This window comes from Streptomyces sp. NPDC111628 (assembly GCF_055635195.1).
In genome coordinates, this window is the sequence record NZ_JBVKBZ010000002.1 from 230,687 (window position 1) to 288,357 (window position 57,671).

General features: G+C 71.8%; 42 protein-coding genes and 1 tRNA gene (2 of these 43 running past the window's edge). 24 read left to right on the top strand and 19 right to left on the bottom strand.

Annotation, left to right across the window (positions count from 1 at the left end):
- From eboE to ACZ7MF_RS09030, 3 genes are all read left to right on the top strand, one after another.
- Positions 1–702 carry the 3' portion of a metabolite traffic protein EboE gene (eboE, locus tag ACZ7MF_RS09020; RefSeq protein WP_471475428.1) on the top strand. Its footprint begins 474 nt before the window's first position, so 702 of the gene's 1,176 nt are visible here — the last part of the coding sequence; its start codon lies off the left edge, out of view; its stop codon occupies positions 700–702.
- Positions 699–2,096: a nucleotide pyrophosphatase/phosphodiesterase family protein gene (locus tag ACZ7MF_RS09025; protein WP_471475430.1), complete on the top strand. Its 1,398-nt coding sequence runs from the start codon at positions 699–701 to the stop codon at positions 2,094–2,096. Before eboE ends, ACZ7MF_RS09025 begins: the two co-directional genes overlap by 4 nt.
- A 114-nt stretch (positions 2,097–2,210) precedes the next feature.
- Positions 2,211–3,431 (top strand): sugar phosphate isomerase/epimerase family protein, encoded by a 1,221-nt coding sequence (locus tag ACZ7MF_RS09030; RefSeq protein WP_471475431.1) that lies wholly within the window; start codon positions 2,211–2,213, stop codon positions 3,429–3,431.
- A gap of 79 nt (positions 3,432–3,510) precedes the next feature.
- Here the strand turns inward: ACZ7MF_RS09030 and ACZ7MF_RS09035 are convergent, their stop codons facing one another.
- The 4 genes from ACZ7MF_RS09035 to ACZ7MF_RS09050 all read right to left on the bottom strand — a co-directional run bounded on the left by ACZ7MF_RS09035 (position 3,511) and on the right by ACZ7MF_RS09050 (position 10,089).
- Positions 3,511–4,890 carry an OFA family MFS transporter gene (locus ACZ7MF_RS09035; protein ID WP_471475432.1) on the bottom strand — a complete coding sequence of 460 codons (1,380 nt, stop codon included), beginning with the start codon at positions 4,888–4,890 and terminating at the stop codon, positions 3,511–3,513.
- Positions 4,891–5,013: 123 nt separating this feature from the next.
- On the bottom strand, positions 5,014–7,158 hold the full coding sequence (locus ACZ7MF_RS09040; protein ID WP_471475434.1) for an acetate--CoA ligase family protein: 2,145 nt from the start codon (positions 7,156–7,158) through the stop codon (positions 5,014–5,016).
- Between the two features lie 4 nt (positions 7,159–7,162).
- Complete coding sequence (gene frc / locus ACZ7MF_RS09045; RefSeq protein WP_471475435.1) at positions 7,163–8,395, bottom strand: formyl-CoA transferase; 1,233 nt, start codon at positions 8,393–8,395, stop codon at positions 7,163–7,165.
- Positions 8,396–8,406: 11 nt separating this feature from the next.
- The gene (locus ACZ7MF_RS09050) at positions 8,407–10,089 is read right to left on the bottom strand and encodes a thiamine pyrophosphate-binding protein (protein ID WP_471475437.1); all 1,683 of its coding nucleotides are present in this window, start codon (positions 10,087–10,089) and stop codon (positions 8,407–8,409) included.
- A gap of 143 nt (positions 10,090–10,232) precedes the next feature.
- On the opposite strand from ACZ7MF_RS09050, the gene sucC reads away from it, so the two are divergent.
- From sucC to ACZ7MF_RS09065, 3 genes are read left to right on the top strand one after another with little or no spacing between them, the layout of a single operon-like run.
- Complete coding sequence (gene sucC, locus ACZ7MF_RS09055; protein ID WP_471475438.1) at positions 10,233–11,375, top strand: ADP-forming succinate--CoA ligase subunit beta; 1,143 nt, start codon at positions 10,233–10,235, stop codon at positions 11,373–11,375.
- A gap of 14 nt (positions 11,376–11,389) precedes the next feature.
- Entirely contained in the window at positions 11,390–12,304 is a 915-nt protein-coding gene (sucD, locus tag ACZ7MF_RS09060) for a succinate--CoA ligase subunit alpha (RefSeq protein ID WP_471475439.1), read from the top strand.
- Positions 12,301–13,863, top strand: a complete 1,563-nt coding sequence (locus ACZ7MF_RS09065; protein ID WP_471475441.1) for an aldehyde dehydrogenase family protein — start codon at positions 12,301–12,303, stop codon at positions 13,861–13,863. The genes sucD and ACZ7MF_RS09065 overlap by 4 nt, the downstream gene beginning before the upstream one ends.
- A 56-nt stretch (positions 13,864–13,919) precedes the next feature.
- Here the strand turns inward: ACZ7MF_RS09065 and ACZ7MF_RS09070 are convergent, their stop codons facing one another.
- Positions 13,920–15,251 (bottom strand): DUF2254 domain-containing protein, encoded by a 1,332-nt coding sequence (locus tag ACZ7MF_RS09070; RefSeq protein WP_471475442.1) that lies wholly within the window; start codon positions 15,249–15,251, stop codon positions 13,920–13,922.
- A 153-nt stretch (positions 15,252–15,404) separates the two neighbouring features.
- Here ACZ7MF_RS09070 and ACZ7MF_RS09075 point away from each other — a divergent pair.
- Both ACZ7MF_RS09075 and fusA read left to right on the top strand, forming a co-directional pair.
- A tRNA-Leu gene (locus ACZ7MF_RS09075) sits at positions 15,405–15,489 on the top strand.
- Positions 15,490–15,844: 355 nt separating this feature from the next.
- Positions 15,845–17,905, top strand: coding sequence for an elongation factor G (gene fusA, locus ACZ7MF_RS09080; protein WP_471475444.1), 2,061 nt, complete (start codon positions 15,845–15,847; stop codon positions 17,903–17,905).
- A gap of 148 nt (positions 17,906–18,053) precedes the next feature.
- On the opposite strand, the gene ACZ7MF_RS09085 is transcribed toward fusA, so the two are convergent.
- The 5 genes from ACZ7MF_RS09085 to ACZ7MF_RS09105 all read right to left on the bottom strand — a co-directional run bounded on the left by ACZ7MF_RS09085 (position 18,054) and on the right by ACZ7MF_RS09105 (position 26,917).
- A complete protein-coding gene (locus ACZ7MF_RS09085) occupies positions 18,054–20,261 on the bottom strand; it encodes a S1 family peptidase (RefSeq protein ID WP_471475445.1) in 2,208 nt (735 codons plus the stop codon).
- A gap of 34 nt (positions 20,262–20,295) precedes the next feature.
- Positions 20,296–20,802, bottom strand: a complete 507-nt coding sequence (locus tag ACZ7MF_RS09090) for a hypothetical protein (protein WP_471475447.1) — start codon at positions 20,800–20,802, stop codon at positions 20,296–20,298.
- 121 nt (positions 20,803–20,923) lie between these two features.
- Positions 20,924–21,310 carry a hypothetical protein gene (locus ACZ7MF_RS09095; RefSeq protein ID WP_471477200.1) on the bottom strand — a complete coding sequence of 129 codons (387 nt, stop codon included), beginning with the start codon at positions 21,308–21,310 and terminating at the stop codon, positions 20,924–20,926.
- Positions 21,310–24,753: an ALF repeat-containing protein gene (locus tag ACZ7MF_RS09100; protein WP_471475448.1), complete on the bottom strand. Its 3,444-nt coding sequence runs from the start codon at positions 24,751–24,753 to the stop codon at positions 21,310–21,312. Before ACZ7MF_RS09100 ends, ACZ7MF_RS09095 begins: the two co-directional genes overlap by 1 nt.
- A gap of 352 nt (positions 24,754–25,105) precedes the next feature.
- The gene (locus tag ACZ7MF_RS09105) at positions 25,106–26,917 is read right to left on the bottom strand and encodes a coagulation factor 5/8 type domain-containing protein (RefSeq protein ID WP_471475449.1); all 1,812 of its coding nucleotides are present in this window, start codon (positions 26,915–26,917) and stop codon (positions 25,106–25,108) included.
- 267 nt (positions 26,918–27,184) lie between these two features.
- Here ACZ7MF_RS09105 and ACZ7MF_RS09110 point away from each other — a divergent pair, with 267 nt between their 5' ends.
- From ACZ7MF_RS09110 to ACZ7MF_RS09125, 4 genes are all read left to right on the top strand, one after another.
- Complete coding sequence (locus ACZ7MF_RS09110; RefSeq protein ID WP_471475451.1) at positions 27,185–28,267, top strand: DUF1996 domain-containing protein; 1,083 nt, start codon at positions 27,185–27,187, stop codon at positions 28,265–28,267.
- Between the two features lie 92 nt (positions 28,268–28,359).
- Positions 28,360–30,129: a discoidin domain-containing protein gene (locus ACZ7MF_RS09115; protein ID WP_471475452.1), complete on the top strand. Its 1,770-nt coding sequence runs from the start codon at positions 28,360–28,362 to the stop codon at positions 30,127–30,129.
- A gap of 32 nt (positions 30,130–30,161) precedes the next feature.
- Positions 30,162–32,894 carry a glycoside hydrolase family 3 C-terminal domain-containing protein gene (locus ACZ7MF_RS09120; protein WP_471475454.1) on the top strand — a complete coding sequence of 911 codons (2,733 nt, stop codon included), beginning with the start codon at positions 30,162–30,164 and terminating at the stop codon, positions 32,892–32,894.
- An 81-nt stretch (positions 32,895–32,975) separates the two neighbouring features.
- On the top strand, positions 32,976–34,016 hold the full coding sequence (locus ACZ7MF_RS09125) for a LacI family DNA-binding transcriptional regulator (RefSeq protein ID WP_471475455.1): 1,041 nt from the start codon (positions 32,976–32,978) through the stop codon (positions 34,014–34,016).
- A 173-nt stretch (positions 34,017–34,189) separates the two neighbouring features.
- Here ACZ7MF_RS09125 and ACZ7MF_RS09130 read toward each other — a convergent pair whose 3' ends face one another.
- The gene (locus ACZ7MF_RS09130; RefSeq protein WP_471475456.1) at positions 34,190–34,843 is read right to left on the bottom strand and encodes a TetR/AcrR family transcriptional regulator; all 654 of its coding nucleotides are present in this window, start codon (positions 34,841–34,843) and stop codon (positions 34,190–34,192) included.
- A 119-nt stretch (positions 34,844–34,962) separates the two neighbouring features.
- Positions 34,963–36,288, bottom strand: a complete 1,326-nt coding sequence (locus ACZ7MF_RS09135; protein WP_471475458.1) for an ROK family protein — start codon at positions 36,286–36,288, stop codon at positions 34,963–34,965.
- A gap of 176 nt (positions 36,289–36,464) precedes the next feature.
- Here ACZ7MF_RS09135 and ACZ7MF_RS09140 point away from each other — a divergent pair, with 176 nt between their 5' ends.
- The 5 genes from ACZ7MF_RS09140 to ACZ7MF_RS09160 all read left to right on the top strand — a co-directional run bounded on the left by ACZ7MF_RS09140 (position 36,465) and on the right by ACZ7MF_RS09160 (position 43,146).
- A complete protein-coding gene (locus tag ACZ7MF_RS09140; RefSeq protein ID WP_471475459.1) occupies positions 36,465–37,781 on the top strand; it encodes an ABC transporter substrate-binding protein in 1,317 nt (438 codons plus the stop codon).
- Positions 37,782–37,842: 61 nt separating this feature from the next.
- On the top strand, positions 37,843–38,871 hold the full coding sequence (locus ACZ7MF_RS09145) for a carbohydrate ABC transporter permease (RefSeq protein WP_356861839.1): 1,029 nt from the start codon (positions 37,843–37,845) through the stop codon (positions 38,869–38,871).
- Between the two features lie 7 nt (positions 38,872–38,878).
- Positions 38,879–39,718, top strand: a complete 840-nt coding sequence (locus ACZ7MF_RS09150; RefSeq protein WP_471477201.1) for a carbohydrate ABC transporter permease — start codon at positions 38,879–38,881, stop codon at positions 39,716–39,718.
- A 44-nt stretch (positions 39,719–39,762) separates the two neighbouring features.
- The gene (locus ACZ7MF_RS09155; RefSeq protein WP_471475460.1) at positions 39,763–41,121 is read left to right on the top strand and encodes a GH1 family beta-glucosidase; all 1,359 of its coding nucleotides are present in this window, start codon (positions 39,763–39,765) and stop codon (positions 41,119–41,121) included.
- Between the two features lie 138 nt (positions 41,122–41,259).
- Positions 41,260–43,146 carry a discoidin domain-containing protein gene (locus ACZ7MF_RS09160; RefSeq protein ID WP_471475461.1) on the top strand — a complete coding sequence of 629 codons (1,887 nt, stop codon included), beginning with the start codon at positions 41,260–41,262 and terminating at the stop codon, positions 43,144–43,146.
- Between the two features lie 26 nt (positions 43,147–43,172).
- On the opposite strand, the gene ACZ7MF_RS09165 is transcribed toward ACZ7MF_RS09160, so the two are convergent.
- Positions 43,173–43,991: an SAM-dependent methyltransferase gene (locus ACZ7MF_RS09165; RefSeq protein WP_471475463.1), complete on the bottom strand. Its 819-nt coding sequence runs from the start codon at positions 43,989–43,991 to the stop codon at positions 43,173–43,175.
- 133 nt (positions 43,992–44,124) lie between these two features.
- On the opposite strand from ACZ7MF_RS09165, the gene ACZ7MF_RS09170 reads away from it, so the two are divergent.
- From ACZ7MF_RS09170 to ACZ7MF_RS09185, 4 genes are all read left to right on the top strand, one after another.
- Entirely contained in the window at positions 44,125–44,910 is a 786-nt protein-coding gene (locus tag ACZ7MF_RS09170) for an SAM-dependent methyltransferase (RefSeq protein ID WP_471475464.1), read from the top strand.
- 129 nt (positions 44,911–45,039) lie between these two features.
- Positions 45,040–46,692 (top strand): phosphodiester glycosidase family protein, encoded by a 1,653-nt coding sequence (locus tag ACZ7MF_RS09175; RefSeq protein ID WP_471475465.1) that lies wholly within the window; start codon positions 45,040–45,042, stop codon positions 46,690–46,692.
- Positions 46,693–46,822: 130 nt separating this feature from the next.
- Positions 46,823–47,851 carry an alpha/beta hydrolase gene (locus ACZ7MF_RS09180; RefSeq protein WP_471475467.1) on the top strand — a complete coding sequence of 343 codons (1,029 nt, stop codon included), beginning with the start codon at positions 46,823–46,825 and terminating at the stop codon, positions 47,849–47,851.
- A 142-nt stretch (positions 47,852–47,993) separates the two neighbouring features.
- A complete protein-coding gene (locus ACZ7MF_RS09185) occupies positions 47,994–49,349 on the top strand; it encodes a M64 family metallopeptidase (protein WP_471475468.1) in 1,356 nt (451 codons plus the stop codon).
- Between the two features lie 16 nt (positions 49,350–49,365).
- Here ACZ7MF_RS09185 and ACZ7MF_RS09190 read toward each other — a convergent pair whose 3' ends face one another.
- Both ACZ7MF_RS09190 and ACZ7MF_RS09195 read right to left on the bottom strand, forming a co-directional pair.
- The gene (locus tag ACZ7MF_RS09190; protein ID WP_471475469.1) at positions 49,366–49,926 is read right to left on the bottom strand and encodes a pyridoxamine 5'-phosphate oxidase family protein; all 561 of its coding nucleotides are present in this window, start codon (positions 49,924–49,926) and stop codon (positions 49,366–49,368) included.
- Between the two features lie 50 nt (positions 49,927–49,976).
- Positions 49,977–50,360, bottom strand: coding sequence for a winged helix-turn-helix transcriptional regulator (locus tag ACZ7MF_RS09195; protein WP_471475471.1), 384 nt, complete (start codon positions 50,358–50,360; stop codon positions 49,977–49,979).
- Between the two features lie 83 nt (positions 50,361–50,443).
- Here ACZ7MF_RS09195 and ACZ7MF_RS09200 point away from each other — a divergent pair, with 83 nt between their 5' ends.
- The 3 genes from ACZ7MF_RS09200 (at position 50,444) to ACZ7MF_RS09210 (ending at position 53,896) form a co-directional block, all read left to right on the top strand.
- On the top strand, positions 50,444–51,352 hold the full coding sequence (locus tag ACZ7MF_RS09200) for an NAD(P)-dependent oxidoreductase (protein ID WP_471475472.1): 909 nt from the start codon (positions 50,444–50,446) through the stop codon (positions 51,350–51,352).
- A gap of 208 nt (positions 51,353–51,560) precedes the next feature.
- Positions 51,561–52,670: a hypothetical protein gene (locus ACZ7MF_RS09205; protein WP_471475473.1), complete on the top strand. Its 1,110-nt coding sequence runs from the start codon at positions 51,561–51,563 to the stop codon at positions 52,668–52,670.
- Positions 52,655–53,896 carry a hypothetical protein gene (locus ACZ7MF_RS09210; RefSeq protein WP_471475474.1) on the top strand — a complete coding sequence of 414 codons (1,242 nt, stop codon included), beginning with the start codon at positions 52,655–52,657 and terminating at the stop codon, positions 53,894–53,896. The genes ACZ7MF_RS09205 and ACZ7MF_RS09210 overlap by 16 nt, the downstream gene beginning before the upstream one ends.
- Positions 53,897–53,946: 50 nt before the next feature.
- On the opposite strand, the gene ACZ7MF_RS09215 is transcribed toward ACZ7MF_RS09210, so the two are convergent.
- The 4 genes in view from ACZ7MF_RS09215 to ACZ7MF_RS09230 are tightly spaced (each overlapping or abutting the next) and all read right to left on the bottom strand, a layout consistent with a single transcriptional unit that may run on beyond the window.
- A complete protein-coding gene (locus ACZ7MF_RS09215; RefSeq protein ID WP_471475475.1) occupies positions 53,947–55,377 on the bottom strand; it encodes an FAD-dependent oxidoreductase in 1,431 nt (476 codons plus the stop codon).
- Positions 55,370–56,596: an MAB_1171c family putative transporter gene (locus ACZ7MF_RS09220; protein WP_471475476.1), complete on the bottom strand. Its 1,227-nt coding sequence runs from the start codon at positions 56,594–56,596 to the stop codon at positions 55,370–55,372. The genes ACZ7MF_RS09215 and ACZ7MF_RS09220 overlap by 8 nt, the downstream gene beginning before the upstream one ends.
- On the bottom strand, positions 56,593–57,204 hold the full coding sequence (locus tag ACZ7MF_RS09225) for a toxin (RefSeq protein ID WP_471475477.1): 612 nt from the start codon (positions 57,202–57,204) through the stop codon (positions 56,593–56,595). The genes ACZ7MF_RS09220 and ACZ7MF_RS09225 overlap by 4 nt, the downstream gene beginning before the upstream one ends.
- Positions 57,201–57,671: the 3' portion of a hypothetical protein gene (locus tag ACZ7MF_RS09230; RefSeq protein ID WP_471475479.1), read on the bottom strand. 138 nt of this gene lie beyond the right edge of the window; 471 of the gene's 609 nt are visible here — the last part of the coding sequence; its start codon lies beyond the right edge, outside the window; it ends in the stop codon at positions 57,201–57,203. The genes ACZ7MF_RS09225 and ACZ7MF_RS09230 overlap by 4 nt, the downstream gene beginning before the upstream one ends.

Sequence of the window (57,671 nt, forward strand, 5' to 3'; positions counted from 1 at the left end):
GCCCTCGGCACCCTCGCCGAACGCCTCGACGCGCTCCAGGACCTGACCGGCCGCTCCATCCGCATCGGCCTGGAACCCGAACCCGGCTGCGTCGTCGAGACCACCCACGACGCCATCGCCCCGCTGACCGCGATCGCCCACGACCGCATCGGCGTGTGCGTCGACACCTGCCACCTCGCCACCTCCTTCGAAGACCCGCACACCGCCCTGGACGAGCTCACGGCCGCCCGCGTGCCCGTCGTCAAGTCCCAGCTGTCCGCCGCACTGCACGCCGAACACCCCGCCGACCCCGCGGTCCGCGAAGCACTCGCCGCCTTCGCCGAGCCGCGCTTCCTGCACCAGACCCGCACCACCACCCCCTCCGGCGGCCTGCACGGCACCGACGACCTCGACGAGGCCCTCGCGGACGGCGGCCCACTGCCCGGCACCGCACCCTGGCGCGCCCACTTCCACGTCCCCCTGCACGCGGCCCCCGCCGCGCCCCTCACCTCCACCCTTCCGGTGCTCAAGGCCGCGCTGACCCGGCTCGTCGGCGGCCCGCACCCCCTCACCCGGCACCTGGAGGTCGAGACCTACACCTGGCAGGCCCTCCCGCCCGAGCTGCGGCCCCGCGCCCGCGCCCAGCTCACCGACGGCATCGCCGCCGAGCTGACCCTCGCCCGCGACCTGTTGACGGACCTCGGCCTGAAGGAACTGCCATGACCCCACCCACCCCCTCCGACGGACCGACCCCCCTTCTCGTCCTGGACGTCGTCGGTCTCACCCCCCGCCTTCTCGACCACATGCCCCACCTCAAGCAGCTCGGCCAGTCCGGCTCCCGCGCGCCGCTCGGCACCGTCCTGCCGGCCGTCACCTGCGCCGCCCAGTCCACCTTCCTGACCGGCACCATGCCCGCCGAGCACGGCATCGTCGGCAACGGCTGGTACTTCCGCGAACTCGGCGACGTCCTGCTGTGGCGCCAGCACAACGGACTCGTCACCGGCGACCGACTCTGGGACGCGGCCCGCCGCGCCCACCCCGGCTACACCGTCGCCAACATCTGCTGGTGGTACGCCATGGGCGCCGACACCGACTTCACCGTCACCCCCCGTCCCGTCTACTACGCCGACGGCCGCAAGGAACCCGACTGCTACACCAGGCCCCCGGCCCTGCACGACGAACTCACCGACAAGCTCGGCACCTTCCCCCTCTTCCACTTCTGGGGACCCGGCGCGGACCTGGTCTCCAGCCAGTGGATCATCGACGCCACCCGGCACATCATGGCCACCCGGCATCCCGACCTGACCCTCTGCTACCTCCCTCACCTCGACTACGACCTGCAGCGCTTCGGCCCCGACGACCCGCGTTCCCTGAAGGCCGCCGCCGACCTCGACGCGGCGCTGGCCCCGCTGCTCGACGACGCCCGCGCCGAGGGCCGCACCGTCGTCGCCCTGTCCGAGTACGGCATCACCCCCGTCAGCCGGCCCGTGGACATCAACCGGGCCCTGCGCCGCGCCGGACTGCTCGAGGTGCACACCCAGGACGGCATGGAGTACCTGGACCCGATGGCCTCCCGCGCCTTCGCGGTCGCCGACCACCAGGTGGCCCACGTGTACGTCCGCCGCCCCGAGGACCTCGACGCCACCCGTGCCGCCCTGGACGGACTACCCGGCATCGAGCAACTCCTCGACGACGAGGGCAAGAAGGCCCAGCACCTCGACCACCCCCGCGCCGGCGAACTGGTCGCCCTCGCGGAGCCGGACGCCTGGTTCACGTACTACTACTGGCTCGACGACGACCGCGCGCCCGACTTCGCGCAGCTCGTCGAGATCCATCGCAAACCCGGCTACGACCCGGTCGAGCTGTTCATGGATCCGCTCGACCCCTACGTCAAGGTCAAGGCGGCCGGCGCCCTGGCCCGCAAGAAGCTCGGCATGCGCTACCGCATGGCGGTCGTGCCCCTGGATCCCTCACCTATTCGAGGCAGCCACGGCCGCCTCCCCGCGAGCGACGACGACGGTCCGCTCCTCATCTGCTCCACCCCCCGCGCTGTCGGAGACCGCGTCGCGGCCACCGACGTGAAACAACTCCTGCTCCGGCTGGCCGGACTCGGCTGACGCACCACCCGGTACGCCCGCCGAATTCCGACTACTGAGAGTGAAACACACGGCACTGACAACGGCCCGCCCGAACCGCATCCGCGCAGGCCACGACCCAGAAGGCAGGCATCCGTGACCCCGTTCACCGACCCCTCCCGCACCGACGCCGGCACCGACCCGTCCGCCGACGGCCCGGGCGAGAGCCTGCGCCGCGCCCTCGGCGTGAACCGGCGCCGCTTCCTCAGCACCTGCACCGCAGTGGCGGCCGGAGCCGTCGCGGCCCCCGTCTTCGGCGCCTCCCCGGCCCTCGCCCACGACCGGGGCAGAGACCACGACCACGGACACGGACACGGACACGGACACGGCCACGGACAGATCCTCGTCCCGGCGGACAAGCGCGGCATCATCCTCTACACCGTCCGCGACGCCACCGCCCGCGACCCGCTCGCCTCCGACCTGCCCTCCGGCTTCCGCGAGGTCTTCAAGCAGCTGTCCCGGCACGGCTACCGGCAGGTGGAGTTCGCCGGATACAACCAGCACGCCAACGCGCCCGGCGGCGCCAGCCTGGAGTCCGTCAAGGGCGCCCGGCTGCTGCGCTGCTGGCTCGACGACTACGGGCTGCGCGCCCAGGGCAACCACGGCTTCATCCCGTCCTCCTGGCCGCTGACCCAGGCGGACAAGGACACCTTCAAGAAGCACCTGGAGATCGCCAACATCCTCGGCATGGACCACATGGGCACCGGCGGCGACCCCACCGGCAGCTCCTACCGCGCCGACTGGGACGTGGCCGCCGACAAGTGGAACGCCCTCGGCGCGATCGCCCACCGGGAGGGCATCAAGCTCTACACCCACAACCACGACAGCGCCTACGGCTTCCTGCTCGACGGCGGCCCGCTGGACGACCAGGGCCGGCCGACCCGCAGCTCCGGCATCAGGAAGCTGGAGTACTTCCTCAAGATCACCGACCCGCGGGTGGTCTGGCTGGAGATGGACATCTTCTGGGCGCACGTCGCCCAGTACAAGTTCCACGAGTACACCGCCCACGACGGCTCCACCCGGAAGAACGTCTTCGACCCGGCCGGCCTGGTCGTCCGCAACAACCGGCGCTACCCGCTCTTCCACGCCAAGGACGGCGTGGTCAGCACGACCAACGGCATGGGCTACGACATGGTGCCCTTCGGAACCGGAGTCATCGACTACACGACGTTCTTCTCCCGGGTCGGACAGCGCAACTACCACAACCCGATGATCGAGGACGACAACTCCCCGAGCGCCACCGATCCCTCGCAGTCCCTGCGGGAGGCCAAGATCAGCTACGACAACCTGGCCGCCCTGCGCAAGCGGCGCCACTGACCCGGAGCACGGACCGGGCGGCCCCTCCCGCGTGCTGGGGGAGGGGCCGCCCGGTCCGTGCGAAGAAGACTCCGTCAGGTCATCCCTCGCCCAGCGGCCGGGGATTCGGAGTGACGCGCTTGTCCTTCGGGCGTCCCGGTGGTTGCAGGAACAGCGCCACGAACCCGGCGAAGATCGAGATGCTGCCGGCCAGGCTGAAGGCACCGTTGTAGCCCCAGGCGCCGACCACCACGGAACCCATGCCCGCGCCCAGACCGGACACCAGCTTGGAGCTGTAGACCATCCCGTAGTTGGTGGCGTTGTTGTTCTCCCCGAAGTAGTCCGCGGTCAGTGCGGCGAACATCGGGAAGATGGCCCCGCCGCCGAAACCGGAGACGGCGGAGAAGAGCAGGAACAACGGCAGGTTCTTGATCTCGGCCGACCAGATGATGCCGAACTGGGCGAGGCCCAGGATCGCGCACACGTACAACAGGCACCGCTTGCGGCCGTACAGGTCGGAGAGCCAGCCGATGACGCCGCGCCCGGTGCCGTTGACGATCGCCTTGAGCGACATCGCGGTGGCCACGATCCCGGCCGCGAAGCCCGCCTCCTCGCCGATGTCGACCTGGAAGGCGATGCCGAAGATGTTCACGCCGGAGGTGCAGGCGAGACAGAACCACATCAGTGCCACCCGGCCGGTCCGCCAGGCCTCCATCGGGGAGTACTGCTTGACGGCCGGGGGGTTCTTCTCCAGTGAACGCCGGGCCCGCGGGTCGGCCGGCGGGTTCAGCGGGTCGATGGCGGCCGGCCACCAGTTCTTCGGCGGGTCCCGGAAGTAGAACCCGGCGACCGCCACCATCGCGGCGAGCAGGACACCCGCCGAGACCAGCACCCAGCGGAAGTTGGAGGTGTCCATGTAGCCGTGGAAGATGAAGACGAACGGCACCGAGCCATAGGCGAAACCGCCGTTGACGAAGCCGGTCTTCCCGCCCCGGCGCTCCGGGTACCACTTGCCGACCATGTTGACGCAGGTCGCGTACACCATGCCGGCACCCATGCCGCTGAACACGCCGAACCCGATGAAGGCGAGCGAGACGTGCGGCGCGAACGCCAGCGACAGATAGCCCAGCAGCGTGCCGGCCGCCCCCAGCATCATCGCCCAGCGCGCCGCCAGCTTGCCGCTCTCCCGCAGCCGCCCCGCCGGAAACGCGACGGCGGCCTGGCAGAACACCCAGGCGGTCATCATCCAGTAGATGCTGCCGCTGGACCAGTGGTGGGCCTCGTGCAGCGTGTCCTCGGCGGACGCGAACGCGTACTCGGCGGAGGAGATGCCCATCATCCCGATCCAGGGCAGGATCACCATCCACTTGCGCTTGCGCCCCATGATGTCGATGTCGGACTCGCCCACGCGGTAGACGCGTCCGTTCTTGTCGGTCACCTCCCGGTAGGCGGCGACCCGTGTGACATCGGTGGTTGTCATGTCGATTGCACCCCTAGCGTCGAAAGATCTGGCCAGCGCCCCCTGTCCAATGCCTTTCGTGCGCGCGCGGGTCCCCGGGGCCGGCCGACGCGCACCCGTCGGCCGGCCCCTCGCCGTCTCACGTCATGAACCGCCCCCCAACAAGCCCGCGGCCCGCGCCCACCGGTACTTGGCGCCCAGCACCGCCACCGGCTTCTCGGTCGTGTACGGGTACGCCACGACGCCGCGCTCGAAGAGGTACTGGCACGCCTCCTCCACCTCCACGTCGCCCGCCAGGGAGGCCACCACGGGCTTCTCGACGCCGCGTTCGCGGAACTCGGCCACCACGCGCGCGGTGAGTTCGGCGAACACCATGGGAGGCGTGACGATGGTGTGCCAGTAGCCGAGGACGAGCGCGTGGATGCGCGGGTCCTCCAGGCCGAGCCGGATCGTCGCCTCGTACGTCGACGGCGGCTCGCCCCCGGTGATGTCCACCGGGTTGCCCGCCGCACCGAACGGCGGGATGAAGGCGCGGAACGCCGTGTCCAGGTCGGGCGGGATCTCCATCAGCGACAGCCCGTTGTCCGTCACCGCGTCGGAGAGCAGCACACCGCTGCCGCCGGCGCCGGTGATGATGACCACGTTGTCGCCCTGCGGAGCGGGAAGCACCGGCAACGCGCGCGCGTACTCCAGCATCTCGTTGAGCCCCGGCGCCCGGATGACGCCGGCCTGGCGGAGGATGTCGTCGTACACGGCGTCGTCCCCGGCCAGTGCCCCGGTGTGCGACCCGGCCGCCTTGGCGCCCGCCGCCGTACGGCCCGCCTTGAGCACCACGACCGGCTTCCTCGGCACGGTCGCCCGCGCGGCCTCGACGAAGGCGCGGCCGTCCTTGAGGTCCTCCAGATGCATCGCGATGCACTCGGTGTGCGGGTCCTCGCCGAACCAGGTCAGCAGGTCGTCCTCGTCCAGGTCCGACTTGTTGCCCAGGCCCACGATCGCCGACACGCCGGTCTTCGTGGTCCGCGCGAAGCCCAGGATGGCCATGCCGATGCCGCCCGACTGCGAGGTCAGCGCGACGCCGCCCTTGACGTCGTAGGGCGTGCAGAACGTGGCGCACAGGTCCTGCCAGGTCGAGTAGTAGCCGTAGATGTTCGGACCGAGCAGCCGGATGCCGTGCCGTTCGGCGACCGCCACGATCTCGTCCTGGAGCGCCTGCTCACCGGTCTCGGCGAAGCCGGAGGGGATGAGGACGGCGTTGGGTATCCGCTTGCGCCCCACCTCCTCCAGGGCCGCCGCCACGAACCGCGCGGGGATCGCGAAGACCGCCACATCCACCTCACCGGGAACGTCGGTGACACTCTTGTACGCCTTGCGGCCCAAGATGTCATCGGCCTTCGGGTTCACCGGATGGATCTCGCCCGCGAAACCGCCGTCGACGAGGTTGCGCATCACGGAGTTGCCGATCTTCCCCGGCTCGCCCGACGCGCCGATCACCGCCACCGAAGAGGGCTGCATCAGGCGGCGCATCGAGGTGAGGATCTCCTCGCGCGTGTACCTGCGCCGCTCCTTCGGCGTGTCGGTCGCCAGGATCACCCTGATGTCGGCGGCGACCGCACCCTCGGGCGTGGCGATCACGGGGTTGAGGTCCACCTCGGCGATCTCCGGGAAGTCGGCGACCAGCTCGGAGACCCGGCGGATCTGCTCCGCCACCGCCCACCGGTCCACCCCGGCCTGCCCACGCACCCCGCGCAGCACTTCGGCCGCCCGGATCGAGTCCAGCATGGACAGCGCCTCGTCGGCGTCCACGGGGGCGAGCCGGAAGGTGACGTCCTTCAGCACCTCGACCAGCACCCCGCCGAGTCCGAACGCCACCACCTTGCCGAACGTCGGGTCGGTGACCGCCCCGACGATGACCTCCTGCCCCTGCGGCAGCAGCTCCTGGATCTGCACGCCCTCGATCCGCGCGGAGGCGTCGTACGCGCGCGCGTTGTCGACGATCCGGCAGAACGCCGACCGCACGTCAGCCGCGCCCTCGACCCCGACCACCACACCGCCGGCGTCGGTCTTGTGCAGGATGTCCGGCGAGACGATCTTCATCACCACCGGTCCGCCGAACCGCGCCGCGCACGCCACCGCCTCGTCGACGTCCCGCGCCAGTTCCTCGCCCGGTACGGCGATCCCGTAGGCGTCCGCGAGTACCTTGCCCTCGGGAGCGGTGAGCGCGGTGCGCCCCCCGGCCCGTACGGCGTCCAGGAGCCCGCGCACCCGCGCCAGGCGGTCCTCGGCCATCACGTCAGATCACCCCGCTCGACTTGAGCAGCCGCAGTTCCTCGTCGCCGAGGCCCAGCTCGCCGACGTAGACCTCCTCGTTGTGCTCGCCGAGCAGCGGTGAACTGGTCACCTGCACCGGGGAGTCCGAGAGCTTCAGCGGGCTGCCGACGGTCACGAACTCGCCCCGCTCGGGGTGGGGCACGGTGACGACCATCTCGTTGGCGACCAGGGAGTCGTCCTCGATGATCTCCTTCGTGGACAGGATCGGCCCGCACGGGATGTTGTGGGCGTTCAGCCGCTCCAGCACCTCCCACTTGGGCAGGGTGGACGACCACTCCTCGATCAGCTGGAACATCTTGTTCAGCTTCGGCAGCCGGGCCCGCGGGGTCGCCCACTCGGGGTCGTCGGCCAGCTCGGGCCGGCCGATCAGCTCGCTGAGCGGCTGCCAGCCGACCGGCTGGACGATGACGTACACGTAGTCGTTGGGGCCGCCCGGCGCGCACTTGACCGCCCACCCCGGCTGCCCGCCGCCGGACGCGTTCCCGGACCTGGGAACCTCGTCGCCGAAGTCCTCGTTGGGATATTCGGCGAGTGGACCATGGCTCAGGCGCTGCTGGTCGCGCAGCTTCACCCGGCAGAGGTTGAGCACCGCGTGCTGCATGGCCACGTTCACCCGCTGGCCACGTCCGGTGTGCTCCCGCTGGTAGAGGGCGGCGAGGATGCCCGCCACGACGTGGACGCCCGTGCCCGAGTCCCCGATCTGGGCCCCCGTCGCCAGCGGCGGCCCGTCCTCGAAACCGGTGGTGGACATCGATCCGCCCATGGCCTGCGCGACGACCTCGTACGCCTTGAACGCGGTGTACGGGCCCTCGCCGAACCCCTTGATGGAGGCATAGACGATCCGTGGATTGATCTCCTTGATGCGGTCCCAGGTGAAGCCCATCCGGTCCACCGCGCCCGGTCCGAAGTTCTCGACCATGACGTCCGAGCGCCGGATCAGCTCGGTGAGGATCTCCTTGCCGCGCTCGGACTTGGTGTTCAGGGTGATGCTCCGCTTGTTGCAGTTGAGCATCGTGAAGTAGAGGGAGTCGACGTCCGGCAGATCGCGCAGCTGCCCGCGCGTGATGTCGCCGTGCGGCGCCTCCAGCTTCACGACGTCCGCCCCGAGCCAGGCGAGCAGTTGGGTCGCCGAGGGCCCGGACTGCACATGCGTCATGTCCAGGACGCGGATGCCCTCAAGAGCTTTCGCGTTCATGGGCGTTCACCTCACTTGTACATCGTCTGGTTCATGGTTCCGGGGGCGTACGCGTCCGGGTCCACCCAGACGTTGATCAGGGACGGCTTGCCGGACTCGCGGGCCCGGCGCAGCGCGGGGCCGATGTCGACGGGGTCGCGGACCTCCTCGCCGTGGCCGCCCAGCATCCGGGCGAACTCGTCGTAGGGCACGTCGCCGAGCGTGTTGCCGACCCGCTCCCGTTCCTTGCCGTACTTGACGGCCTGGCCGTAGCGGATCTGGTTCATCGAGGAGTTGTTACCGACGATGCCGACGAAGGGGAGGTCGTAGCGCACCAGGGTCTCGAAGTCCCAGCCGGTGAGCGAGAAGGCGCCGTCGCCGAAGAGGGCGACGACCTCCTTGTCGGGCCGCGCCTGCTTGGCGGCGAGCACGAAGGGGACGCCGACGCCGAGCGTGCCGAGCGGTCCCGGGTCCATCCAGTGGCCGGGTGACTTGGGCTGCACGACCTGACCGGAGAAGGTGACGATGTCGCCGCCGTCGCCGATGTAGATCGAGTCCTCGGTGAGGAAGTCGTTGATCTCGCTGACCAGCCGGTACGGGTGGATGGGGGAGGCGTCCGACCTGAGCTGCGGCAGCCGCTTGTCCAGCGCCGTCCGTTCGGCCGCGCGCAGCTCGTCCAGCCACTCCTTGCGCTTCGCCGCGCCCCCGTTGATCCGTCCGGACGCCGCCTCGGTCACCGACTTCAGCACCAGCCCCGCGTCGCCGACGATGCCGAGGTCGATGTCGCGGTTCTTGCCGACGGTGCGGTAGTCGAGGTCGATCTGCACGACGGTCGCGTCGGGGGAGAGCCGCTTGCCGTAGCCCATGCGGAAGTCGAAGGGCGTGCCGACGATCACGATCACGTCGGCGTTGGAGAAGGCGTAGCGGCGGGACAGCTGGAAGTGGTGCGGGTCGCCCGGCGGCAGGGTGCCGCGTCCGGCGCCGTTCATGTACGCCGGGACGTTCAGCGTGCGGACCAGCTCGACGGCGGCCTCGGTCGCGCGCGTCGTCCACACCTGGCTGCCGAGCAGGACGGCCGGCTTCTCGGCGTGCACCAGCAGGTCGGCGAGCCTCTCGACGGCCTCCGGGTCCCCGGCCGACCGGGTGGAGGCGCGGTAGCCCCCGGCCCGCGGCACCCGCGCCCTCTCCGCCGGCACCTTGGCGTCCAGCACGTCGCGCGGGATCTCCAGGAAGGACGGACCCGGCGCGCCGTGGTAGCACTCACGGAACGCCATCGACACCATGTCGGCGGCGCGCGCGGTGTCCGGCACGGTCGCCGCGAACTTGGTGATCGGCGTCATCATGTCGACGTGCGGCAGGTCCTGGAGGGACCCCATCTTGTGCTGGGTGTGCGCGCCCTGACCGCCGATCAGCAGCATGGGCGACTCGGCGCGGAAGGCGTTGGCGACCCCGGTGACGGCGTCGGTGGTGCCCGGTCCCGCGGTGACCACCGCGCAGCCGGGCTTGCCGGTGATACGGGCGTACCCGTCGGCGGCGTGCGCGGCGACCTGCTCGTGGCGTACGTCGACGACCTCGATGCCCTCGTCGACGCAGCCGTCGTAGATGTCGATGATGTGGCCGCCGCACAGCGTGTAGATGCGGTCGACCCCCTCGGCCTTGAGTGCCTTGGCAACGAGGTGGCCGCCGGAGATGACGTCCTGGGTGTCGTCGGGCATGGCGAAGTCCTGTCCCTTCACGAGGGGTTGGGGCGCTCTCGCGGTACATTGCATACAGTCGACGAATACTGTATGAAGCTTGTTATCCCGCATCCGGTGGGTGGTGTCCAGGGGGCGTGCGGCACTTTCAGTCAGGAGCCGAGATGGACCTGTACGAACACCAGGCAAGGGAACTCTTCAAGGAACACGGGATCGTGGTCCCGAGGGCCGAGGTCACCGACTCGCCCGAACGGGCCCGGGAGATCGCCCGCGCACTCGGCGGACGCGCCGTCGTCAAGGCGCAGGTGAAGACCGGCGGCCGCGGCAAGGCCGGCGGAGTGCGGCTCGCCGCCGACCCCGCCGAGGCCGAGGAGGCGGCGCGGCACATCCTCGGCATGGACATCAAGGGACACCCGGTCGACACCGTCATGCTGGCCGAACCCTGCGACATCGAGCGGGAGTTCTACGTCTCCTACGTCCTCGACCGGGCGTCCGGGGGCTTCCTCGCCATCGCCTCCGCGGAGGGCGGCATGGAGATCGAGGAGGTCGCCGCCCGGCGGCCCGAGGCCGTGGCGCGCATCCCCGTCGACCCCGCCACGGGCGTGCACACGGCCACCGCGGTACGCATCGCCGATGCCGCGGGCCTGCCCCCGCAGACCGTCGACACGCTGGTGCGGCTGTGGAAGGTACTGGTCCGCGAGGACGCCCTCCTCGTCGAGGTCAACCCGTTGGTCAGGACGGCCGAGGGCCGGATCGTGGCCCTCGACGGCAAGGTCACCCTCGACGACAACGCCCGCTTCCGCCAGTCCCGTTGGGGCGAGGAGAAGCAGGGCGCCGCCGACTCCCTGGAAGCCCGTGCCGGAGCCAAGGGCCTCAACTACGTCAAGCTGGACGGCGAGGTGGGCGTCATCGGCAACGGCGCCGGGCTGGTCATGTCGACACTCGACGTGGTCGCCGGCTGCGGCGCCCGCCCCGCCAACTTCCTCGACATCGGCGGGGGCGCCTCCGCCCGGGTCATGGCCGACGGGCTGTCGGTCGTCCTCTCCGACCCCGACGTGAACTCCGTCCTCGTCAACGTCTTCGGCGGCATCACCGCCTGCGACGCGGTCGCCGACGGCATCGTCCGCGCCCTCGACGAGGTCCGGCCGACCAAACCGCTCGTCGTACGCCTCGACGGCAACAACGCCGCGCGGGGCCGGGCCCTGCTCGACGCACGCGCGCATCCCCTGGTCGAACAGGCCACCACCATGGACGGCGCCGCCCGCCGTGCCGCCCGACTCGCCACCGCGGCGTCCACCGCCGGATAAGGAGACAGGACGACATGGCGATCTACCTCACCAAGGAGAGCAAGGTCCTCGTCCAGGGCATGACCGGAGCCGAGGGCATGAAGCACACCCGCCGCATGCTGGCCGCGGGCACCGACGTCGTCGGCGGCGTCAACCCGCGCAAGGCGGGCCGCACCGTGGACTTCGACCACCGCACCGTCCCGGTCTTCGGGTCGGTCCGGGAGGGCATCGAACGCACGGGTGCCGACGTCACGGTCGTCTTCGTGCCGCCCGCCTTCACCAAGGCCGCGGTCGTGGAAGCCGCCGACGCCGGAATCGGCCTCGCGGTCGTCATCACCGAGGGCATCCCCGTGCACGACTCCGTCGCCCTCACCGCCCACGCCCGGGCCAAGGGCACCCGCGTCATCGGTCCCAACTGCCCCGGCCTGATCACCCCCGGCCAGTCCAACGCGGGCATCATCCCGCCCGACATCACCAAACCCGGCCGTATCGGCCTGGTCTCCAAGTCGGGCACGCTCACCTACCAACTCATGTACGAACTGCGCGACATCGGCTTCTCCACCTGCGTCGGCATCGGCGGCGACCCGGTCGTCGGCACCAGTCACATCGACTGCCTCACCGCCTTCGAGGACGATCCCGACACCGAACTGATCATCCTCATCGGAGAGATCGGCGGCGACGCGGAGGAACGCGCGGCGTCCCACATCCGCGCGCACGTCACCAAGCCCGTCGTCGCCTACATCGCCGGTTTCACCGCACCCGAGGGCCGGACGATGGGCCACGCCGGCGCCATCGTCTCCGGCTCCTCGGGCACGGCGCGGGCGAAGCAGGAGGCGCTGGAGGCGGTCGGCGTACGGGTCGGGAGCACGCCGACCGAGACGGCACGGCACGTCCTCGAGGCACTCGACGTACTCGACGGTGCCGCACAGGACGACGGAGCCCGCGCGTGACGGCGGCCGGCACTCCGGACACCGAGCCCCTCACCCTGAAGTCCGGCACCTCCTGGGCCGACTCCTGGCGCCGCTGCCGCACCCTCGCCCCCGAGGCGTTCCGCGACGACCGCGTCCTCAACCTCTGGGCCGCCGGCTGGCGGGCGGACGGCCGGGTCCTGCCCGCCACCAGCCCGGTCGACGGCACCCCGATCGCCGGCCCGCCCCGGCTCGACGCCGCCACGGCCCACCGCGCCGTACGCGCCTCGCTCGACCGGCACCGGGCCTGGCGCCACGTCCCCCTGCCCGAGCGCCGCGCCCGCGTCGCGGCCACCCTCGACGCCCTCGCCCAGCACCGCGACCTGCTCGCGCTGCTGCTGGTCTGGGAGATCGGCAAGCCCTGGCGGTCGGCGCGGGCCGACGTCGACCGGGCCGTCGACGGCGTGCGCTGGTACCTCGACGGCATCGAGGACATGCTCGACGGGCGCGCTCCGCTGGACGGCCCGGTGTCCAACATCGCCAGCTGGAACTACCCGATGAGCGTCCTCGTCCACGCCCTGCTGGTCCAGGCCCTGGCGGGCAACGCGGTCATCGCCAAGACCCCGACCGACGGCGGAGTCGCCTGCCTGACCCTGGCCTGCGCACTCGCCGCCCGCGAAGGACTTCCCGTCACCCTCCTCAGCGGCGGCGGCCGAGAGCTGTCGCAGGCACTGGTCCGGGCGCCCGAGATCGGCTGTGTCTCCTTCGTCGGCGGCCGGGACACCGGCGCGGACGTCGCCACCGCCGTCGCCGACCTCGGCAAGCGGCACATCCTCGAACAGGAAGGACTCAACACCTGGGGCATCTGGAACTTCACGGACTGGGACGCGCTCGCCCGGGTCGTCCCGAAGCTCTTCGACTACGGCAAGCAACGCTGCACCGCCTACCCGCGCTTCGTCGTCCAGCGGCAGCAGTTCGACGCGTTCCTCGCGGCGTACCTCCCGGCCGTCCGCACACTCCGCGTCGGCCACCCGCTCGCCGTGCCCGCACCGGACGACCCGTACCCGGCGCTGGACTTCGGCCCGGTGATCAACGCGGCGAAGGCCAAGGAGCTGCACGACCAGGTCGCCGAGGCCGTCGACCGGGGAGCCGTCCCGCTGCACCGCGGCAGCGCGGCCGCTGCCCGGTTCCTGCCCGGCCAGGACACCTCCGCCTACGTCCAGCCGGTCACCCTGCTCAACCCGCCCCGATCCTCGCCGCTGCACCACGCGGAACCCTTCGGCCCGGTCGACACCATCGTCCTGGTCGACACCGAGGCCGAGCTGCTCGCCGCGATGAACGCCTCCAACGGCGCCCTGGTGGCCACGCTGTCCACGGACGACCCGGCGACGTACGACAGGCTGGCGCCGCAGATCCGCGCGTTCAAGGTCGGCCACGGCGTGCCGCGCTCGCGCGGGGACCGCGACGAGCTGTTCGGCGGACACGGGGCGTCCTGGCGCGGCGCCTTCGTGGGCGGTGAGCTGCTGGTGCGCGCCGTGACCCGCGGGCCGGCGGGGGAGCGGCTGCCGGGGAACTTCCCGGACCACCACCTCATGCCGTAAGGGGTGTCGGCCTCATGCGGTCAGGGGTGTCGGCGGTCTCCGCCGGGCACCCCGGGTCAGCCGATGCCCTGCCGGTCCGGCCGCAGGGCGAAGGCCCGGTCCGCCGCGGTCGGCGCGGTCCGCTCGACGGCCTGCCGCAGCAGCTCACGGTGGCGCAGCAGCGGTGCGCGCCGCTCCGGCGGCACGAGCAGCAGCAGGTCGTCGAGACCGGCCACCAGACGCCGGGTGACCTGCGGCGACCCGGTGGCGCAGGCACGGACCTCGGCGAAGCCGAGGTCCACCAGCTCCGCCCAGCCGGGTACGGGCTGCACCAGCCGGAGGGCGCCGCGGCGGTCCCGGTGCAGGGCGGCGTCCAGCGGCCGCCGGGACAGCGTGGCCAGGATCTGCACGACCCGGTCCAGCGCCTGCACGGCGGTCGTCGGATCGTTGACCGCGGGCGACAGGGCACGCAGCCCGATGTCGGACAGCTGGCGCAGCCCGAACGCCAGGTCCTGGTGGAAGGTGCGCTCCACCCCGACGGAGAGGGCGTAGCGCAGCGCCCGGCGCGGCGGAGCCGCCCCGCCGTGCACCGCCAGGACCGGTGTGCCCGGCACCAGGAAGTCGCCGATCCGCGGGACCAGCCGCAGCACCACCCCGTGCCCCCGGGCCACCCGCACCAGCCGGGCGATGTGCACGTCGCGCAGTACGCCGCCCTGCCCGTCGTGGGCGATCCACGCCGTCACGGGCCCGAGCCCGGGCGCCTCGCCGCCGTCCGCCGGCACCGGCATCAGCGCCGCCACCCGGAAGGACTCGGCGGCGATGCGGGCGATCACATGGCTGACCCGCATCAGGCGCAGGGTGGCGTTCACGTACATCACGAAGAGCAGCAGGCTCAACGCGACCATGGCCAGGGTGAGCACCGACTGCACCAGCGGGACGGACGTGGCGGTGCGGGGATCGGCATTGCTGTCGTAGCTGGTCAGGACGAGCAGCGTCAGGACGAAGGTGGCGAGGAAGACGGCGAAGGTCGCCTTGGTGATCCGGCTGCGGACGAAGAGCCGCACCACCCGCGGGGTGAACTGCCCGCTCGCCATCTGCACGGCGACCAGGGAGATGCTGAACACCACACCGATGAAGGTCATCATCGCCGAGCCGACCGCCGACACCACCGTCTTCGCGTCGTCCGCGAAGCGCAGCAGTTCGGCGAGCGTGTCGTAGTCGCCGTCGTCCTGCAGTGAACGGACGAGGGCCGCGTCGAGCTCCTGGGCCACCAGCCAGACCACGAACACACCCGCCATCGCCGCGGTGGGCGCGAACCAGAACGTGTCCCGCAGATGCTCCCTGAGCGGCGACAACGCCCGCGGCCGACGGCGCGGGAGCGGGCCCTGCGTAACCATCCAGTCACTCATGGTGCGACCCTAGGCGCAGCGGAGCCGCCGGTCCCGGACCGCCGCTCAGGGGGAGAGCGGGGGAAGGAAACGCAGGTGAAAGGCACCGCGAAACCTTGGTATGGTTGTCCATGTCGCCGCGGGGGAGCTCCTCCGCACCGCGACAGACACCTGGTCCGGGTGGCGGAATGGCAGACGCGCTAGCTTGAGGTGCTAGTGCCCTTTATCGGGCGTGGGGGTTCAAGTCCCCCCTCGGACACAAGATCGAGCAGAGCACGATGCCGGTCGGGAGAGATCCCGGCCGGCATTTCGCGTTTCCGGACGAAAAACCCGGTGCGGCGCCGGACCCGGCCTCCCTACACTCACCACGACACACCGGGATCGTGACCGAGCGAGGGGAGCAGGGCCGTGCGCATCCGCACCGCTGCCGTCGTCTCCCCGTCCCGCTACGAGGTGATCCTGGTGTCTTCGGCCGTCCGGTGCCCGCTGCGCGGCCGGCACCGGATGCCCGCGACGCACTTCTGACGGCCGACGCCCCTCGCCGGGAGCGTCCGGCGCGTGCGTCCGGGGAGATCGCGCTGCCCTTCTCCGGTTCCTCCGAAAGGCTTCGGGCCATGCGCACCAACCCGCTCACCACCGTCCGCAACCTGGGCATCCTCGCCCACGTCGACGCCGGGAAGACCACCGTCACCGAGCGGATCCTCTACCTCACCGGTACCACCCACAAGCGCGGCGAGGTCCACGACGGCACCACCGTCACCGACTTCGACCCGCAGGAACGCGACCGCGGCATCACCATCTTCGCCGCGGCCGTCAGCTGCTCCTGGGCGGGCCACCGGATCAACCTCATCGACACCCCGGGGCACATCGACTTCGCCGACGAGGTCGAACGCTCCCTGCGCGTGCTGGACGGCGCGGTCGCCGTCTTCGACGCGGTCGCGGGCGTCGAACCGCAGAGCGAGTCCGTGTGGCGGCAGGCCGACCGGCACGGCGTACCCAGGATCGCGTTCGTCAACAAGATGGACCGGGCGGGCGCCGACCTGGACACCGCCGTCGCCTCGATCCGCGAACGGCTGCACCCCGTACCCCTGGTGGTGCAGCTGCCCATCGGCACGGAGGACGGCTTCACCGGCGTCGTCGACCTGCCGCGCATGCGCGCCCTCGTATGGGCCGACGGCGCGGACACGGCCGAGGAGGGTCCGGTGCCCGGGACGCTGCGCGAGGAGGCCGCCCGCAGGCGGCGGCTGCTGGAGGAGGCGGTCGCCGAACGCCACCCGGGCGCGCTGGAGGAGTTCTGCGACCGGGAGACGCTCACCGCGGCCACCCTCACCGGCGCCCTGCGCGACCTGACGCGCACGGGCGACGGCGTGGTCGTGCTGTGCGGCTCCGCCTACCGCAACCGCGGCATCGAACCGCTGCTGGACGCCGTGGTGGCGTACCTGCCCTCGCCGCTGGACGTGCCCCCGGTGCGCGGCACCCACGACGGCACGGAGAAGGAACGGCCCGCCGACCCGGCGGCGCCGATGGCGGCACTGGCGTTCAAGGTGAACGCCACCCCGACGGGACGGCTGACGTACCTGAGGGTGTACTCGGGCACGATCGGGAAGGGAGACACCGTGTGGGACGCGGGCACGCGCCGCACCGAGCGCATCGGCCGCATCCTGCGGGTACGGGCCGACCGGCACGACCCGCTGGAGCGCGCGGTCGCCGGGGACATCGTCGCCGTGGTCGGCCTGAAGACGGCCCGCGCCGGCTCGACCCTGTGCGCACCGGGCGCCCCACTGCTCCTGGAACCCCCCGGCGTGGCCGAACCGGTCGTGCACGTGGCCGTGGAGGCCCGGCGTTCCACCGACACCGACCGGCTGGCCGCCGCGCTCGCCCGGCTGACCGAGGAGGACCCCTCACTGGCCGTACGGACCGACCCGGAGACCGGGCAGACCGTGCTGTCCGGCATGGGCGAACTGCACCTGGAGGTCGCGGTGGAGCGCGTCCGGCGCGAGCACGGGCTGGAGGCCACGGTCGGCCGCCCCGGCGTGGCGTACCGCGAGACCGTCGGCGAAGGCGTCACCGGCTTCGTCCACCGGCACGTCAAACAGGACGGCGGCGCCGGGCAGTTCGCGCACATCGTGCTCGACGTGGAGCCCTGGGAGGAGGACGCGGACGAGGACGGTGCGGGCGGCGGCTTCGTGTTCCGTTCGACGGTCGTCGGCGGACGTGTGCCGCAGGAGTACGTCCGGGCGGTCGAGGCGGGCTGCCGGGACGCCCTCGCCGAGGGTCCGCTGGGCGGCCACCCGGTGACCGGCCTCAGGGTCACCCTCACCGACGGCCAGACGCATGTGAAGGACTCCTCGGACACGGCCTTCCGCACCGCCGGCCGGTTCGGTCTCCGCGACGCCCTGCGCGCCTCCGGGACGGTCCTGCTCGAACCGGTCGTGGAGGTCACGGTCACCGTGCCCGAGGACGGTGTCGGCGGCGTGCTCGGCGACCTCGCCGCGCGCCGCGGCCGGGTCACCGGCTCCGACACCCGGGGCGGCGCTGCGGTGGTCACGGCCACGGTCCCGCTGGCCGAACTGTTCGGCTACGCGACCCGGCTGCGCAGCCGCACCCAGGGCCGGGGCACCTTCACCGCCCGGCCGACCGGCTACGCGCCCGCACCGGCGGCGGTCGCACGGTAGGCGTGCCGGGCGGCCCCGCCCACCCGGGCCGCCGCGCAGCACTCGGCCCCGCCGGACCGAAGTCCGGCGGGGCCGAAGGAACCTGCCGCTGATCGGCCAAGGCGTCACCGGGTGGTCCCCGGGCGCTCAGGTCGTACGGCGGCAGCCGCTACCGCGCCGCGTACCCGAAGTAGTTGCCGTTGGCGGGGAGTCCGCCCTGACCCGGCTGGTACGTGGTCGCGGGGCGGCTCGTACCGCCCGGCACGACGTTCGGGAAGGGCAGGACGTGCAGGGCTCCGGTGGCGGCGGGCCCATAGGGCATACCGGCGTAGAGGTTCCGCGGGGTGAAGTGGATGCTCGTGCCCAGCTTCTCGCCCGCGCCCGGGGTCCCCGGGACACCGTCGCCGTCGCCGGCCTCGATCCACAGGTCGTTGGCGCCTGCCGAGCCCATCAGCGAGAAGGTGTGGATGGCGCCGGCGTCGGCAGCACCCGCGAGGTCCTCGCCGGGGACGCCCACGGCGACCTTCAGGGTGTCGGCCGAGCCGACCTCCCGCGGAGCGGTGTTGACCGCGCTGAGCGACGCGCCCACGGAGTCGCCCGCCTCGATCGTGCCGGAGCGGTCGTCGGTGCTGGAGCCCTGGTTGAGCGCGTGCAGGTAGTCCCAGGTGCCGTCGGCCGCGATGTGCACGAGCATGACGTTGCCCGCGCCCGCCTGCTGCGCGGCACCGGTCTCGGCCGCCAGGGCCTCGCCGGGCGAGCCGATCGCGAGGATCGAGTCGGTGGCCGTGGCCGCACCGGACGGGCGGTAGGCGACCAGCGCGAGGGCCTGACCGAACTTGTCACCGGCCTCGGCGCCGCCGCTGATCTTCTCGTTGTCCTGGTCCATGCCCGTGACCACGGTGGGCCGTCCGTCGGCGTCCAGCTTGTGGCTGAGCACGGTCAGGTTGCCCGCGTTCGCGTCGCTGCCGATGGCGTCATTGGGAGCGCCGATGGCGATGAAGTTGGAGTCGCCCGCGACGGACGTGCCGAAGGCGTCGTTCGCCTCGGCCGCACCGGGGACGTTCGAAGAGTCCTGGTTGATGCTGATGCTGGTGTCGCCGTGCACGTAGAAGGCACCGCCCGCCTTGGTGAGCGAGCCGAGCGCCTCGCCCGGCGCGCCGACCAGGATCCACGGCTCGCCCGCGGCGGTGGTGCCCGCGGCGAGGGAGGCGCCCATCCGATCGCCGCTCTCCGGCGCGGCGCTGCCGATGGAACCGTTGCCGGAGCCCTGTTCGAAGTGGCGGGACGCCGGGCCGCTGCCGAGGCCGTTCTTGCCCCCGAACAGGATGTCGAAGAAGCCGGCGTCGACCGCGCTGCCGACGTTCTCCTCGGACGCGGTGACGACGAGGTCGGTGTAGCCGTCCTCGTTGTAGTCGACGGTCGCGAGGTGGTTGCCGAAGTGGTCCCCGGCCTCGGCGCCGCCGGTCACCCAGTCGAGGTCCTGGGTGATCTCCGCGGTGCCCTTGCCGCCGCCGTGGACGACACGGACGAGACCCGCGGTGGTGTCACCGCCGACCGTGGCCATCGGGTCGCCGACGGCGATGTCCTCGACGGCGTCGCCGTTGAAGTCGACGATGCGGGTGGCGCCGGCCTTCTCGGCCACCCAGGAGGCGAGGTCGTCGACGCGCGCGATGACGCCCGCGGTGGAGGTCTGGGTCTCGTCGACGCCGAGGCAGCCGCCCTGGAAGGACTGGCTGTTGAGGCCGACGAGCTTGCCGCCGGAGACGACCGGGCCGCCGGTGTCGCCCATGCAGGCGGCCGCGCCGTCCTTGCCGGTGACGCCCGCGGAGGTGGCCGCCGTGGAGTCGACGGTGTAGGTGCCGGTGTGCAGCTCGAGCGGCGCCCAGACGGTGTCCGTACGCCCGTATCCGGCGAACGTCAGCTCCGCGCCGGCCGTGGGCGCGGTGGTGGCGAGCTGAGCCGGGGTCACGTTGGTGACGGGCCGGTTGAGGCGGGCCAGGACCACATCGCGGTCGGTGCGCGGCACGATCTCGACGACGCGGCGCTCGGCGCCCTGGGTGCCGGAGAGGTCGGAGCGGCCGATGACGGCGGTGGTCGCCTTGGCGGGGGCGCCGGCCGGGACGGCGAGCGAGGCGGCCGGGTCCTCGGCGAAGCAGCTGGCGGCGGTGAGCAGCCATTCGGCGTCGACGAGCACCGCGGAGCAGCCGCGGTCGTGGGCGCCGACGGTGATCTGCGCGGTGTAGGCGTGGGTGGTGTCCGAATCGGCGACCGGGGTGCCGCCGGTGACGGCGACGGCGGCCGCCGTGCTCAGCGCCAGCGATCCGGCGACCAGGGCCGCGCCGAGCACGGCCGGCCGGGAACGTCTGATGGAAGACATACGAGTGGATTCCTCAATCACAGGGGGACGCCGGTTAGTTGCTGACGCGGATCTCGACCAGGACGTGCTCGCGGCCGTCGACGGACTCGCCGACGCCCTTCCACGTGTCCGCGGGGATGTCGTACTCCACCTGGTCGCCCTCGGCGGTCATCTCCAGGTGGGTGTTGGTGGAGTCGTCCGTCTTCACCCCGTGCACCGCGGGCAGTTCGAGGGTCAGGTAGCCCTCGTCGGCGGTGACCTCGAAGCAGACGTCCTCGTGGTCGCGCGCGAGGAACTGCAGGAGGTTGCCCCCGCCGGCGCAGTCGGCCAGCACGATGTGGCCGTCGCCGCGCTTGAGGACGATGTTCTGCTCGGCCAGGATCTTGTCGGCGTTCGGGTAGTTGTAGTCCTCGACGGCGTAACCGGGCGCGGCCTCGGCGACGGCCTCGGTGGCGGAACCGGCGGCGGTGCCCGCGCCACCCTGGGCGAGCACGGCCCATGCCAGGGCGCCGGCGGTGGCCGCCGCGCCCAGCACGCGCACGAATGAGCTGCGTGTCTTCATCACAGTCCTAGAAAGTCGACGGAATTTGGGTTGAAGCGCCTTGTCGAAGGGCGCACTTGACCCGGTTGCCCCATTCCTGAAAAGAACAGGAACCGGGCAACCGGTGAGAATGTGAGGCCGCTCAGCTCTTCTTGTTGAGCTTTTGTGTGACCGGTCCGTCCGGATCGGACTGGAAGTACAGCGTGTCCTGATCGTCTACGTAGAGCTGGATTCCGCCGAGCTTGCCGAGCCCGCCGTCCTCGATGCCCAGGTAGACGAAATCGTCCGAGTCACCCGGATCCTCGTAGTCCCAGCTGCCGCTGAAGTCGGCCGGATCCGAGCCGTCGCTCGTCGTCACGCGGGTGGCCGAGAACGTGCCGTCCTTCGAGAGCTCGATCTGCCCGCCCTCGTCATTGCGGTACACGCCGGGCAGCTTCCCCGGGTCGACCGGACCCGAGCACCCCGACACGAGCACCGCGGACGCGGCGAGCACGGCGAAGAGCCACCGCCCGCTCGCCCTTCTACGCATCACGGGCCGAGCGTGACGTTGAACTCGATCACCTGGGTCTTGGGCGACAGCGGCCCCTCGTCGCCGACGACCTTGTCGACGAAGGCGCCCACGGTGTCGCTCCACCAGTCCGTGTACCCGATGACCGGAGGGTGCGTCGCCGACTCGATGTCCGACTCGTTGTACGCGGTGTAGCGCCAGGTGACCGATCCGTCCGCGTTCTCCCGGATGGGAGTCATACGGACCTGATGCGAGCCCAGGAACGTGTACGCGAGGTTGCCGGTGAGTCCGCCCGTGGTGAGCGTCCCGTAGTCCGTCATGTACTTGCCGGCGCCGTCGAAGCCGCTGAGCATGTAGTCGTTCATGTAGGTGTGACCCAGCTCGTACTTCCCGGTCCGCTGCCACTCGTTGAGGAAGTAGGCGAGAACCCCCTGCGTGTGCGAGTGCTCACGGTAGAGGCGGGTGAACTCGTCGTCCGGGCCGAAGCACTGCGAGGTGGGACCCGAGCCGGTGAGCCAGCTCCAGCCCAGCTCCCACGGGTTGGTGTTGTTGCGGTGCTCGATCGGGTCGCCGAACGGCGTCAGGCAGCTCTCGGCGCCGTCGGGCAGCCCGGTCTCGCCGTCGATCGGCACCTTCGAGTTGTCGAGCGCGTCCTGGATGGCCTGCCGGATCGCGGCCTGGATGACCAGGATCCGCGCCTCGGTGGCGGCGGCGGCCGCCTCGGCGAAGGACTTGCCCGCCGCGAGCTTCGCCTGGCGTGCGACGGTCGCGGAACGCTGGGCGTCCAGGGCGTAGGACGCGGCGGTCTCGGCGGAGCGCACCGCCCGGTTCGCCGCGTCCCGCGCCACGCTGCTCGCCCTGCGGGCCACGGCGGCCGCGTTCGCCGCGGTCTGCGCGGACCGGGCGGCGGCGGCAGCGGAGTTCTCCGCGTCCTCCGCGTTCTGGCGGGCCTCCTCGGCGGAGGCCTTGGCGTCGGCCGCCCAGCCCTTGGCCTTGCCGGCCCACTCGGTGGCCTCCTCGGCGGCCTGCCGGGCGAGGGCCGCGGCCTCGGAGGCACGCGCCGCGTCCTCGAGCGCGTCCTGCGCGGTCTTCGCCGCCCGTGCGATCGCCGCACGGATCGCGCTGATGTGCGTGGCGTGGTCGTGGTCGATGCGCGCGAACTCGTGCTGCGTCGTGCCGATGAACTGGCGCAGCATGTGCGTGTCGCCCTCGAGGGCGACCTTCGCCGCGGCCTGGACGTACGGGCCGCCGGAGACCAGGAGCGTGGTGGCCGCCACCTTGTCGTCCTCGTGGACGGCCGCGGCGCGCTTCACGTGCAGGAACGTGTGCAGCGCCTCGGCGGAGCCGTCCGTCAGGGCGGCCTCGGCGGCACGCCGTACGGCGGTACCGGTGGAGTCGTCCGCGAGGAGCGTGGTGACCTCGACCTCGTTGTCGTCCCTGGCCGCCTCGACCGCGCCCTTCTCCAGGAAGGTCCTGATGGCGGCGGGGTCCTCGGTCCGCAGCGCCGCCGTGGCGGCCTCGGCCACGTTCTGCGTGGAGATCGCGGCGGTGGCCGCGGTGTTCTCCGCGTTGTCCTGCTGCAGCGCGATGACCCGGTCGGCCTCGATCCAGCGCAGCACGTCCTCGTCGGAGCCGGCCAGCGCGAACTCGGCGGCCTCGCGGGTCCACGTGCCGGACCGGTCGAGGAGCAGGACGGCGGCCTGCCGGCCCTTGTCCACGGCCTCCCCGGTGCGGCCGTCGGCGAACGCCGCCTCCATCGCGGTGATCAGCGCGACGAGTTCCTCGGACAGCCGCGCCTCCTGGGTGCGCTCGCGGTTGGCGCGCTCCAGACGGTCGGTCTCCTCGCGCCGCTGCTGCTTGGCGACCTCGATCGCTTCCTCGGTCTCCTCGTTCAGCCGGGCGATCTCGGCCTCACGGGCCTCCTTCTCGACCTCCCGGGCCTCGGTGACCGCGTCGTACGCCGTGTTCGCGGCTTCCACGGCGGCGTTGGCGGCGGCGGTGGAGCGGTTGGCGTAGTCCACGGCCTTGCCGGCGTTCCGGGCCGCTTCCTCGGCGGCGTCGGCCGCCTTCTCCGCATGGTCGGCCGCGCTGTCGGCGGCGGCGGACGCGGACCGGGCGGCGGCGGCCGACCTGCGGGACAGGGTGGAGGCCCGGCTCGCGGCGGCCGTGGCCCGGCCCGCGGCGGCCTCCGCGATGGCGGCCTGGCGCTGCGCCTCGGCGGCCTGGGACTGCGCGGCACCGGAGGCCGCGGCGGCGTCGGCGGAAGCGCGCGCGGCGGCGGCCGAGTTGACCGCGGCACCCGCGGCGGCGTTGCCCGCGGCCTCGGCCGCGTCGGAGGCGAGGGCCGCGAGCTTGGCCTTCGCGGCCACGGTGCGCACCCAGTCGACCATGACCCGCGCGGCCTTCGCCGCCTGGTTGGCGGCCTCCGCCATGTTCGCGTTCTTGGAGGCGCTGATCGCGGCGTGGTACGCACGCGAGGCGGCGCGCCCCGCGGCCGCGGCGGCTGCCGCGGCGGCGTTCGCGGCGGACACCGAACGCCGGGCCGCGGCCTGCGCGGTGCGCGAGGCGGACACCGCGGTCGATGCGGCGGCCGCGGCACCCTGGGCGGCCCGCGCCGCCTTGTTGGCGGCCCTGGCCGAGCGCTGCACGTCCTGCTCGGCGGCCTGGGCCTCGGCCTTCGCCTCCAGCGCGGCGGCCTTGGCCTTCGCGGCGGCCTGCACCGCCTGCTCGGACAGCTCGACCGCTTCGTCGGTCTTGAGCTCGGCGCGCCGGCCCTCCGACTCCACGATCTTGACGAGCTGCTGGATCTCCGCCGACTCCTCGTCCCGCGCCCGGGCGATGTACTGCCCGGTCGTCAGGAACCACTGGATCGCGCGCGGCGATCCGTCGTCGAGCGCCCGCTCCGCGTACTCCCGCACCTGCGGCGAGGCGGTCACGAGGATGGAGGTCACCTCGACGCGCTGGTCCTCGTCGTGCGCCTGGTACTGCCCGCTGCTGAGGAAGTCCCGCAGGGCGAAGTCCGTACCGGTCGCGAGTGCCTCGGAGGACTCGCGCTTCACGGCCTTGCCGCCGTGTGCGTTGACGGTGGTCACGGCCACCCGGAGGTCCTCGTGCACCGCCGACTCGAAGCCGCCCTGCAGATAGGCGGCGACCGCCGCGTCCCCGCCGGACAGCGCCTGTCCGATCCCGGTACGCGTCGCCTTGCCCGCGCTGACCAGGGCCTCGGTGAGGGTGAACCGATTGTCCTCGGCCGTGGCCGCCGGCAGCCGCTCGCCGAGGAACGTGGCCACGGTGTCCGCGTTGCCCACGAGCGCCGCCGCCGCGGCCGTGCGCACCGCGCGGCCGCCGGTCCGGTACGCCTGTACGACCTTGCCGCGGTCGGTGTCGGGCAGCCCCGTACCCCCGTCGGGCTCCGCCGTGTCCGCCGCGTACGCGGGGCCGGACCCGAACAGCCCCAGGGGCACCGCGGTACCTGCCGCGATTCCGCCGAAAATAGCCAGTGACTGACGTCTGCTGAATACCCGTGGTGATGGTGACACCAAGACTCCCTTCTCGGACAACACGAGGGGAAATCTCGCCGCTCCCCCTGCGGTTCAAGTGCTCTATCGAAGCGGGGGATTGACTACCCGTCCAATGCAGAAAACGGGCAGAAATTGGGTAATCCGCGAGCGTGCGCCGTGATGTGTGTCACGACCCGAAAGGGTTGTAGCGATCTTGGTAACGAATTGATGGAGACCGAATTGGCTTGCCGCCCCGTACCACGACGTCGGCCTTCAAGGCCACAACCGGGTCTTGAAGGCCGACGTCGGGTTCACCTCAGGGGTACTGCACCACCTTCGACGGCACGGTGTCCGTCCCCGACGTGGGCGAGCCCGTGTCGTTGATGACGCACTCGTACTGCCCGTTTCCGCCGAGCGACACCACGAGCAGCCCGTGGAAGCGCACCCCGGAACGGTTCGGCGCGGCGAAGCCGTGGTGCTGCACGATGGACGGGTTCACGTTGTAGTAGCAGTAGCTGCCCAGGCCCCAGCCCTCGTGCTCGGTGACGTCGTCGCCGACCTTGTAGGCGGCGTAGCCCTTGACCGAGCCGTTCTGGATCGCGGCCTGGTCCGGGGCGTCGTACGCCTTCTCGTTCTGGAAGAAGACGGTGCGGCCCCGCTCGCCGTTCCACTGCACGTCGTACTTGTTGAAGTGCTCCACGAACAGGCCGGTGATCAGCACGTCGTCGCCGTTGACCACCACGCCGTAGTCGGCGCGGTTGGTCTCCCAGCCGACGCCGTCGCCGTGGTCGGCGCGCCACACCCAGGTGTGGTCGACGATGGTGTGCCGGCTGTTGACGACCAGGCTCGTGGTCGCCTTGCCGGGGCCCGCGCCGCCGATCCGGACGAACACGTCCTGCACGGTGGTCGGGTTGGCCGAGTGGTCCGCGGACGCCCCCTCGGGCCCGACCTCCAGCAGGGTCGCGGAGTTCACCGGACCGGCGTCCACGAGGAACCCGGCCAGGCGGACGCCGTCCACGTCGGCGACCTTCAGCGCGGTGACGCCGTTGTCGGGGATGAGTGTGGCGTAGCCGAGGCCGAGGACGACCGTGCCCGCTCGGTTCACGTCCACGGTCCGGTCGAGGTGGTAGATCCCCGGCGTGAGCAGCAGGTGCAGGCCCTCCTCCAGGGCCTGGTTCAGGGTGGCCGCCGGGTCGTCGGGCTTGGCCACGTAGAACTGGGTCAACGGCAGGGAGGTGCCGCGCGGGGTGCCGTTGCCCCAGGAGACGCCGCGGGCGTCGGTGCGCTTCTCCGGCAGGAAGACGCGGTACTCGTCGCCGTCGAGGTACAGGAACGGCTTCTCCCGGGAGACGGGCGTCGTCTCCAGCGTCGTGTACGGCGGTTCGGGGAAGCTCTGCGCGGGCGCGCCCTCCACGCCGGAGAACACCATGTTCCACACGGCGTTGAGCCAGCCGCCGACCGAGCTGTCCCGGGTGTACCACTGCTGCTGGGAGTACGGGCCGACCGTGCCGTCGATCCGGCTGTCGGCGATGTAGCCGCCGCTGGCCCAGCCGTAGCCGTCGGGGGCGAGGTTGAGGCCGCCGCGCACGTGCATGCGCCGGAAGGGCGCCGCCTGCGAGACCGCCCAGCGGTTGGTGCCGCTGACCGGGACCAGTGCGAGGTTCTCCGCCGAACGCCAGAAGTTCTGTGTGGCGTTGCCGTCGAACCAGCCGGCGTCGACCGTGACGTCGCCGTTGATGGTGGTGTCGTCGGGGGAGAGGCCGAGGCCCGCGATCGCGGTGTAGAAGCCGAGTTGGGCGTTGAGACCGCTGTAGGTGCCGGGCTTGAACAGCAGCGCGTAACGGCCGGTGCCGAACTGGGCGGACTCCTGCTGCTTGAAGATCTCGTCCAGTCTGCCCTGGATGTTCGCCGTGGACGGGTCGAAGACGATCACGTTCGGCCCGAGGTCGCCACCGCCGGGCAACGCGCGGGGGCTGCCCGCGGCGCCGGTGGTGACGGGGGCCGCGGAGGCGGATCCGGCGCCCGCCAGCGAGGCCAGCACGGGCGCCGCCGCGGCCGCTCCGAGGAGGCTGCGGCGGCGCACCCCGGAGGGCTCGGGCGTGGGGGAGGGCGTGGGGGAAGAGGGCATGCGGGCGGCTCTCCTTGTTCGGGAAGTGAACGAAGTGGGGGTGGGGGAGCGCTCTCTGGGTGTGCATGCTTCATCCGTCCGCGACGGGACGTCAAGAGTTGCGACCGTTTCTTGTGTGCTGTGTTCAACAAGTAGGGGCACAGGACGTGTTGGTCCGAACCGCGGTTCCTTCTGCCGCATCCCTTGACACCCTCCCCCCGAGCCCTCAACACTCCGAGTCGGGAGAGCGCTCTCCGAGAATGTCCCCGACCTTCCCAGGAGGTCTCCATGCCACGGAGATCGAAAGTTCTGTCCGGCACCCTCGTCGCGAGCGCGTTACTGCTGACCTCGATCGGTATCGGCACGGTCGCCGCCAACGCGGACACGCCCGCCGCGTCCGCCCCGGCCTCCGCCGCGCATGCCGGACACACCATGGCCGTCTCGACCGCCGCCTCGCCCGAGGACCCGGACGGCGACGGCTACATCCCCGCGAACCCGCCGGTCACCGGTGTCACCCCGTCCACGAAGGAGCCGCCGCACCGCTACTTCCACGAGTTCCAGGCCAACTGCGCGGTCAGCCACACGGCGCCCGACGACCCGATCGTCTACGCGCAGCAGCCGGGCAAGTCCCACGACCACACCTTCATGGGCAACACGACGACCAACGCGTACAGCACCACCGCCTCGCTCGACGCCGGGTCCACCACCTGCCTGGCGCCCGGCGACCGCTCGGGCTACTGGATGCCGACCATGTACGAAGGCGACCGCCCGGTGCTCCCGGTCGGCCCGCAGACCATCTACTACAAGGCCGGCGTCACCGACTACACCAGTGTGCGCCCCTTCCCGAAGGGATTGCGCTACGTCGTCGCCAGCCCGATGCAGAGCGCGCAGGAGTTCCGTGACCACCCCGGGTTCGTCGAGGGATGGGAGTGCGGCGACAGCTTCTTCAACGTCGACTTCCCGACCGACTGCCCCGACCGTCAGGACGTCCAGGTCAACATCCGTTTCCAGGCGCCCAGTTGCTGGGACGGCAAGAACCTGGACACCCCGGACCACAAGAGCCACATGGCGTATCCGGTGGTCAACCCCGGGACCAACAACAACATCTGCCCGGCCGACCACCCGGTCGCGCTGCCGATGATCGAGTTCAAGATGGCCTTCCCGGTCAACGGCGACCTCTCCCAGGTGCGACTGGCCAGTGGCGCGAGCTACTCGTTCCACTACGACTTCTTCAACGCCTGGGACGAGGCGACCCTGGACGCCATGGTCGGCCACTGCATCGTCGGCGGGCTGCAGTGCGACGCTCGCGGCTACGACCAGACCCACCCGGAGGCCGGAGCGGCGCTCAACGAGGACTACGAGCTGCCCTGACCGCCCTTCGGCCCCTGAGACCGGCCCGGCCGTCCTGCCCCCGCCACGGCCGGGCCGCCCCCCCATACCCCGCAGACCGGAGACACACCCCGATGAGCCGACCCCGTACCCCCACCAGCAGACTCACCCCCGCCCGCAGACTCACCGCCCCCCTGACCGCCGGCCTGCTCACGCTCGGCGCGCTCACCGCCCTGCCCGCCGCCCAGGCGCACGCGGCCGGCAGCGTCGTGAAGGTCACCGGCGGCCAGGGAAACTGGCAACTGACCGTGGACGGCAACCCGTACACGGTCAAGGGCCTCACCTGGGGCCCGTCCCCGGCCGACGCCGACCGGTACATGCCCGACCTGGCCTCCATGGGCGTCAACACCATCCGCACCTGGGGCACCGACGCGAGCAGCCGCCCGCTCCTCGACTCCGCCGCCGCCCACGGCGTCAAGGTCATCGCCGGCTTCTGGCTCCAGCCCGGCGGCGGCCCGGGCAGCGGCGGCTGCGTCAACTACCTGACCGACACCGCGTACAAGGACCAGATGCTCGCCGAGTTCCCGCGCTGGGTCCAGGAGTACAAGGACCACCCCGGCGTCCTGATGTGGAACGTCGGCAACGAGTCGGTGCTGGGCCTGCAGAACTGCTACAGCGGCGACGAGCTGGAGCGCCAGCGCGACGCCTACACCACCTTCGTCAACGACGTCACCAAGAAGATCCACGCCGTCGACCCGAACCACCCGGTGACCTCCACCGACGCCTGGGTCGGCGCCTGGCCCTACTACAAGAAGAACGCCCCCGACCTGGACCTGTACGCCGTCAACTCCTACGACGCCGTGTGCGACGTGCGCTCCGCGTGGGAACAGGGCGGCTACACCAAGCCGTACATCGTCACCGAGTCCGGACCGGCCGGCGAGTGGGAGGTGCCGGACGACGCCAACGGCGTACCGGAGGAACCCACCGACCAGGCCAAGGCGCAGGGCTACACCGACGCCTGGAACTGCGTCACCGGGCACCGCGGAGTCGCCCTGGGCGCGACCCTGTTCCACTACGGTACCGAGTACGACTTCGGCGGCATCTGGTTCAACCTGCTGCCCGCCGGCCAGAAGCGGCTGTCGTACTACGCCGTGAAGCGGGCCTACGGCGGTGACACCTCCGGTGACAACACCCCGCCGGTGGTGAGCGGCTTCGGCGTCGAGGGCGACGCGGGCAAGGTGCAGGCCGGCAAGGACCTGGTCCTCACCGTGCGCGCCGGCGACCCGGACGGCGACCCGATCGCGTACGAGGTGCTGGCCAACAGCAACTACATCGACCAGAGCAAGCAGTTGACCACACTCCCCGTCACCGACCTCGGCGGCGGCCGCCTCAAGGTCACCGCCCCCGACCGGCCCGGCGTCTGGAAGCTGTACGTCAAGGCCACCGACGGCAGGGGCAACGTCGGCGTCGAGACCCTCTCGGCGCGGGTCGTGCCACCCGCCGTCGACGGTACGAACGTCGCCCTCGGCAAGCCGGCCACCGCGTCCTCCTTCCAGCCGAGCTACGGCGACTGCCCGTGCACCGCCGCCAACGCCGTGGACGGGAACCCGGACACCCGGTGGGCCAGTGACTGGAGCGACCCGCAGTGGGTCCAGGTGGACCTCGGCACCCGCACCGCGTTCCGGCACGTCCAGCTGTACTGGGAGTCCTCCTACGCCAAGGCCTACACCGTCCAGACCTCGGACGACGGACAGAACTGGCGGACCGTGTCCACGGTGACCGACGGCAACGGCGGCGTCGACACCCTCGACGTGTCCGGCACCGGCCGCTACGTACGCGTCAACGGCACCGCGCGCGGCACGGGTTACGGCTACTCGCTGTACGAGCTCGGCGTCTACGCCTGACGCCGGGGACGAGGGGAAGGGGGGAGACCCGGGTGGGGACGAGTGACGAAGAGATCGACCGGCTGCTCGGCAAACTGACACCACGCGCCCGCGCACTGCTGCTGAACGGCGCCACGACCTGGCGCACGAGGGCGGAACCGGCAGTGGGGCTGCGGGAGTTGGTGATGTCGGACGGCCCGGCGGGCGTACGGGGCGAGGCCTGGGACGAGCGGAGCACCTCTCTCCTGCTGCCCTCCGCCTCGGCGCTCGCCGCCACCTGGGACGACGCCCTGGTCGAAGACCTCGGCGGCCTGCTCGCCGCCGAGGCCCGGCGCAAGGGCGTGGACGTCCTCCTCGCCCCGACCCTCAACCTGCACCGCAGCCCGCTGGGCGGCCGGCATTTCGAGTGCCTCTCCGAGGACCCGGAGCTGACCGGCCGCATCGGCGCCGCGCTGGTCCGCGGCATCCAGGCCCACGGTGTGGCCGCCACCGCCAAGCACTACGTGGCCAACGACTCCGAGACCGACCGCCTCACCGTCGACGTGCGGGTGGGGGAGCGGGCGCTGCGGGAGGTCTACCTCGCCCCCTTCGAGGCGGCGGTGGCCGCGGGGGTCCGGCTCGTCATGGCGGGGTACAACGCGGTCAACGGCACCACCATGACCGCGAACGCCCTGCTCGCCGACCCGCTGAAGAGCGAGTGGGGCTTCGACGGCGTCGTCGTCTCCGACTGGGGCGCGGTGCGCGCCACCGCCGACACCGCCCGGGCCGGCCTCGACCTCGCCATGCCGGGACCCGACGGCCCCTGGGGCGAGGCGCTGGCCCGCGCGGTGGCCGAGGGCGAGGTGCCCGAGCCGGCCGTCGACGACAAGGCCCGGCGCCTGCTGCGCCTCGCGGCGTGGCTGGGCGCGCTGGACGAGCGCGACGCGTCCCGATCGCCGGCCCCGGACGGACCGGCTGCCTCACCGGTCCCGCTTCTGCCGTCCGGCGCGAGGGATGCGTCGGCCTTGCCCCTTCCGCCCGGCGCGGAGGGCCCGCCGTACCGGGGTCCGTCGCCTGGCGTGGAGGGATCGCCGGGCCGGGGCCTGCCGCCCCGGGCGGGGGTCTCATCGACTTCGGCGCTCTCGCCGGGTGTGGACGGTGCGGCGGGCCAGGATCCGTGGCCCGGTGCGGAGGGCCGCCCGGGCCGGGGTCCGACGCACGGTGCGGAGCCGTCCGGGCCCGGTCCGCGGCGTGCCGGGGACGGCCGGGTGCCGGCCCGTCGTGCCGTCGCCGCCGGTGCCGTGCTGCTGGCCAACAGGGACGTCCTGCCGCTCGACCCCGACCGCCTCGGAACGGTCGCCGTGATCGGCGCGCACGCCGCGCGGACCCGTACCCAGGGCGGCGGCAGCGCGGGCGTCTTCCCGCAGGACGAGGTGTCCGTCCTGGACGGCATCCGGGCCGAACTGCGCGGCCGGGCCCGCGTCGTGTACGTCCCGGGCCCCCGCCCGGACGGCCCCGCACCTCCACTGGACCCGGACACCTGCACCGATCCGCGCTCGGGGCTGCCCGGCGTCCTGCTGCGGATGCTCGACGCGGACGGCCGCGAGTTGTACGCCGAACGGCGGCGCGGCGGGCGCCTCCTGGAGCCCCGGCTGGTGCCGGGCGCGCACACCGTCGAGATCGGCGCCCGGTTGCGTCCCCGCACCGGCGGCTCCTGGTCCCTGGGCGTGGCCGGGTTCGGCCGGATGAGCCTGACGGTGGACGGACGCACCCTGCTGGAGGGGGACTTCCCGCCGTCCACCGACGATCCGGCGGTGGTGCACGTCAACCCGCCCGCCCAGTACACAACGGCCGACCTCACCGTCGGCCGGGACACCCTGCTGGTGGCCCGCCGCGAGCTGGCACCCGGCACCGGCCGGGCGACCGTCCTCGTCGCGGCCCCGCCCGCCCCGGACGTGACCGCGTCACTCGCCGAGGCCGCCCGCGCGGCGGGTGCGGCGGACGCGGCGATCGTGGTCGTCGGCACCACCGAGCACGGGGAGTCCGAGGGCTACGACCGTACGGGCCTGGCGCTCGGCGCCACCCAGGACGCACTGGTCCGGGCCGTCGCGGCCGCCAACCCGCGCACCGTCGCCGTCGTGAACAGCGGCGGCCCGGTGGAGCTGTCCTGGCGGGAACAGGCGGGCGCGGTGCTGCTGGCCTGGTTCCCCGGACAGGAGGGCGGCGGTGGACTGGCCGACGTGCTGTTCGGACACGCAGAGCCGGGCGGACGGCTGCCCACCACCTGGCCGGCCGTCCTCGCCGACGCCCCGGTCACCCGCACCCGCCCCGACGGCGGCCGCCTCGACTACGACGAGGGCCTGCACCTCGGTTACCGGGCCTGGCTGCGCCACCACCGCACGCCCGCCTACTGGTTCGGCCACGGGCTCGGCTACACCACCTGGACCTACGAGGAGCTGACCGTCCCGCCGGTGACCAGGGCGGGCGACGACCTCACCGTGCGGGTGCGGGTGCGCAACACCGGAGTGCGGGCGGGCCGGGAGGTCGTCCAGGTGTACCTCGCGCGGCCCGCCTCCGCGCTCGACCGTCCCGCGCGGTGGCTCGCCGGGTACGCGGCGGTGCGGGCGAGCCCGGGGGAGACGGTGACGGCGACGGTGCGCGTCCCGGCGCGGGCGCTGTGCCACTGGTCGGTGACGGAAGGCGCCTGGCGTACGGAGGCGGGGCCCTGCCGGGTGCTGGCCGGGCGGTCGGCGGGGGACGTGCCGCTGGTCGCTGACCTGGAGGTGGTACCCCCGGCTTCCGCGTGAGGGCGGACGGAGCGGGGTGGGGGGGGCGGGGCGGGGAGAGCGCTCTACCGTGCGCCGGACCCGGCCGGTTAGGGTGCGGGCATGAGCAGACAGGCCCCGACCCTGGAGGACGTGGCCCGGGAGGCCGGCGTCTCCCGGGCCACCGTCTCGCGGGTGGTCAACGGCGTCCGCAACGTGGACCCGGCCATCCAGGACCTGGTCCGCCGGGCCATCGAACGGACCGGGTACGCACCCAACCAGGCCGCCAGGCAGCTGGTGACCCGGCGCACGACCACCGTCGCGCTGGTCGTCTCGGGCGCGGGCGACGCCACGGACACCGAGCAGAACGCCTTCGCCACGCGGGTCTTCGCCGACCCGTTCTTCGGCCGCGTCGTCGGCGGCGTGGTCGGGCATCTGCGGCCGCGCAGGATGCATCCGGTGCTGATGTTCGCCGAGACGCCCGAGGCCCGGCAGGAGGTCGTGGCCTACCTCAGGCAGGGCGGCGCGGACGGCGCGCTGGTGGTGTCCACGCACCCCGACGACCCGCTGCCCGCGCTGCTCGCCGGCGCCGGACTGCCGGCGGTGCTGTTCGCCCGTCCGGGCCGCCCCGTGCCGCTCAGCTACGTCGACCTGGCCCACCGCGACGGCGGCCGGCTCGCGGCCGAGCACCTGCTGGAGCGGGGGTGCCGCCGGATAGCCACCGTCGCGGGCCCGCTGGCGGTCGCGGCCAGCCAGGAGCGCCTGGCCGGCTTCCGCGACACCCTGGCCCGGCACGGGCACCCGTACGTGCCGGTGGCCGAGGGCGGCTTCACGGTGGACAGCGGCATGGCCGCGATGACGGCACTGCTCGCCGAACACCCCGACACCGACGGCGTGTTCACCGCCAACGACCTGATGGCCCAGGGCGCCGTCCAGGTGCTGCGCGACCACGGACGCCGGGTGCCGCAGGACGTCGCGGTCGTCGGCTTCGACGACTCCAGCGTGGCCGTCACCTGCCGTCCCCGGCTGACCACCGTTCGGCAGCCGGTGGAGGAGATGGCGGCCACGATGGCACGCCTCCTCGACGACCACATCAAGGGCACGCGCGGCGAGCCCACGTCGGTGATCTTCGACCCGGAGCTGGTGGTACGGGACTCGGCCTAGGGGATCTCGTTTGGATCGTGCCGGGGCCGCGGGGTCCGGCATGCGCTCCCCCACTGCCCCAAAGGCGTGGGAGGCACCCCCAGCGGCGTTGTCGTCGCTCGAGTCGGCGACAAGGCACCGTTGCCTGGAGTCGGCCCGATCCACACGACACCCCCTGGTGCGGGCGGCCCGGGTCAGGGGAGCGCGGCCTCGATGTCGGCGAGGTGGGCGGCCAGGATCTCCTCGAAGGCGGCGCCGCGGTCCGCGCCCAGCGGGCGGATCTCGCGGGCGAAGTGCGCCAGTGCGGGGAAGCGCTCGGGATCGGCGCCCAGCACCGCGACGCGGAACTGCTCCATGCCCTGCTCGTGCTCCTCGGTGCCGACGGCGCCGAATCCGCCCTCGGCGGTGATCAGCGAGGAGATCAGGATCACGAGCCGGTGGTAGCGCGCCGGGACCTCGTCGTCGGGCAGGCCCGAGGCGCGCAGGGCCTGGAGCACCTCTTCCATCATCAGCCGGGAACCCGTGCCGCCGGAGCCGTGGCGCCCCCAGACCGCGGCGAGCTGCGGCTGCTGCCCGAAGGCCTCCCGCAGCCGCAGGGCCACCGCGGTGAGGCGCTGCTTCCAGTCACCCTCGGGCCGGTAGCCGTCCATGGCGGACAGCAGGATCCGGTCGGCGACCGCGCGCAGCAGTTCGGTCTTGTTGCGGAAGTGCCGGTAGAGGCTGGAGGAGTCGGTCCCCAGCGCCGCGGCGAGCTTGCGCACGCTGAACGTCTCGGTGTCCCCCGCGAGCAGCAGCTCCGCCGCCGCGTCCAGGATCTGCTCGGTCGACCAACGCCTTCGGCCTGCCATCTCGCCGTTCTCCCTGCCGCTCTCGGTTGCTCTCGGTTGCTCTCGGTCGCTCCCGGGCGCCTCCCGGTCGGTTCAGCCTAGTCCACGCACCTGCCGCTGCACGCGCCGCGCGCATGCCCTCATCCCTCGCCGCGCTGCCCCGCCAGCCTCCCCCCGAGGGCCGCCCGCCATGCCGGGGCCGGCGCGGGGGAGTCGACCGGCGGACGCCGGCCGCCGCGGGCGAAGAACGCCGCCAGGGGCAGGATCGCGGCGCCCACCGTCACCGCGTCGGGTCCGAGGCGGCCCAGTGCGATGCCCACCCGTCCGGCGGGGTGCCGCAGGGCGTGGGCGAGCGTGTGGGCCCGCACGGACTCCAGGAAGGCCGGGCCCAGTTGCAGTCCGGCCCAGCCGCCCACCAGGATCCGCTCGGGCTGGAAGAGGTTGACCAGGTCGGCCAGCCCCGCGCCCAGGTACTCGGCGGTCTCCGCGAGCACCCGCGACGCCACCGGGTCCGGTTCGCCTCCGGGCCCCGGCCTGGCCGCGGACAGCATGGCGGTCAGCGCGGCCTCCTCGTCGGCGCCGGGCGGCGGCTGCCCGCCCGCCTCCCGCCACCGCGCGAGCAGCGCCTCCGCCCCGGCGTACGCCTCCAGGCAGCCCCGCGCTCCGCAGCGGCAGCGGCGCCCGCGCACCCGTACCGTCAGGTGCCCCCACTCCACCGCCTGCCCCTGCTCGACCTCGTCGGTGACGACGCACGCGCCGACCCCGGAGCCGAAGAGCACGACCACGGCGTTGCGCGCGCCGCGTCCGCCGCCGAACCACATCTCGGCCTGTCCCAGCGTCCTGGCGCCGTTCTCGACGAACAGCGGTACGTGCGCGGGCAGTCGGCCCGAGCCGCGCAGCAGTGCCTCCAGCGGGACCGCGTCCCAGCCGACGGTCTGGCCGTGCACCAGGGTGCCGTCGGCCGTGTGCTCGACGATGCCGGGGACACCGATGCCGACCCCCAGCAGCTCACCGCGGCCCCGCGCCCGGCCGCCGGTGCCGTCGGCGGCGAGCACCTCCGCGACCCCGTCGAGGATGTGCCCGGCGACGACACCGACGTCGTACGAGCGCGACCCGTGACCGGGCAACGCGCGCTCCGTCCGGGCGAGTTCGGACATCGACAGGTCGAAGAGCTCCACGCGTACGCGGGTCTCGCCGACGTCGACCCCGACGAGGCGCCCCCGGTCCGCCGCGACGCGGACCAGGGTGCGCGGCCGGCCGCCGTCCGCGCCGAGGGTGCCCGCCTCCTCCACCAGTCCGTCGGCCATCAGCTCCGCGACCACATTGCTGACAGAACCCGAACTCAGGCCCGCCGCCGAGCCCAGCGCGAGCCGGCTCATCGGCCCGTCGAAATACAACCGTTGCAGAACGGTGCTGCGGCTCTCCCGCCGCAGGTCACGGACCGTGCGCCCGCCGTGCCTGGCCATCCGGCCCCTCCCATTTCCGCCCCGGCGCGCCCCTCGAACGTGCGCGAGACCTTGACGAGTCTTTCTCTCGGGGTTTAACTCACGTCCTAAATTAAGCCATGAGGGGCTTCGGAAGGGAAACAGCCGAAGCCGCCGTCGGGACTTCCCGACCGACTCCCGGAAGGAACCCAGGAGCCATGCGCAGCATCCGAGCCGCGGCCGTAGGCGCCGTCACCATGTCTCTCGCACTCGCCGCCACGGCCTGCGGAGGGGGCTCCTCCTCGGGCGGCGGATCCAACGACTCGCCGAAGGAACTCACCTACTGGGCCTCCAACCAGGGCGCCAGCATCGAGGTCGACAAGAAGGTCCTCCAGCCCGAACTCGACAAGTTCGAGAAGGAGACCGGCATCAAGGTGAAACTGGAGGTCGTGCCCTGGTCCGACCTGCTGAACCGGATCCTCACCGCCACCACCTCGGGACAGGGCCCCGACGTCCTGAACATCGGCAACACCTGGAGCGCCTCCCTCCAGGCCACCGGCGCCCTGCTGCCCTGGGACGCCAAGAACTTCGAGAAGATCGGCGGCAGGGACCGCTTCGTCGACTCCGCACTCGGCTCCACCGGCGTCGAGGGCCAGGACCCGGCCGCGGTCCCGCTGTACTCGATGGCCTACGCGCTCTACTACAACAAGCAGATGTTCGCCGACGCCGGCATCACCAAGCCCCCGGCCACCTGGGACGAGCTGGTCGAGACCGGCAAGAAGATCTCCAAGAACGGCAAGTGGGGCCTGGGTGCCGAGGGCTCCAACCTGTCCAACAACATCCACCAGGTCTTCGTCCTCGCCAAGCAGCACGGCGCCGACTTCTTCACCGCCGACGGCAAGCCCGACTTCACCTCCGACGGCGTCGTCGCCGCCGTCAAGCAGTACGTCGACCTGATGGCCGAGGACAAGGTCGTCGCGCCCGGCAACGCCGAGTACGCGCAGAACCAGTCCCTCAGCGACTTCGCCAAGGGCAAGACCGCGATGGTGCTGTGGCAGACCGCCTCCGCCACCTTCAAGACCATGGGCATGAAGGACGACGAGTGGGGCGTCGCCCCCGCCCCCGTCCCGTCCGGGGCGCCCGGCGCCGGCCAGGCCACCAACTCCATGGTCGCCGGTATCAACATGGCCGTCTTCAAGAACAGCGACAACATCGACGGCGCCACCGAGTTCGTGAAGTTCATGACCGGCGACGCCGAGCAGAAGCTCCTCAACAAGGCCTACGGCTCCATCCCGCCGGTCAAGGCCGCCCAGTCCGACCCGGCGTTCAACACCCAGGCCACCGCCGTGCTCCGCGAGACCCTCGCCACCAGTGCCGCGGCCCTGCCCCAGGTGCCCGACGAGTCGCAGTTCGAGACCGCGGTCGGCACCGCCGTCAAGGAACTGTTCGCCGACGCCGCGAACGGACGCGAGGTGACCACCGAGTCCGTCAAGGAGAAGCTCGCCAAGGCACAGCAGCAGATGCCCAACAAGTGAGCGCCCCGACCTTCGACTTCGAACCGGCCCCACCGACTCCGACACGGACACGGACCTCGCCATGACCACCACGACCGCCTCGGCGCAGCCCGGCGAGCGGACGGTCGGCAAGAGCTCCCCCGGGACGGCGCGCGGACCCCGCCGCCGCCCCGGGCGGATCCGCCGCATCGGCCTGCCCTACCTGCTGCTCCTGCCGGCCCTGCTCCTCGAACTCCTCGTCCACCTGGTGCCGATGGTCATCGGCATCGTGATGAGCTTCAAGGAACTCACCCAGTTCTACATCCGCGACTGGACCACCGCCCCGTGGACCGGCCTCGAAAACTTCACCATGTCGGTGGACTTCGACGCCCCCGTCGGCGAGGCGCTGCTCCACTCCTTCCTCGTCACCTGCGCCTTCACGATCCTCTCCGTCGGCCTGTGCTGGCTGATCGGCACCGCCGCCGCGATCTGCATGCAGGACGCCTTCCGCGGCCGGGGCCTGCTCCGCGCGATCTTCCTGGTGCCGTACGCCCTGCCGGTCTACGCGGCCGTCATCACCTGGGCGTTCATGTTCCAGCACGACAACGGCCTGGTGAACCACGTCCTGCACGACCAGCTCGGCCTCACCGACAAGCCCTCGTTCTGGCTGATCGGCGACAACAGCTTCGTCGCGCTGCTCGTCGTCTCGGTGTGGAAGGGCTGGCCGTTCGCCTTCCTCATCGTCATGGCCGGCCTGCAGAACATCCCCAAGGAGCTGTACGAGGCCGCCGCCCTCGACGGCGCCGGAGTCTGGCAGCAGATCCGCCGCATCACGCTGCCGTCGCTGCGCCCGGTCAACCAGGTCCTCGTCCTGGTGCTGTTCCTGTGGACGTTCAACGACTTCAACACGCCGTTCGTCCTGTTCGGCAAGGCGGCGCCGGAGGCCGCCGACCTGATCTCCATCCACATCTACCAGTCGTCGTTCGTCACCTGGAACTTCGGCGCCGGCTCGGCGATGTCGGTCCTGCTGCTGCTCTTCCTGCTCGTGGTGACGGGCGTGTACCTGTTCCTGACCTCCCGGGCCACCCGGACGCCCCGGGCCTCCCGAGGAAGGAAGGCAGCCGATGTCTAAGTCCACGATGGCGGCCCCGCGCTCCTTCGTCTGGACCCGCCGCGTCTTCCTCACCCTGCTCACCGGCTTCGTCCTGCTGCCGGTGTACGTCATGGTCTCCAGCTCCCTGAAGCCGCTCGAGGACGTCTCCAGCCAGTTCCACTGGCTGCCGAGCAACCTGACCGTCCGCCCGTACATCGACATCTGGTCGACGGTCCCGCTGGCGAAGTACTTCGTGAACTCGCTGATCGTGGCGGGCGCGGCGACCGTCTGCTCCGTCGTGATCGCGGTCTTCGCCGCCTACGCCGTCAGCCGCTACGAGTTCCGCGGCAAGCGGGTCTTCTCGGTGACCGTCCTGTCGACGCAGATGTTCCCGGGCATCCTCTTCCTGCTGCCGCTGTTCCTGATCTACGTCAACATCGGCAACGCCACCGGCATCGCCCTGTTCGGCTCCCGCGGCGGCCTGATCCTCACGTATCTGACCTTCTCGCTCCCCTTCTCCATCTGGATGCTGATCGGGTACTTCGACTCGGTCCCCCGCGACCTGGACGAGGCGGCCCTGGTGGACGGCTGCGGGCCGCTGCGCGCCCTGTTCAAGGTCGTCGTGCCCGCCGCGATCCCCGGCATCGTCGCGGTCGCCGTCTACGCCTTCATGACCGCCTGGGGCGAAGTCCTGTTCGCCTCCGTCATGACCAACGACGCCACCCGCACCCTCGCGGTCGGACTCCAGGGCTACTCCACGCAGAACGACGTGTACTGGAACCAGATCATGGCCGCCTCGCTGGTCGTGAGCGTCCCCGTGGTCGCGGGCTTCCTGCTCCTCCAGCGCTATCTCGTGGCGGGCCTGACGGCCGGAGCCGTCAAGTGACCGGCACGCCCCAGCACCTTCACCCCCACCCCGAAAGGACCTTCGTGACCATCGACTTCGCCGCACTCCCGGACGACTTCCTGTGGGGCACGGCCACATCGGCGTACCAGATCGAGGGAGCCGTGGCGGAGGACGGACGTTCGCCGTCGATCTGGGACACCTTCTCGCACACTCCCGGGAAGATCGACAACAACGACCACGGCGATGTCGCCTGCGACCACTACCACCGCACCCACGAGGACATCGAGCTGATGCGGCGGCTGGGCACCAACGCCTACCGCCTCTCCGTCGCCTGGCCGCGCGTCCTGCCGGGCGGCGACGGCCCGGTCAACGCGAAGGGCCTGGCCTTCTACGACCGGCTCGTCGACGACCTGCTGGCGGCCGGCATCACCCCGTCCGTCACCCTCTACCACTGGGACCTGCCCCAGGTGCTCCAGGACCGGGGCGGCTGGCCGGAGCGCGCCACCGCCGAACACTTCGCCTCGTACGCCTCCGTCGTCGCCGAACGCCTCGGCGACCGCGTCGGCCACTGGGCCACCCTCAACGAGCCGCTGTGCTCGGCCTGGATCGGGCACCTGGAGGGCAAGATGGCCCCCGGCTGGACCGATCTGACGGCGGCCGTCCGCGCCTCCTACCACCTGCTCCTGGGCCACGGCATGGCGATGGAGGCCATCCGCGCGGCGGCCCCGGACGCGCGGGTGGGCATCGTCAACAACCTCTCCACCATCCACGCCGCCACCGACCGGGAGGAGGACCTGGCCGCCGCCCGCCGCATGGACGGCCACACCAACCGCTGGTGGCTCGACCCGATCCACGGCCGCGGCTTCCCGGAGGACATGCGCGAGGTCTACGGCGTCGAACTCCCCGAGCGGCCCGGCGACATGCGGCTCATCGGCGCCGAACTGGACTGGCTGGGCCTGAACTACTACTTCCCCCAGACCGTCGCCGCCGACCCCACCGGCCCCGCCCCGCACGTGCGCACCGTCCGCCGTGCCGGCGTCCCGCGCACCGGCATGGACTGGGAGATCGACGCCGGCGGGATCGAGGACCTGCTGCTGCGCCTGACCGAGGAGTACGGGCCGCGCAAGCTGTACGTCACCGAGAACGGCTCCTCCTTCCCGGACGTGATCCGTCCCGACGGCACGATCGACGACCCCGAGCGCCAGGAGTACCTGACCGCCCACCTCGCGGCCTGTGCCTCCGCCGCCCGCAGGGGAGCCCCGCTGGCCGGCTACTTCGCGTGGTCGCTGCTGGACAACTTCGAGTGGGCGTACGGCTACGACAAGCGCTTCGGCCTGGTCCACGTCGACTACGCGACCCAGGTCCGCACAATCAAGGGCAGCGGACACCACTACGCGGACATCATCGGCCGGGCGCGCGGGAGAGAGCGCAAGGCCGCCTGAGACCCCGTGGTGGGTGCGGATGCGGGAGTCCGCGCCCACCACGGTCCGCGCCCATCACGGTCCGCGCGCACGAACTGTTCTGTCAGGTACATGACCATGTTCACGGCATTGTCCAGTCGTCCCGAGGAGAAGAACCGCATGCCGTCCCGTACCCCCCGCACCCTGCTCACCGCCCTGACCGCGCTCGCCCTGCTGGCCGCGGTCCCGTCCCTGACCGCCCCCACCCCGGCAGCCGCCCGACCGTCCGTCGCCGCGGCGGGCTGGGACACCGACCGCGCGGCCACCGCGTACGCCGCCGACCCGGCCGCCGTCACCGCCTCGGCCAGTGAGAACGCAGGCACCGCGCCCGGCCTCGCCTTCGACGGCGACGGCGGCACCCGCTGGTCCAGCGACTTCGCCGACGGCGCCTGGATCCGCGTCGACCTCGGCGCGACGATCCGCGTCGACCGGGTGACCCTGGACTGGGAAGCGGCCTACGGCAAGAGATACGTACTGGAGGCGTCCACCGACGGCACCGACTGGACGCCCTTCTACACCGAGACCGCCGGCACCGGCGGATCGGTCACCGCCCACACCTACCCGCAGGAGGTGCGGGCCCGCTACGTCCGCATGCGCGGCATCGAACGCGCCACCCCCTACGGCTACTCCCTCTACTCCTTCAAGGTCTACGGCGGCGAACCGGCCCCCGCCTCCACCACCCGCACCAACCTCGCCCTCAACCACCCCGCGTACTCGAACGTCTACCAGCACGCCGGGAACTCACCCGCGTTCGTCACCGACGGCGGCCGCCCCGCCGACCTCAAGGCCGACGCCACCCGCTGGTCCAGCGACTGGAACGCCGACCGCTGGGTCTCCGTCGACCTCGGCGCCACCTCCACCGTCGACACCGTCGACCTGTACTGGGAGGCGGCCTACGCCGTCGACTACGAACTCCAGGTCTCCGACGACAACCGCACCTGGCGCACCGTGTACCGCCCCTCCGCCGCAGAGGTCGCCACCCGCCGCGCCGACGTCAAGTCCCCGGGCGAGGCCACCGGCCGCCACGACACCGTGCGCCTGCCCCAGCCCGCCACCGGCCGCTACGTCCGCATGCTCGGCAAGGAACGCCGCTCCTTCTACAACCCCGCGCCCGCCACCGCCCAGTTCGGCTACTCCCTCTACGAGTTCGAGGTCTGGGGCACCGGAGGCAGCGCGGCCGCCGCCTACCCGGCGCTGCCCGGCGAACAGTCCGGCACCTACCGAACCACGTTCTACGACGACTTCACCTCGGCGGCGCTGGACCGCGGCAAGTGGCGTGTCGTCCGCACCGGCACGGAGATGGGCTCCGTCAACGGGGAGTCGCAGGCCTACGTCGACTCGGCCGACACCATCCGCCTGGAGAACGGCGCCCTGGTCCTGCGTGCCAAGCACTGCAAGGGCTGCACCAAGGCAGGCGGCGGCACCTACGACTTCACCTCCGGCCGCATCGACACCAACACCAAGTTCGACTTCACCTACGGCCGGGTCAGCGCCCGCATGAGACTCCCCGTCGGCGACGGCTTCTGGCCCGCCTTCTGGCTGCTCGGCAGCAACGTCGACGACCCCTCCGTGTCCTGGCCGGCCTCCGGGGAGACCGACATCATGGAGAACATCGGCTACGGCGACTGGACCAGCAGCGCCCTGCACGGCCCCGGCTACTCGGCCGACGGCAACGTCGGCGCGCGCCAGGTGTACCCGGGCGGCGGCCGGGCCGACCAGTGGCACACCTACGCGGTGGAGTGGACGCCGACGGGCATGACGTTCTCCGTCGACGACCGGGTGGTCCAGGAGACGACCCGCAACAAGCTGGAGTCGACCCGCGGCGCCTGGGTCTTCGACCACGACCAGTACGTCATCCTGAACCTCGCGCTCGGCGGCGCCTACCCGGCGGGCTGGAACCAGGTGACCAGTCCGTACTGGGGGCTGCCGCAGTCCAGCGTGGACCGGATCGCGGCCGGGGGAGTGCAGGCCGAGGTGGACTGGGTGCGGGTCGAGCAGAAGGGGTAGCCGCCGGACCGGGCCGCCGCCGTGCGTCAGGCGCCCTTCCGCGCCACTCCGCCGTAGATGCCGATCGGCGGGGCGTCGGGCCGCCGCGCCTCCTCGGGGCGCCAGTCGGTGACGCGGACCAGCCCCGGCTCGACCGTCGCGAAGTCCCCGAACAGGTCGAGGACCGCGGCGTGCGAGCGCAGGTTGAGGGACGCGGTGGCCTTGTTGTAGACGGCCGCCGCGTCCTCGCGCCGGTCCTCGTGGACGTCGCCCGTCGCGTGCGACAGGACGAGGTAGGAACCGGCGGGCAGCGCGTCGCGCAGCGTGGCGACGATGCCCGCCGGGTCCTGCGCGTCGGCCACGAAGTGCACGACGGCGACCAGCAGCAGCGCCACGGGCTGGTCGAAGTCGATGACCGCGCGCACCTCGGGATGGTCGAGGATCGCGCGGGGGTCGCGCAGGTCGGCCAGGACGACGGCGGTGTCAGGGTCGTCCGCCAGGGCCCTCGAGTGGGTGGCGACGATGGGGTCGTTGTCGACGTACGCGACCCGGGTCCCGGGCGCCACGGACCGCGCGATCTGGTGCACGTTGGGTTCGGTGGGCAGGCCGGTGCCCACGTCGAGTATCTGGCGGACGCCGCCCTCGGCCACCACGTGCCGCACCGCCCGGTGCATGAAGTGCCGGTTGGCGAGAACTCCCTCCCGCACCTCGGGCGCCGCCTTCATGAACTGCTCGGCGGCCCTCTGGTCGACCTCGTAGTTGTCCTTCCCGCCGAGGAAGTAGTCGTACATCCGGGCGGGATGGGGCCTGCTCGTGTCGATCCGGTCGGGGTGGGCGGCGCTCTCGCCACTGCTCAGGGAGGTCATGCGGCCTGACTCCGTCCTCAACTCGTGGGCCACCCAGGGCGCCGGAGTGATGAGCACCTGGATGAGCGCCGGTCGGAACATCATCCTAGGCTGACGACCCGACGATGCCGTTCCGCGTACGGAGGAGTGTCCTGTGACGGCCGGTACACCCAGAACCCACATCGACACGAGCAAGCCGCACCCGGCGCGCGTCTACGACTGGCTGCTGGGCGGCAAGGACAACTACCCCGTCGACCAGCGGGTCGGCGAGACCCTCCCCGAGGAGGCACGCGGCAACGCGGCCCGCAACCGGGCGTTCATGCACCGAGCGGCGGCCTGGCTGGCGAGGAACGGTGTCGACCAGTTCCTGGACATCGGCACCGGCATCCCCACCGAACCCAACCTGCACCAGATCGTGCAGGCGATCAGCCCGGCCGCCCGGGTCGTCTACGCGGACAACGACCCGATCGTCCTCAGGCACGCCCAGGCGCTGCTGACCAGCACCCCGGAGGGGGCAACGGACTTCCTCCACGCGGACGTACGACATCCCGCGGCGATCCTGGAACGCGCCCGTGAGGTACTGGACTTCGACCGTCCGATCGCCCTCTCCCTGATCGCGCTCCTGCACTTCCTGCCGGACGACGAGGACCCGTACCGTGTCGTGCGCACCCTCGTGGACGCCCTTCCCTCCGGCAGTTACCTGCTCCTGTCGCACGGCACCGCCGACCAGCACCCGGAGCTGAGGCAGGAGACCGAGTCCGCCTACAAGAAGGGGGCCATCCCGCTGCGGATGCGCACCCGGAGCGAGGTCGAGCCCTTCTTCTCCGGCCTCGAACTCGTCGAACCCGGCCTGGTGTTCGCCACCGAGTGGTACCAGGAGGAACCGGCACCGGTGCGGGAACGCAGCGGCTTCCACGTGGGCGTGGCGCGGATCCCCTGACCAGGTCCGCGAGCCGACCGGGCGAACCTCCGCCGCCCGGGGCGGCCTTGACGTCGGCGGGGACCGGCCGATACTTGTGCGCAGCATGGGTCGGTCGGTGTCCGTGGTCGGCGTGAGGCGGGACGACAGATGAAGCAGAGGAAAATGCGGCTGTGCGCCGTCATGGGAGCCGTTCTCGGCGCCCTCACCGCGTCGGCCGCGCTCCCACCGGCCGCCGCGGCGTCCCCGCACCCCGGCGGGTACCCGCCGTCCGCCCGTCACGCCCTTCCCCTGGGCCCCGCCGACCTCCCCGAGCGCCGCACCACGACCACCCTCCAGCCGGGCGTCACCCTGACCCGCATCGTGCGCGGGAACGCCGACGACCCGGCACTCCACTGGACCGTCGAGGTGTCCATCCCCGGCGGCGACACCTCCCCGGACCCCGACGCACCGCCGACGGCCCTCAAGGACCGGGCGAGCGCCGACGAACTGGCCGCCGCACTGCGGCAGGACGGCTTCGACGCGAGGGTGGAGGAGGTGACGACACCCGCGACGGCCGACTACCGGGGCGGCACCCTCGGCTGGCGGGTCCGCATCGGCACCTTCGACGCGCAGCCCGCCGCGACGGCCGAACGCACCCGCCTGAGAGCGGCCGGGTACTCGGGCTCCGCCGTCTACACCGGCTGGGACGGCGAGGCGACGGACCGGGGCCCGTGGCACGTCGACGTACTCACCATCGACCCACGCACATTCCGCGGCACTCTCGACGCGTCGTACGGGCCCGACCTGGAGAACCGCGAGACGACCAGCGCGCTCTCGGCGTCGGCAGCCGCCACGGCCGCGGTCAACGCCGGCTTCTTCGTCCTCGACCCGAAGGCGGGCGCACCGGGCGACCCCGCCGGAGTGGGCGTGTACGACGGCCGCCTGCTGAGCGAACCGGTGGCCGGACGCCCGGCCCTGATCGTCCACGACAACGGGCGCCGCACCGAGATCGCCCGCCTCACCTGGCAGGGCCGGATCGCCACCCGCGCCGCCTCCCTCCCGCTGAACGGCGTCAACCGCGTACCGGGCCTGATCAGGAACTGCGGCGGCAGCGCGGGCGACACCCCGACGTCGCTCCCGCTGCACGACGTCACCTGCACCAACCCCGACGAGCTGGTCACCTTCACCCCGGACTACGGCGCCCGCACACCCGAAGGCGCCGGTGTGGAGGCCGTGCTGGACGCCCACGAGCGGGTCGTGGAACTGCGCTCTCCACGCGGGGGAACGATTCCCCGGGGCGGCAGCTCGGTCCAGGCGACGGGCGAACGCGTCGCCGACCTGACCGCCCTGGCCCACGTGGGCGACCGCCTGCGGGTGAGCACGACGCTGCTGGACGACCGAGGCCGCCGGATGTCCACCTCGCCTGGTACCGACATCGTGAACGCGGGCCCCGAGCTGGTCCGCGACGGCCGTATCCACGTCACCCCCGCCACCGACGGCATGGTGCACCCCGGCGACCCGAGCTGGTACTACGGCTGGGTCCACAAGCGCAACCCGCGCACCCTGGCCGGGGTGGACGCCGCGGGCCGCACCGTCCTCGTCACCGCCGACGGACGCAGCACGGACTCCCTCGGGCTCAGCATCGGCGAGGGCGCGAAGGTCGCGAGGTCACTCGGCCTGCGCGACGCCGTCAACCTGGACGGCGGCGGCTCGACGACGATGGTGGCCGAGGGCGCCGTACTCAACTCCCCCTCGGACGCCGCAGGCGAACGCCCGGTCGGCGACGCGCTGTTGATCCTTCCGCACCGGCACGACACCTGACCCTGCCCCGGTCCGCCACGACCGCCCGCCGGTCGCACCACCGACCAGGAACCACGCACCAGGCACGACGCACCACCACCAGGCAGCACACACCAGGCGCCACGCACAGCAACCCACCCAGGGAGCCGCCGTGTTCGCGAACGTGCCCACCGTCCTCACCCCGCTGCGAGCGAGACTCCTCCTGGTCCTCGCCGTCCTGCTGGCCGTCCTGACGCCGACCGCTCCAGGGGCCCTGGCCGCCGGGAAACCGGAGACCGGCGCCGCCCGCCCCGGCGCGGAGGTCGTCGCCGTCACCCGGGTCGCGGACCGGCAGGTCGACCTGTCGGTACGGTCGGCCGCACTGGGCGGCCGCACGGTCGACGTCCGCCTCCTCACCCCCGACGGCTGGGACCCGCACGACCGACGCCACCGCCAGCACTGGCCCACCCTCTGGCTCCTGCACGGCTGCTGCGGCGACTACACCTCGTGGACGAGCATGACGGACGTGGCGGAGACGGACAGCCTGCGCGACGTCCTGGTCGTGATGCCCGAGGCGGGTTGGAACGGCTGGTACAGCGACTGGTGGAACCACGGGCAGGGCGGCGACCCGGCATGGGAGACGTTCCACACCAAGGAACTGCGCCACCTCCTGGAACGCGACTGGGGCGCGGGCAGCGACCGCGTGGTCGCCGGCCTGTCCATGGGCGGCCAGGGCGCCCTGCTGTACGCCGCCCGGAACCCCGGGATGTTCAGGGCGACGGCGGCCTTCTCCGGCTCCGCCCACCCCCTCCTGAACGACGAGTCGGTCGACCGCATCATGGGCTTCTTCGCCGGCCAGGACAACGACCCGCTCCGCGTCTGGGGCGACCCGGTCGCCCAGCGCGGCATCTGGCAGGCCCACGACCCCTTCCACCTCGCCAAGCGACTGAGGTCGATCCCGGTCTACCTCTCCTGCGGCGACGGCACCACCGGCCCTCTGGACGCACCTGGCGCCACGAGCGCGCTGGAGGCCGACTTCAACCGCCAGAACCACGCGCTCGCGGCCGAGCTGAAGCGCGTCGGCGCGCGGCACGTGACGACCAACTTCTACGGCCCGGGGACCCACGGCTGGGCGTACTGGGAGCGCGAGCTGCACGCGTCCCTGCCGATGCTGCTGGGGGCGCTGGGGGTCGACGACTGACCCGCACGACGCCGAGCAACTCCCGCATCCCGCACACCCCTTGCCAGAAGCTCTGGCGGACCCCTAACTTAAGCGAGCACTTAACTGCACTTAAGTGAGGCAGTTACATCGTGGTTGCGTCCATCGGGTTGGGGAGAGCTTCGTGCACACAGGCCTGCGCAGGTCGGCGGCGGCAACCGTCCTCGCCCTCTTTGTCTCCCTGACCGCGGTCGACGGCGCGGGCGCCGCCGACGCACCGCCGGCCGGCACCGGCCCGTACGTCGACGTCGAGTACTTCCCGGAGCCGGCCGGCGAGGGCGCACGTACCAGCGTCCCGGCCGACAGCCCGCACATACAGCCGGACGGGCCGACCGCTTCCGACCCCCGGGAACGCACCGCCGCCGCATCCGAGGACGGCGAGGTCGTCCCGCTCGCCGAGACCGGCCCGACCGCCGACCGCCTCGACGTCACGATCATCGGCGACGGCTACACGGCCGCCGAGCAGGACGACTTCCTCGAGGACGCGCGTACGAAGTGGGACGAGGTCACCGACATCGACCCGTACAAGAGCTACGAGGGCCTCTTCAACGTCTGGGCCGTGAAGGCCGTCTCCGAGGACTCCGGTGTCACCGGCGACCCGACCCGGGACGTCGTCAGGAACACCGCGCTCGGCTCGTACTTCTGGTGCGGCGACACGGAGCGCCTGATCTGCGTCGACCTCGACAGGACGAAGACCTACGCGGACCAGGCACCGGCGACCGACCTGGTGATCGTGGTCTCCAACTCCGCCAAGTACGGCGGGGCCGGCTACTCCGGACTCGCGGCGGACTACGGCTACGACGGCGTCTCCACGCTCTCCTCCGACAACGACCGGTCCACCCTGATAGCCGCGCACGAGATGGCCCACTCCATAGGCCTCCTGGCGGACGAGTACCAGTACGAGGGCTACGGCGACTACCCCAACCCCGAGCCCGCCTACCCCAACGCCTCGACCCTGACGGCGGACGACATGGCGAGGCAGCGCACCAAGTGGGCGGCCTGGCTCGGCGAGAGCGACCCGAGCGGCGGCGTCGTCGGCACCTTCGAGGGCGCCGACTACTACGAGTACGGGGTCTACCGTCCCACGGAGAACTCCATCATGCGCTCCCTGAACACCGACCGCTTCAACCTCCCCGGCCGGGAGGCGATGATCGCCGGCTTCTACCGCTCGGCCAACGCCCTCACCCCGCTGCGGAACACGGCGGCCGGGGCCACCCGCTTCACCCGCCTCTCCGTGGAACTCGCCGACCTGGACACGGGCACGGGTCTCGCCCGCCCGCAACTGCGCTGGTACGTCGACGGACGCGAGGCCAGGCACGCCCGAGGCAGGACCTCCGTCCTCCCGGCCGCCCTGGGCGTCCCGGCGGACAGGCGCACCCACAAGGTGACCGCCACGGTGGTCGACACGACGACCGCCGTCCGCAACCACGCCGTCCGGGACCTCACGTCCAACTCGGCGACCTGGACGGTCGGCCGCTGACCCACCGCAGCGCCGCTCAGAACCCCCAGCGTGTATGGCTGTAGACCCCGTCGTCCCGGCCGAACCCGTACGCGGTGACCGGGGCCACCGCGAACAGCACCGCGTCCCCGCGCCGCATGGCGTCCCCGATGCCGTGGAAGGTGCCTTCGGCCGACGTGATGTGCGACCCGTACTTCGCCTCGTACGCCGCGATCACCTCCTCCAGCACCGCCGGATCACCGACCGGCTCCGCCTCGCCCTCGACCACGAGGTCGAACCCCTCGGTGAGCGAGTTTCCGCCCGTGATCAGCGCGCAGTGCGCATCGTGCGCCAGGTTCCGGGCCTTCTGCTCACCCGGCCCGGTGGAGAAATACAGCACCCCGTCGTGCCACGCCGCGATCACCGGCGTGACGTGCGGCCCGCCACCGGGCCGCACCGTGGCCACCCAGAAGATCTCGGCGGCCTCCAGACGCCGCCGGGCCTCGTCCCACTCGGTGGCGGTGACGTCCGCGGCGCCGGGACGGGGGTGGAGTGCGGAGCTGTAGCGGGCGTCGAGCTCGGTCGTGGGCTGCTCGGCGCCGGGTCGTTGCACGGACATGGCGGACTCCTAACCTTCTTGTCCGTAACGACTGCCGGCCGTCCTGGAAATCATCGGTGCTCCCGATGGAGTACCGACGACTGAGGGTCCCGCACCTCGCAGCCCTCGCGCCGTATCCGCTCGGACCCCCAGGCCCCGAGGGCACCGAGTGCCCGGTTGAGCGTGCGCCCGTGTTCCGTCAGGGAGTACTCCACTCGCGGCGGTACCTCCGCGAACACCTTCCGGTGGACGAGACCGTCCTCCTCCATCTCCCGCAGATGCTGCGCCAGCATCTTCTCGCTCACCCCCGGCAGGCCGCGACGCAGCTCGGCGAAGCGACGTACGCGATGGGCGTCGAGCTCCCAGAGGATCAGGCCCTTCCACTTGCCGCTCACCACGTCGAGCGCGGCATCGATGCCGCAGACGTAGGGCCCGGACCTCGGCGCCTTGGCCATCGCTGATCCCCTTACAAAAAGGTAAGTACCGCAGAAAATAGTGGGTACTTCCGAGCCTACCCACGCTCTCCGAGGATGGCGGAGTGAACGCACACCGGAACCGCACCAGCAGCCAGAACACCGCCGTCACCGTGATCGGCCTGGGCCCCATGGGCCAGGCGATCGCCAACACCCTCCTCACCGCCGGCCACCCGGTCACCGTGTGGAACCGCACCGCCGGCCGGGCCGACGGCGTGGTCGCCGCGGGCGCGACGCGCGCGAAGACACCCCGCGAGGCCGTCGGCGCGAGCGACCTCGTACTCCTCAGCCTCACGGACTACGAGGCGATGTACGACATCCTCGACGACACGACCGACGCGCTCGCCGGCCGCACACTGGTCAACCTCAGCTCCGACACTCCCGACCGCACACGTGAGGCCGCCGCCTGGGCCACGGGCCACGGGGCCACCTTCCTCACCGGAGGTGTCATGACCCCCGCGCCGATGGTCGGGACGGAGGCGGCGTACGTCTACTACAGCGGCCCCGGCGAGGTGATGAAGCGGCACCTGCCGACGCTGACACCGCTCGGCACACCCAGGTACCTGGGCGAGGACCCGGGCCTGGCCCAACTCATGTACCAGGCCCAGCTGATCGTGTTCCTCAGCACCCTGTCCGCCCTGATGCACGCCACCGCGATGCTGGGCACCGCGGGCATGGCGGCCGAGGAGGCCCTCCCGGAACTCCTCTCCGCCGCCGACTCCATCGGCGACATCCTCAGGGCGGGCGAAGACCGCCCCGGCGCCGCGCTCGACGCCGGAGAGCATCCCGGCCACCTCAGCACCGTCACCATGATGGGCGCGACGTCGGACCACATCGTCGACACCAGCACAGCGCTCGGCCTGGACCTCGGGCTCCCCCTGGCCGTTCAGGCCCACTACCGGCACGCGATCGAGAACGGCCACGGCAGGGACAACTGGACACGCATCATCGACGGCATCCGGGCACCGCGCTGACGGGACGCGGGACGCGGGACGCGAGACGCGGACCGAGGGCCCGATTGTGACCGGTGTGTTACCAGGGGTGAGGCCGGTGCGGCAGACTGCTGTACGTGACGGGCGAACCGGTACGTGACGAGGGATCAGGGCGGCTTCGAGCGGCCCGGCCGCCGCGGGTGTCATCGGCCGCCGTAGACGGGATGCGACGTGTTGCAGGGGGACGAGCATGACGACGACCGCTTCGCCGGACGGGACTCCGGAGCCGCAGCCGGACGACGACGGCACCCCCGCCGAGCCCACCGGGCAGCACGCGGACGCGGACGGGGACACGCCTCCACCGCCCGCTGACCCCGCACCGGCCTCACCGCAGCCGTCCACCAACGGGGGAGGCCGCCCCGACGAGAGTTTCGAGGCGCTCGTCTCCGACGCGCTCGGGGTGGACCCCGAGGCCTCCCGGCGCAAGAAGCTCCGCTGGCTGCTGGTGAAGGCGACCCTCGGTCTTCTGGGCGTCCTGGGCGCGGTGTTGGTGGCGTATCTCATGATCAAGCCGAGCGCGATCAGGGAGAACGACACCAACACGGGTATCGACGCGGCCAAGACCCCGTTCACGGTGTCGGTGCGGCCGGAGGAGGGCGAGCCTCCCACGTGGGCGATGGTCCTCGACCGGAAGCTGACCGCCGACGAGGCGCGGAAACTGACGACCGGCGACCCCGGTTCCGCCTTCTCCTACCTGAGGGAGCTGGGCGGCCGCCCGCTCGTGTACGCGTCCGTGATGGAACACGCCCCGGAGCGGTACGTGCGTTACACCCGGGACGGTCGCCTCGAACTCACCGACTCCTTCAAGATGACCGTGCTGAGCACCCGGTCCTCCGCCGTGGTCATCGACGGCTGGAAGACCACCGACATCACCTGCCACAAGAGCACCACACGGACCGTCGTTGCCGTGCCACCCCAGGGCGGAGCCGCCTACCAGGGCATCCGGCTCCATCTTCCGCCGCGCGCCGACGAGCCCGTGCTCACCGACGACGCCGAAGGACAGGGCGAGTCCTACTTCGGCACCCACTACATCGAGGTCGGAGGCGGCCAGCCCTCCGGCGGCCTCAGAGTGGAGGCCATCGCGCCACCGGGACAGGCGTGCGAGTGGGGCATCAAGGTCCACTACAACGACTCCTACCAGAAGGGCGAGTGGCTCCAGCTGAAGGACGCCAAGGGCAAGCCGCTGCGCATCCTTACGGAGTCCGTCCCGGCGGACCTCCAGCAGAAGTGGGTCTTCGGTTCCGTCGCCTGGACGCCGTGCCACAAGAATCCCAAGGGGCCGCTGTGCGAACTGGTCTGACCGCCAAGGCAAGGGTGGTTCCTCTCGCCTTGGCCGTCCTGGCCCTCCTGTGTGTCCAGGGGTGCAGCGCGCAGCCGGCCGAGGAGAAGCCGGCCTCGAAGTCCTCGGCGTCTGCGGCGCCCTTCCTGGGCAACCGGGACTATGTCCTCCCGGACAGTCCTTTCACCCGCGAGGACACGGTCGTCACGGCCACGTGCGGGATGGGCGCGCGCTTCGCCGCGGTCACCGTCCGGGCATGGGACCCCGAGACGTGGCAACCGCGCGCGGAACGGACCTTCCCCATCCCGAGCGACGCCGCGTTCACGAACTACGCGGGCGTGAAGGCGGTCAACAGCCCCCTCGTGGACCTCTGCGGTATGAATCCGGACAATCCGTCCCCCTACAAGGTGGCCACCCTGGAGTACATGGCTCCCCGGGTCCGTGCACTCTTCGACCTGGCGTTCACGCGCATGGCCGTGGTCCTGCGCGACCCCGGCAACAAGAAGGATTCGCACGTCGGTTACGTGGTGAGCGGCGCCGACCTCGACGACGTCGTGCGGTTGAGCGGGTCGGCGGGTGCCGACGAACAGAACGCGGTGATGTCGCCGGACGGGCGCGGCGTGTGGTTCACGTACACGGCGAAGGGCGGCGGGCAGCGGATCGGCTCCCGGTCCACCGAGGGCTCCCACGACCTGTCCGACGAGGGCCCGGCCGCCGGGCACGGCCTGCCCCTGACCGTCATGGGCAAGCCCCCGCGCGCCGTCCAGGCGGACACGGTGCACCTCGCACCGGGCGGCCGACGGCTCACCGCCAAGGCACCGAAGGTCTTCGGGAACGTCTTCGACACCTGGAACTCCTCAGGAGCGCTCACCTCCCGCTCGGCGCGCCGGGCCACTCTGCTCAGCGGGTGTGTGGGCGTCGTCGGCTGGACCGGCGACGACCGGGTGCTGTGCCGCACCTCGACCGGATCCTTCCGGATCATGGACGCCCGTACCGGCCGGGCCTCGGGCGCCCCGATCGGCGTGGTCGACCCGCACGACGGGAGGGTCGCGGAGGGGATGCTGGTGTCGCCGGACGGGAAGCGGTTCCTCGTCGCCGTCCACGACCCCAACGCCCGGCGGACCGACGACACCTACTCCTACCGGAAGCCCGACTTCAGGGTGGTGCCGACCACCGGGGGAGAGGCGACGACCGACGTGGTCAACAACCTCCTGGACACCTACACGGTGTTCCTGAGCTGGTCGTAGGGGCGGGTGCCGGAACACCCACCGGGCGGCGCCCGCGAGATTGCCCAGCACTACGGCATGGCGGTCTTGCGCTCCGCATCGGTGAGGGGCGGCCCTTGCAGGTGCGGCCTCCTCGGACCGATGAGCATGGGGATGAGCATGTCGGGCGAGAACAGCCGGGTCGCGGGTCGCTCCAGGCTCATGACATCCAGCAGGGCGGCCATGGCGCGCGGATTGCGTGCGCCGGTCTCCACGGCTTTGTCGACGAAGCGCGCGAGGAGACGTTCGACGCTGTTGGGCCGGGTGTCGGTGGCTCCCGGATACAGGGCGTCCTGGCCGACGGCCAAGTCCCAGGCGGCGGCCACCGGTCGAGCGGCGGCGCGCTGAAGCCGCCGTGCGAGGCCCGGATGTCCCAGCCCTGTCGCGCCGAGCGTGTCGCGGACGGCGAGGGCGCACTGGGCGGCGACGGTCAGACCATGGCCGTAGACGGGGTTGTAGCCGGCGATGGCGTCGCCGAGGACGAGGAAGCCGTCCGGCCAGTGTCTGACCTGCTCGTAGTAGCGACGGCGGTTGGCCGTGGCACGGGTGGTGATGATGTCCCCGAGGGGCTCGAGGCCCTTCACGAGTTCGCCGATGACGGGATCGTCGAGGTTGAGCGCGAAGTCGACGAAGGCGTCGGGATCGTCGGTGGGTTCACCGCCGCGGGTGCCGGCCAGCGTGACGATCCAGCGGTTTCCCTCGATGGGCAGGACGATGCCTCCCCGCCCGGGTGCCTTGGCCGGGTTGGCCTGCACGTTCACGAGGGGGAAGTCGATGCTCCGGGCCGCCTCGGGGGCGCGGTAGAGACGGGTGGCGTAGGCGACGCCGGCGTTGACCTCTCGCTCCGTGATGCCCGGCGCCCCCAGCTCGGTGAGCCATTGCGGCGCGCGGGATCCTCGGCCCGAGGCATCGACGACCAGGTCTGCGCGCAGGGTGCTTTCCGCGGCGCCTGCTCCGGCTGCGGCTCCGGCGCCTGCGCCTGCGCGTATGTGCACGCCGGTGACCGCCGCGGCGTCGCCTTCGAGTCGGAGTGCGGTGGTCTCCTGGCGGAGTGTGATGCGTTCGTCGGCCAGGACGCGGGCTCGCAGCACGGAGTCGAGGAGGTCGCGGGAGCACACCAGGTTGCGGTGATGGGTGGAGGTGAAACGGCGGAACCACACTTCGTTGGGGGCCCGGGAGACCATGTCGCCCATGATGTGCACCAGACGGCCGCCGTGGGCGACGATCTCACCGGTCAGACCGGGGAGGAGCTCGTCGAAGGCCTTGACTCCTCCGCTCCACACCAGGTGTGCGTGGCGGGCCTGCGGAACGCCCCTGCGCGGTTCGGGCCCGTCGGGGAGGCGGTCGCGTTCGACGACGGTGACGTCGGCGAAGTCCGCGAGGGCCGCCGCGGCGAGCAGACCGGTGGCACTGGCGCCGATGACCACTGCGGTGGGCCGGCGGGTGACGGTTCCTTCAGCCATGGTGATGCGCGCTTTCTGTGCTGGTCATGCGTCGGCGGACGTCTTGGAGAATGCGGGGCCGGTGCAGGGCGGACGCGATGCCTTCGATGTGGCCGCCCACGACCGCGCCTCCCTGCGGCCCTTGGAGGTGGGCGACGGGAGGTCCGCCCTGCTGGTAGGTGCGGATGGCGGCACTGATGGTGATGGCTCCGGCGACACCGTCCGCGTCCGGGACGCCGTCCCCGGGCTGTGCGGCTTCGCGGGCCTGTGCGGCGTCGCGAGCCTGTGCGGCTTCGCGGGCCCGCTGGTGGAGGACCGGGTCGACGTAGGGACCGAGCATGCGCAGGGCGTCGTGGATGCGCTGCCTGCGTTGCAACAGGCGCAGGTCGAGTGGAGTCCACGGTCCGAAGCGTGCTTCGGCTGCCGCTGGGGTGAGGCTGCGGAGCGCGTGCCACAGCGGGGCGAGCCGACGGTACTCGCGCCGGTCCCGTATCCATTTCTGCACGAAGGGCCCGGCCTGGGGGACGATGAAGCCGAGCGCGACGAGGGCGGCTTCCATCAGCGCGAACGGGGGCGCGGCCTGGGTGCTCAGTACGTCCCAGTCGTGTCCCGACCAACGGGCGCCGATCGCGGCCAACTTCGCTCCGTCGAAGACGAGCCCCGACGCGAACCCCAGTTGCAGGAACACCACTCCTGCCTTCAGCCAGCGGTTGGCCACTTCGGGGAACCACCTCCACAGCATGGAGACCGCCACGAGCGACGACACCGTGTGCGCGGCGATGTAGAGGAGGATGTGTTCGCGCATCCAGGGGGTGCCGGCGTAGTAGGTGTCCAAGTCGTAGACGCGTGCCGTGGGGACGTCGGCCAGGATGAACGTCAGCCACAGGACGGCGACGATCCCCGCGTAGATCCAGTAGATGCGGCGGATTCTGCGCCGCCGTCTCACCGACGGTGCCTCCCGCCAACGCATGATCATGGTCAGGCCGGTGGCGCAGAAGGCGGTCAGGAAGGAGTAGGCCCAGGGAGAGGCGATGTTCGGCACACCCGTGAGGACGTTGAGCCGTTCTATGTTGACCGGGGTGATCACGACCAGGACGGCGGTGGCCCAGATCAGCAGCAGGGTGGTCGCCCTGACGTCCGGGTCGCGCGAGGCCCGCAGGAACGTGGGGAGCTTCAGCACGAGGGCCAGCGCCAGCAGAGCGGTCGGCAGGATGTAGGGAATGTGGAAGGACGGGCTCATGGCAGCAGGTGCCCGCCGCGGTTGCTCAGGGACAGGTTGATGCGGCCTTCCACGGTGTCCGCGCTGACCGGGCCCTGCGCGTAACGGCCCTTCATCCAGGTGCGGACCTCCCGGCCGAAGAGCAGCCCGAACGTCTCGGCATCCGCCTCGTGGTCCTCACGGGACTCGGCACGGGCCGCGACGGCAAGGAGCGCGTCCGGGGGTACCTCGTGCGCTGCGAGGATCTGTTCGACGGCCCGCTCGATCACTTCCCCGGCCTGCTCGGTGGGCAGCGCACGGGCGGCGGTCGGCATCCCCGCCACATGGTGTCCGCAGTCCCCCTGCTCCTCGTGCCACAGCTCGTGGCCCAGAATGACCAACTGAGCCTCGGGGACCGTGTGTTCCTCCACCACGATGATGGAGTGGTCCCCGCAGTCCAGGCGCATGCCGGAGACGGGAATGTCCGGCGGAAACCCCCGGAAGACGAGGCGGATCGGCCGACCGGTGCGTGCGCTCATGGCCTCGCAGAAGGCTTCCATGACCTCCTGCGGCTCGGCCGGCCGCTGAACGGCCCCTGCCGTGTGCCGGCCCAGGACGGAGAGTAAGGACTTCATCGCCTTGGTGCTCACCGCTCGTGACCTCCGTCCGGGGGTACGACGGACCGCAGGACCCCTTCAAGAAGGCGGTCCAACTGCTCGCGGGTCAGGGAACCGTGCGCGCGCAGGTCGGCGGACCTCACGCCGTACCGGTCCATCAGGGCAAGCACGGGATCGCTCTCGGGGTGTTCCAGTCCGTGCAGGACGGGGAGCAGGACCCGGTTGAGCGCGTCGGCGGCCGACGCGGTGAAGAACGCCTCTCCCTCCTCGACCCCGAAGTACTCGACGAGCCCGTGGAGAAGCTCGACGCTGGGCACCTTCTTGCCGTCGCAGACCTGCCGGGCCCAGTACCCGGAGACACCGAGCCGCTCGGAGATGTCCGAGGCCAGGTCGGACATGCGTTTGCCGGTCGCGGCCATCTCGGCCTCGGCGAGCGCGGCGATCCGCATCCGGACCCGGTCGTTGACGGAGTCGTCCGGTGGCACACCGCCCTGGAGCAG

Excerpts from the sequence above, each read along its gene's own strand:
- ACZ7MF_RS09085 (WP_471475445.1), bottom strand. The coding sequence starts at position 20,261 with ATGTCTTCCATCAGACGTTCCCGGCCGGCCGTGCTCGGCGCGGCCCTG.
- ACZ7MF_RS09175 (WP_471475465.1), top strand. The coding sequence starts at position 45,040 with ATGAAGCAGAGGAAAATGCGGCTGTGCGCCGTCATGGGAGCCGTTCTC.
- ACZ7MF_RS09130 (WP_471475456.1), bottom strand. The coding sequence starts at position 34,843 with ATGGCAGGCCGAAGGCGTTGGTCGACCGAGCAGATCCTGGACGCGGCG.
- fusA (WP_471475444.1), top strand. The coding sequence starts at position 15,845 with ATGCGCACCAACCCGCTCACCACCGTCCGCAACCTGGGCATCCTCGCC.
- ACZ7MF_RS09105 (WP_471475449.1), bottom strand. The coding sequence starts at position 26,917 with ATGCCCTCTTCCCCCACGCCCTCCCCCACGCCCGAGCCCTCCGGGGTG.
- ACZ7MF_RS09070 (WP_471475442.1), bottom strand. The coding sequence starts at position 15,251 with ATGAGTGACTGGATGGTTACGCAGGGCCCGCTCCCGCGCCGTCGGCCG.
- ACZ7MF_RS09220 (WP_471475476.1), bottom strand. The coding sequence starts at position 56,596 with ATGAGCCCGTCCTTCCACATTCCCTACATCCTGCCGACCGCTCTGCTG.
- ACZ7MF_RS09050 (WP_471475437.1), bottom strand. The coding sequence starts at position 10,089 with ATGCCCGACGACACCCAGGACGTCATCTCCGGCGGCCACCTCGTTGCC.
- ACZ7MF_RS09205 (WP_471475473.1), top strand. The coding sequence starts at position 51,561 with ATGACGACGACCGCTTCGCCGGACGGGACTCCGGAGCCGCAGCCGGAC.
- frc (WP_471475435.1), bottom strand. The coding sequence starts at position 8,395 with ATGAACGCGAAAGCTCTTGAGGGCATCCGCGTCCTGGACATGACGCAT.
- ACZ7MF_RS09195 (WP_471475471.1), bottom strand. The coding sequence starts at position 50,360 with ATGGCCAAGGCGCCGAGGTCCGGGCCCTACGTCTGCGGCATCGATGCC.
- ACZ7MF_RS09035 (WP_471475432.1), bottom strand. The coding sequence starts at position 4,890 with ATGACAACCACCGATGTCACACGGGTCGCCGCCTACCGGGAGGTGACC.
- ACZ7MF_RS09040 (WP_471475434.1), bottom strand. The coding sequence starts at position 7,158 with ATGGCCGAGGACCGCCTGGCGCGGGTGCGCGGGCTCCTGGACGCCGTA.
- ACZ7MF_RS09110 (WP_471475451.1), top strand. The coding sequence starts at position 27,185 with ATGCCACGGAGATCGAAAGTTCTGTCCGGCACCCTCGTCGCGAGCGCG.
- ACZ7MF_RS09145 (WP_356861839.1), top strand. The coding sequence starts at position 37,843 with ATGACCACCACGACCGCCTCGGCGCAGCCCGGCGAGCGGACGGTCGGC.
- ACZ7MF_RS09090 (WP_471475447.1), bottom strand. The coding sequence starts at position 20,802 with ATGAAGACACGCAGCTCATTCGTGCGCGTGCTGGGCGCGGCGGCCACC.
- ACZ7MF_RS09160 (WP_471475461.1), top strand. The coding sequence starts at position 41,260 with ATGCCGTCCCGTACCCCCCGCACCCTGCTCACCGCCCTGACCGCGCTC.
- ACZ7MF_RS09125 (WP_471475455.1), top strand. The coding sequence starts at position 32,976 with ATGAGCAGACAGGCCCCGACCCTGGAGGACGTGGCCCGGGAGGCCGGC.
- ACZ7MF_RS09150 (WP_471477201.1), top strand. The coding sequence starts at position 38,879 with ATGGCGGCCCCGCGCTCCTTCGTCTGGACCCGCCGCGTCTTCCTCACC.
- ACZ7MF_RS09115 (WP_471475452.1), top strand. The coding sequence starts at position 28,360 with ATGAGCCGACCCCGTACCCCCACCAGCAGACTCACCCCCGCCCGCAGA.
- ACZ7MF_RS09095 (WP_471477200.1), bottom strand. The coding sequence starts at position 21,310 with ATGCGTAGAAGGGCGAGCGGGCGGTGGCTCTTCGCCGTGCTCGCCGCG.
- ACZ7MF_RS09025 (WP_471475430.1), top strand. The coding sequence starts at position 699 with ATGACCCCACCCACCCCCTCCGACGGACCGACCCCCCTTCTCGTCCTG.
- ACZ7MF_RS09215 (WP_471475475.1), bottom strand. The coding sequence starts at position 55,377 with ATGGCTGAAGGAACCGTCACCCGCCGGCCCACCGCAGTGGTCATCGGC.
- ACZ7MF_RS09165 (WP_471475463.1), bottom strand. The coding sequence starts at position 43,991 with ATGACCTCCCTGAGCAGTGGCGAGAGCGCCGCCCACCCCGACCGGATC.
- sucD (WP_471475439.1), top strand. The coding sequence starts at position 11,390 with ATGGCGATCTACCTCACCAAGGAGAGCAAGGTCCTCGTCCAGGGCATG.
- sucC (WP_471475438.1), top strand. The coding sequence starts at position 10,233 with ATGGACCTGTACGAACACCAGGCAAGGGAACTCTTCAAGGAACACGGG.
- ACZ7MF_RS09140 (WP_471475459.1), top strand. The coding sequence starts at position 36,465 with ATGCGCAGCATCCGAGCCGCGGCCGTAGGCGCCGTCACCATGTCTCTC.
- ACZ7MF_RS09135 (WP_471475458.1), bottom strand. The coding sequence starts at position 36,288 with ATGGCCAGGCACGGCGGGCGCACGGTCCGTGACCTGCGGCGGGAGAGC.
- ACZ7MF_RS09190 (WP_471475469.1), bottom strand. The coding sequence starts at position 49,926 with ATGTCCGTGCAACGACCCGGCGCCGAGCAGCCCACGACCGAGCTCGAC.